The organism is Pseudomonas sp. P4_C3 (assembly GCF_056402075.1).
Genome location: NZ_JBFUIC010000022.1, coordinates 1 through 42,144, shown reverse-complemented (window position 1 = coordinate 42,144; position 42,144 = coordinate 1). Strand labels below are relative to the sequence as shown.

Genomic DNA, 42,144 nt, shown 5'->3' with positions numbered 1-42,144 from the left:
GGTCAACCCGCTCATGAAGGCTCGACAGCCGGGCGGCAGACCCTGCCGCCCAGTGGCTGCGTCAGTTCTTGGCACTGAACAGGAAATGAAAAAATGAACTCGCTCCTGGACAAGGCCGCCATTGCAGCCAGTCCCCCAAGCGTCGTGGCACGACGAAACCTGTACAAAACCATCGGCCTGATGCTGTGCGTCGGTGCCCTGGTGGTCTTGGCAGCCTGGGGGGCGCTGGCGTTTTCAAGTGCTGTGACCTCGACCGACAACGCCTATGTCCGCGGGGATGTCACCTCGCTCGCCGCCAAGGTCGCCGGCTATGTCACAGCGGTCGAGGTCGAGGACAACCAGGCCGTGCACGCCGGTGATGTGCTGTTTCGTATCGATGACCGCGACTATCGCGCCAGACTTGCGCAAGCCGAGGCCAATGTCAGCGCCGCCCAGGCGCGCCTGACCCATGTCGACGCGCAGATCCAGCTTCAGCATGCGCTGATCAGGCAGGCCGAAGCGCAAAGGCGCTCGGCCACCGCCGACATGAGCCTGGCGGCCAAGACCCACGACCGCAGCCGCAAACTGATCGTCAGCAACGCGGTCAGCCAGGCCCTGGTCGATGAAACCGGMACGGCGCAATCCAGAGCCGTGGCCTCGGTGTCGGCCGCTTCGGCCACGGTCGAGGCACAACAGCAACGCATCGCGGTGTTTGTGGCCGAGCGCGAGGCTGCCGTGGCCGCAGTGACCCAGGCACAGGCCGCGCGGGATCTCGCCCGGATCGATCTCGATCACACCGTGGTGCACGCACCGGTGGATGGCGTGGTCGGTAACCGTCAGGTTCGCCTCGGCCGCTTCGTAACGCCGGGCGGCTCCCTGCTCGATATCGTGCCGGTCAACGATGTGTGGATCGTGGCGAACTTCAAGGAAACCCAGCTCGAACATATCCGCCCCGGTCAGCCCGTGCGCGTCACGGTCGATGGCTACCCCGATGCGGCACTCGATGGCGTGGTCGACAGCTTTGCACCGGGCAGTGGCTCGGCGTTCAGCCTGCTGCCGCCCGACAACGCCACCGGGAACTTTGTGCGTGTCGTGCAGCGCGTGCCGGTGAAGATCCGCCTGGCCCACAATCCGCTGCCGGGGCGCATCGTACCGGGCCTGTCCGCGCGGGTAGAGGTTGCGCAAGGGGCAGGTTCATGAGCAGCGTTGCCTGTGCCACGCCGAGCAGCGCCAGAACGACGAACGGCGTCCTGCTCATGGTGGGCATCGTGCTGGCGACGTTGACGGAAGCGATCGCCAGCACCGTGCTGGCCCTCGGCCGCAGCGACATCATCGGCGACACCTATGCCACGCCTGATGAGTTCGCCTGGCTGGATGTCGGCTACATCGCGTTCAAGCTGATCGGGTTCATGCTTGCCCCTTGGCTGATGCAGCGGTTTTCTGCGCGCAACGTGATCATCGGCGCCACCCTGGTCATGGGCCTGGCGTGCTGCGTGGCTGCCATTACCGCCTGGCTGGAGCTGCTGATCGCACTGCGCATCCTGCAAGGCTTCGCTGGCGGTACTTTGTTGGTGGCGGGCCAGGCGCTGATTTTTCGCGGCTATCCGCGTGCCCTTCAGCCGGTCCTGCAAGCCCTGTTCGCCATGGCGGCCGTGGTCGCGTCGGCGACCCTCGCGCCAGCCCTGCAAGGGTGGTTGATCGACAGCCAGTCCTGGACCTGGATTTTCTTCAGCGTGGTGCCGCTGGCCCTGGCGGCGACGGGGCTCTTGCTCATCGCTGACCACCCCGTGCCCGCCAGGGTCCGGCAACGTTCGTTTGACTGGCTCGGCTGTGCACTGATCGGTGCTGTGCTGTTCTGCTTCACTTACGTGCTCAGCCAGGGCAGCCGCTGGGACTGGTTCGAGGAGCCGCGCATCCTGATACTGACGGTGATCGGCGGCGCCGCGCTGCTGGCCTTTCTCGGCCAACAGGTCTTGGCCAACGGCCAGGGGCTGCTCGACTTCAGCCTGTTCAAAACTAGCGATTTCACCTTTGCCTTTATCGTCAGTTTCGTCGCCGGAGCCGCGCTGTTCGGCAGCGCCTACCTGATCCCGGCGTTCGCCCTGTCGGTACTCGCATTCACACCGACCGATGCCGGCCTGCTCCTGTTGCCCAGTGGCGTTTTTTTTGTCGGCTCGCTGCTCATCGCTGCCTGGTTGATCAAGGTCCGCCGCGTACCACCGGTGGCGACCGTGCCCTTTGGCATCCTGCTGATCATGGCGGCGATGTGGATGCTCTCCGGCTCCACCAACGAAAGCGGCAGCGACGACATGATGGCGGCCATCCTGTTGCGCGGCCTGGGCCTTGGCTTGCTGTTTCTGTCGATCACCCTGATCGCCTTCACCCACCTCAATAGCCGCAACCTGGCCAACGGCATCGGCCTGTTCAATACCGGGCGCCAGTTGGGGGGCTTAATGGGCGTCGCCGGGCTTCAGACCTTGATCGACCATCAGGTTGTCAGCAATGGCGTGGTCCTCGGCGCCAACGTCACCCCAGGGGGGGGCGCGGTCATCGAACGGCTGACAACCACAACCGCGATGCTGGTAGGGAAGGGTATGGATCAGGTGGCCGCTGGCCGGGCAGCCACCAGCCTGCTGGGCAAGGCGGTGTCRGGTCAGGCCACGGTGATTGCCTTCGATACGGCGTTCTTCGCCGTGGCCCTGCTGTTCGTCTTTGCCGCGCCCATTCTGGTCGCCATCAAGATCGGTCTCTCGCGATACGCGAAAGCGCACGGACAACCGACGAATTGATGACCCGCACGAAAAAGCCCGGCGGGTGAGGCCGGGCTTTTCGTTGAGTCCTGCGGTAAAGCACTGCATTCAGACAGCGCGGCTTTCGATCAGACGATCCGAACCGCCTTCGGCGACGCGGTTTTCCAGCAGTTTGTCGGAACCGCCTTCGGCGACGCGGTTTTGCAGGAGCTTGTCGGAACCGCCTTCGGCAACACGTTTTTCCAGCAGGCGATCCGAACCGCCTTCGGCGACGCGGTTTTCCAGCAGTTTGTCGGAACCGCCTTCGGCAACACGTTTTTCCAGCAGGCGATCCGAGCCACCTTCAGCCACACGATTCTCGATCAGACGATCGGAACCACCCTCAGCCACACGGCTTTCAATCAGACGATCCGAGCCGCCTTCAGCGACCACAGGTTGAGCGGAGGTGGCGGCAAAAGCGTTAACTGCGAAAACCGAGAAAGCGATGCTGAGGAGGGTCTGGCGTTTCATGATGGTGTGCTCCGGGGTGCTTATGGGTTGGTATGGAGCTGATGTTACGCCGGGGATTTTTTAAGAGAACTTCATTGAATCAATGGTGACTATCGACGCAGTCAATGGATCGAACCCCCCTGTGGGAGCGAGCTTGCTCGCGATGGCAGTTTCACATTCAACATTTGTGTCGACTGACACACAGCAATCGCGAGCAAGCTCGCTCCCACAGGTTTTCATGCACCTGACAACGGGGTCAAGCCTCACTGATCTGACTCACACTCGTGATCTGTCCATTCCAGACCATCTCGTAATGAGCCGTCTGCACAATCGACGAAACAGGCCTTGGCGTCATCAACGCCCAACAATAACTGCCCGGCATCCGCACCGAGTGATAACGCAAACCCGGACAACCGGCGTCCCGCACCGCCCGCCCCAGAACACGGGAATGGCTGTAGTCGTCCGGCGCATACACAGGATCGCTCAGCAGCAGGGCGGTGGCATCCTTCATCCCCCCATCGTCAAATGCACAGACCAACCCACGAAACACAAACCGCTCATAGTTCAGGCTCGGCACCTTCGACCAATACAGAGCCTGGTGATGCCGCACCTCGGCCAGCGCCGCGTCCATCGAATCCGCCAGGTACAACACGCCAAAACGACCATTGCTGAAACGCGAACCCGCCGGGTTGACGTGGGTAAAGGGCGCAATCGCGTAGGAGCAACCCGCGATCCCGAACGGAATCTCGCTGCGCGCAATCAACTCCAGCTGACCCACTTCATTCTTCAACCGCGGATTGGTCAGCGCCTGAATCTCGAACAACAGCTCAAACTCATCCGCGTCCGCCACGTCATCAAACAACGCAATGGGCGGAAACTTCGAATTGACCAGGCGATAAGCCTGCAACGACTGACCAGCAAACACCGCCAGTTCACTCGCCATCACCATAACGCACCCCGCAGCATGTCGATGCGGCGGAAGGTTTCATACAGCGAAATCATGTCGCCCTGCGCCATGATCTCCAGCGGCGAACGCCCGTTGAAAAACTCGTTGTCATTGGCCATGGAGGCAAAGCCATACACGTTGTCCGGGTTGTCGAACACCAGCCGCAACGTCGCGTGAATGTTCAGCACAAAACTGATGCGCTGCATCTGGTCCGCATCCAGCGCCACCGCCCATTCCGGGTCCCGCTGCCGGGCGCGGGTGTAGGTGCTGCGGGAAATGCGCAAGATGCGGCAGGCCTGGTCGCTGGTGGCGTGCCACTTTTCCAGAATGCTCACGGCGGCGCGCAGGCCGGTGACACATTGGTTTTTGCTGAAGGATTGGGGTTGCAGGGGGACGGCCATGTTTGTGTCCTTGGGTTGCATCTATAGATTCAAATGTAGATTTATTGAGTCTGTAGAGCAATATTGGTGCGACGGATGGGCCTAACATGCCAATGCAATAGGGCCGCGATCTTGCTGAAGCTATGTGTTACTGAAACCGACGATGCAGGTCTGGAAAGACATCCTGGGCAAACCAGGCGGGCAGGCCGGGGGCACGACTCTGGATTTTGGCGTCCGGCTTTCTACCAGGCCGACTTTTATAAGCCTGGATAACTCGTTATCAATGATCGATGGAGGCAATGACTCCGGGGGGAACCGGGTCCAGCCAGGATTTCGAGGTGAATAAGGACATGGCAGTTTGTATCGCCAGAATTGTCTTCACATTTTATTTCATATAGATAATCGTTTAAAAAGCCTTATTTTGTTGGTTTTTATATGGCTTTGTGGAGCTTTTTAACTGAGCTGCCTTCACGTTTTATTTCACAATTTTATTTGAAAACTCCAGGATTCTGGAATGCCAATCGCCAGCAAATACAAATCAGGCGCTCGTATTCAATTACTTCGCTGCGACGCCCTCAAGTAGCGCCTGCACTTGCCTGGCCTGCGGGTTGCCCGCCGTTTTTCCATTGGGAATAAACGCCGCGCCCACGACTGCATCACTGGTGAAACGTCCGCCCCAGTGCATTCAGCCGAGTCGCAATAGGCGGCAAACGCCGACTGCTCAACGCCAGCGTCTGCACATCATCCGCCGTGTTCTGCGCAATGCTCTGCACCGACTGCAAGCGCCCGACAAGCTCCCTCGCCACAGGTCTTTTAACGCTGAGCTATTTAAGCAAATCGATTTCCGGCGTGGTCGAGGTGTATTTGAGAAACAGTGGAGGGCGTAGCCCTTGGCCGTCATTCCAGGCGGGTACGACGCCGCTTGTGGAAAAACAATGTCCGATATAGAGGCAGTAATGCCGAATTGACGGGGGGAGTACGACAGACTCCAGTGCAAAGCCTGCCGTACATCCGAGGCAATTACGATTTCTTCGGCGGATAGTTGCTGCGCAAGCGACCGGACTTTTTGCCGGTGGTTTTGCTCGGCAGGTTCGGCACCAGCGGACGGGATCTGGGTTGGGGGTTGGAGCGGCTTTGGGGTTGAGGTTGTTTGCTCATGGTTCGCCTCCTGAATTTTCAGGGATTCGCGAAGTGGTTTACTGATGAAGTTTAGCTAATTGACTGTGGGTTGGGTCGATTGGCTCTTGGGGCGTGTGTTGTGAGCGATCGGCTTTTGTTTTCAGCCCCATTGATAGACCCCCTTACGCAATCCTCGGATTTTGCCTACAACTTCGGCAGGAGTATCCCGCTATTCCAAAGATGAAAAACGGGAAATATTGACGGCGTAGAAAGGGGGGATCACCGGCTGTTCGGGGAGAACCTTTTGAACAGCAAAGCGCGAAGGGATGAGCCATGCTACAAAACGACCGCGACAATCTGGAACTCGATAAGCTGCAACTCGAAATCCGAAGGTCCATGGCCGAAACCCGAAAACTCACGGCAGAAGAACGCAAGCTCAGGCAAGAGACCTTCTGGTACCCGATCGCGGTAGGGGCTGGTATGGTGACCGCTATCGTCGCTGCTGTCAGCCTATGGGCGAAGTTTTGAGCATTCGTACCCGCCACAACAGATACGACTCGTGACCCACACAGGAAGTAGCAGCATGTCCACACAACCTACGAATCAAGCCAGCATTGAACAACTGCACCGCGACGTTGCAGCTTTTGTCGAGGAGATGCGTAGTCCCGCCCCGAACGCGATCCGCTCTACTGTGGTGCCGTTCAGCATCGGTGCCGCGCTGGCACTGGCAATCTTTGTTGTCGCCGCCCTGGTAGTCCGACTGGTCTAGTCTTTTACCCTTGCGCCGATGGTTGGGGCGTTTGGGTGAAACAGGTGTAAATCTGTTTCAGGACTAGACCAAAAGAAGAATACAGGCGCCCTCGGCGCCCAAATGTAGTCACTCTCCCACCTGCGCCCGCAACTGCCGCCCATCATCTTTCGTGCGCGACGTATACAGTAAATATTGAAGTATTGAAAATGCTACGTTGTTGCGGCATAACTTTTGCTCTGTCTATTTTATGGAATTGATATTGTGCATGGAGCGCTATATGCAAGAACCAATTACACATTATTCACCTTTAATAACGCCTGAGTCTCGACAGGTTCAAGCTACAGAAGCCCAAGTTTTTCCTTCAAGCTTCKATAGTGTTTTGTTTTGGGATGGGACTGTCCCGGCAGTTACTACGCCCCATAGTATTGAGAGTACCAAAAACCCCAGTAACGCATACCAAAAGTTGGAGGCGATAGGACTTTCGGTGCGCGATCAGATAACGAGTGTTTTTTCTGGTGCTACACCGAATGTTCGAGATTATCTAGAAAGACGCATAGTCGCAGCCATTGACGGGCAGGGGTTCAATGCGTTGGAAGCTGCCTTAAAAAAGAAAGCGATCATTGTAGAACTTCTGCAAAGAGCCAGAATCCATAGATGTTGGCTCGATGCACTACTGTATAATGGTTTAGACGCATTGTCGCTAGACAGAAAAATGAGTGCCGCGGTATTTGCATCGAATGCGGATGCAGAAGACGATATGGCAGTGCGACAAAGCTTTTATGAAGAATATCTATTATCGCTAACTGCCGCCTACGTTAAACGAATCCTTGTCGAAGCCATCTCCATTCTGGAGGACGCTTCCACAACTGCAGACGCGGCAATCCATAGCGCCTTGGCAAGGGGCGAAGTCGCTTACACCTACAGGTTACACATTGGTAATGGCATAGAGGCGGGCACTGTGGCGGGTGCCATTGCCATCCATGTCGCCGAAGGTTGGACCTTCGGGGCAGTGATCCATGAAGGCATTAAGTTGTTGGCAGGGTTGGGGGAGGTACTTATCAGTCGGGCCGCTGCTGTTGGGATCGGGGCCTTGTTCTATTCACCTGCTCTTGCTAACGGCGAACGCTTTCCTCAAACCGTTCTCACACTTCCCGGTAGCAATTTTTTGCCAAAGCCGCCGTCAAACCTGAATGAAATCGCCGCTACCGAAGGAACCATTGACCTTCCTTATCGGATTTTTGGCGACCTTAACCAATACACTCTCGTTGCAACCCCGGCTGGAGGGAGTGTCTCGGCAAAAGTGCCAGTGCGAGCATTGGCATTCGATCCAACGGCCAGCAGCTACAGTTTCACGTCAAACGATACACCGCCCATTATCCTCAGTTTTCCCATTATTCACTTGGGAAACGGATCGACAACTTCGCCTGCCCGCCCTGCGCAAGTACCGACTTACACTGGAGTTACGTTGTCGCCATTGCTTGTGCAGCCTGAAACCTTGCCCGCGGTCGAATTGCCTGATTTCAGGGATTGCATTTACTGCTTTCCGATTGAAAGCGGTCTGCCGCCAATCTACGTTGTTTTTAATAGTCCTTATGAGGGAGCAACCACAAGGGGAAAATACAGCGGTCGATTTTTCAATCCCGCCAAAGCCGGAGGCCCAATACTCGATCTCGATTGGACAAGTGCTACCGTGACCCAGGCGGGTATTGACCTGGTAAAATTACATACTGGACGCTTTGGTCCTTCGGACGCCAATGCCATTATGATTTTTCGCTTGAAAAAAATTCTGCTGGGTGAATTGGTAATCACAGATGCTGACAAACGCTTCTATACTCATGAACTCAGAGAGCTGGAACGTTTCAGAGCATTAGGTGTGGTTGACGGTGTAAACCCGAATGACGACGGTGTTATTTGGAACAATACTCACGCCGCGACGCTGGAAGACTACAAGCTAAAAGATGATTTTGAATTACTCTACACGCCCGAGGCTATAGAGGCAGACAACAAACAAACGGACAGAGAGTCCAAGCAAATTGGAGGAATAAAACGATGAACGTCATAAAAAACATCGTACTAAACGAGAAGCCTGAAGAGGTAATTCTATTTCTTACCAAAAATGAATTGGGCATCTCCTTTCCTCGGCTTGATGGCCTTTATAATCGGGCTAACTGGGCGCATGTGGAGAACAACATAGGGCTATTGAACCTTGTCAAGAAAATGTGTGATGCCGGTTTTATAAAAAATAATGGGTGCATAGTAGTGAGAGGACCCAACTGGAGAGAGCCGGCATTCATGCTCGAAGGCAAATATACCTTTGACTGACAGCACCAAGTACCTGAGCGCAGGTGCCAGAGAGCGGTGACCGTAGCCATCATTTCGTGGCCGTCCAGTTCCCTTGTCCAGTCGTTTAAATCATCGAAGGTTTCCCAGGTTGAGCCGCTGCCGCAGCGGCTCTTCTCTTTGTTACGGGCATATTGAGTATCTTCGCCTGATCGGTTTTTCGCAGCCTCGAATCAAGCTGAGGGGCAACCCCTTTCTGGAGTAGCAATAAAATGGGCGCAAGAGCACCCATTTTCATTTACTCCGCAGCCTGCGCCCGCAACCGCCGCCCAATCACATCCATCAAATCACAACCATCGCGCAAAGGAATGACCAGCAACTTGGAGAAGTCCTCCAGCACCACGGTGTCGCAACCGAGTTCGGATCGGTAGGCGATGTTTTCCAGTACCTGCGTGACTGTGCGAATGCGGTAATCCGCCATGGCTTGCAGGACGTCGAGTGGGGCTTGGGTGTCGATGAGCAGGGAGGCCGGAACCAGGTCGATTCCGGTGAGAGGCATGTATCGATTCATTTTGAAGATCTCTATTTGATTGGCTTAAGCCGTCACTCAGTCGTCGCCAAACGAGGGTGGCAGCTGTGCGCAGGTTGGCGAACCGGCATAGAGAAAACCGGCAGACCCGGAGGTCTCCCGCGCACAGCCGCCATGACAGCGGCTTTGCGGGTGCGATGATACCTGCAATAAAGCGGATAGCCTTCGCATTCTCTATGATCAGGTCGCCAAACCCGAATCGCCATTTAGGGCGACGGCGCCGACTATAAGCCCCATGAGATCAGCGCGGGAAGGTGAGGCATTCCGAGCTTTGTGTAGGACCTTTGATGATGAAACTTCAGACCTTTCACATAACGTCACTGGAAATATAAACACCGACCTGGGATGTTCACAGCCCCTTGGATTCAGCCACCAACGCTATCCTTAATCATCGCTCCCGCCGTCGAGATGGATCTTCCCGAATGCAAACCCCAACCCCCCAACGCCCCCTCTGGAAAACCTACCTGCTGTTCCTCGCCCCCATGGTCCTGTCGAACTTCCTGCAATCCATGTCCGGCACGGTCAACAGCATCTACATCGGCCAGATGCTCGGCACCCAGGCGCTGGCGGCGGTGTCGGGGATGTTCCCCATCGTGTTTTTCTTCATCGCCCTGGTCATCGGCCTTGGCGCCGGCGCGGGGGTGTTGATCGGGCAGGCGTGGGGCGCGCGGGAGATGCATCTGGTGAAGGCCATCGCCGGGGCGACGGTGTTGTTGGGGGTGTTGATCGGGTTGGTGGCGGCGGTGGTGGGGAGTGTGTTTGCGCGGTCGGCGTTGGTGGGGTTGGGGACGCCGGCGGATGTGCTGGACGATGCGGTGGCGTATGCCCATGTGATGTTGTGGATCATGCCGTCGCTGTTGGTGTTTGTGTTGTTCACGCAGTTGCTGCGTGGGGTGAGTGATACGTTGTCGCCATTGTTGGCGCTGGTGGTGTCGACCATTGTGGGGTTGGCGCTGACGCCGGCGTTGATTCGCGGGTGGTTGGGTTTTGCGCCGATGGGGATTCAGAGTGCGGCGTTTGCCGGGTTGGTGGGTAACCTGGTGGCGATGGGGTTGCTGGCGTGGCGCTTGATTGGCAAGGGCCATCCACTGGCGCCGGACCGGGAGTTCTTTGCCGCGATGAAGCTGGACATGGCGATTCTCGGCAAGGTGCTGCGCATCGGTTTGCCCACCGGCTTGCAGATGGTGGTGTTGTCGCTGTCGGAGCTGGTGATTCTGGCGCTGGTGAACCAGCACGGTTCCCAGGCGACGGCGGYGTATGGTGCGGTGACGCAGATCGTCAATTATGTGCAGTTCCCGGCGCTGTCCATTGCGATTACCGCGTCGATCCTCGGGGCGCAGGCGATCGGGGCCGGGCGCATCGAGCGCATGGGGCCGATTTTGAAGACCGGGCTGATGATCAATGTGTGCCTGACCGGTGGTCTGGTGGTGCTCGGGTATTTGCTGTCGCACTGGTTGCTGGCGTCGTTCCTCACCGAAGAGGCGACGCGAACCATGGCCCAGCACCTGTTGCACATCATGCTCTGGAGCCTGTTGGTGTTTGGTTTCCAGGCGATCATCGGCGGCATCATGCGCGCCAGTGGCACGGTGATGGTGCCGGTGGCGATTTCCATTGTCTGCGTGGTGGGGATTCAGTTGCCGGCGGCGTATCTGCTGGATGCGAAGTTCGGGTTGCAGGGGGTGTGGATGGCGTTTCCGGTGGCGTATCTGGGGATGCTGGTGTTGCAGACGCTGTATTACAAACTGGTGTGGCAGCATCAGAAGATTGAGCGGTTGGTTTAGTGGTTTTTTTGATTGCCTGTTCGCGATTGTGGTGGTTCAGTTGATGTAGAGGTTGACTGTACTGACGTCTTCGCGGGCAAGTCGGATCGCCGCATCGCCGCTCCCACAGGGGTAGCGGTGTTCGTAGTACTTGTGCACGACAGGCATGCCTGCCTGGGGAGGTTTTCATATGAACCCCTTGTCCCATTCCATCCTGCAAGACCGGCCAGCGGCCGGGCGGCGTTTGGTAGAGCCGCTGCTGCCTTACGCTAACCGCCCCGATGTCATCGTTCTGGCCTTGCCCCGTGGCGGTGTGCCGGTGGCTTATGAAGTGGCCACGGCGCTGAAGGTTCGCCTTGACCTGATGCTGGTGCGCAAGCTCGGCGTGCCGTCCCACCCGGAGTACGCCATGGGTGCGATTGCCAGCGGCGGTATCCAGATTCGTAATGAAGAGGCACTGCGCGTGCACCCGATTGATCGCGCTGCGTTCGACGCCGTGGTCGAACGTGAAACCCGCGAGCTGCTGCGCCGCGAGAAGGTCTACCGCGGCACGCGGCCGCCGGTGCAGCTCAAGGATCAGGTGGTGATCCTGATCGACGACGGCCTGGCCACCGGTGCCTCAATGAGGGCGGCGATCCAGGCGCTGCGGGTGCAGGCGCCTTCGCGCATCGTGGTGGCGGTGCCGGTGGCGCCGATCGAGACGGTGCAGGCGCTGCGCAGCGAGGTGGATGAACTGGTCTGCCCGCTGCTGCCCGAGTGGTTCACGTCGATTGGGCATTGGTACATGGATTTTACCCAGACCTCGGATGCCGAGGTGATCGAGCTGTTGCAGCGGGCGTGGCAACGCGGGGAGTGCGGATAGCGCTGGCGGCCATCTGCAGGTGGTCGCAAATCGCCGCGTGAGGTGGAATAAAGGCCGGTTGTTTGCTTTAGTCAACTGATGCCACCCCTCGTGTGCGGCACGCCAACTCAACACGGGAGCCCTCCCGGAGAGTGTCATGAACCTTCGATCCGCGCGTTGTGTCGCTCTGGCCGGCACGTTGGTGTTCGGCCTGGTGCCGTTCGCTGAAGCCGTGGAATACAAGAAAGTGAACGCCAGGGCCAGCACCTTGAGTTTCACCTATCAGCAGATGGGTTCGCGAAGCTACGGCACTTTCGGCAAGTTCGAGGCCAATCTCGACTTCGACACCGATAACCCTGGCGCCGCCCATGCCGCGCTGACCATCTACCTGAAGAGCATCGACGCCGGCAGCAGCGACGCCAACACCGAGCTGCAAAAAACGGCGTGGTTTGACACCGCGACTTATCCGGTGGCGACGTTCGAGTCGACATCCATCAAGGCCCTGGGCAATAACCGCTACACCATCACCGGCAAACTGTCCCTGCGGGGGCTCACTCGGGAAGTGAGTGTACCGGTGCTGCTGAAATCGGAGAGCGCCATCGGCATCTTCGAGGGCCAACTGGTGCTCAAGCGTGACGACTTCAAGATCGGCGATGGCGAGTGGGCGGACAGTGTGGTGTCCAACGAGATCAATATCCGCTTTCGGATGGTGGCGCCGCAGCGGTGACTCGGGCTGAACGTTAACTTCCGGTCGACGACATTCCTCCTGTGGGCGAGCCTGCTCGCGAAGACGGCAGAACTGTCGAAGAGATGTCGCCCGACACTCCGCCATCGCGAGCAGGCTCGCTCCCACATTTGATCCTTGGTGAATGCAAAATCTGTGTACGACGCTGATTCAAAGGTGGGAGCTGCACAAAAAAAAGCGCCCGATCCACATTGCATGGACCGGGCGCCGATCAATCCGCTCTAGTTCGCCACTATTGGCACCGTCACGGTTTTGCCGAAGGCTGATTTGATGGTCGCCGTCGGGCTAGCCGACGGGCCACTGCCGACGGTCGTCACCGCTATATTCCAGCGCGCGCCTGTCGCCGTAGGCGTCAGGGTGGCGGTGCCAAGGTTCGCCGTACCGGTTGCGACCGTGGCAGTCGCCGTGATGGTATTGCCCGTGCCACGCGAGGTGGTGCCGGACAGGACCCAGTAGTAGCGGCTGTTACTGCGGGCGGTGACGGTAGCGCTGGTGACGATCAGGCTCTCGTTGACCGCTGCCGAGACCGCCACGGACACCGTTGCCGATGCCGACTCCGCGCCCTTCGTATCGGCGGCCTTATAGGTAAAGGTCGCGGTGAACGGCGCGGGGACCGTGGCCGGTGGTGTGTAGATCACGCGCGCACCATCGGTGGTGACCGTGCCCTTGCCGGAATCCGGTTGTGCCRGGCCCACCACTTTAAGTGGCACGTTACCGTCAGGGTCGCTGTCGTTGGCCAGGACGTTGATGGTCAGTGGTTGGCCGTTGTCGCTGACGGCGCTGTCGGGGTTGGCGATCGGGTTTTTGTTATCGCCATCGTTGACACGGGTATCGCCAGTGCGGAAGGTTGGCAGCGCGGCGGAGTTGACGTAGTTGACACCGTCCCAGCCGGGCAGGGGCGTTGGCATCAACTGGAACTGGCCGGGGTGCTCGATATCCCAGCGCAGCAGCATGGCGTTGTCCTCGTGCTGGGTGTTGTGGCAGTGCTCCATGTAGGTCCCGGCGAATTCACGGAAGTGGATCGCCATTTCCACGTCCTGCGAGCTGTCGATGCCCTCGCCGATACGATAGACGTCCTTGCGGGCCCATTTTTCCCATTCTGGTGGCGCCTTGCCATCGCGGTAGAGGACGATCCCCTCTTCGAAGTGCACGTGCACCGGGTGGCTCCAGCCGTTGCCGCCGTTCTTGATTTTCCACACTTCGAGGGTGCCGTCGCCGGAGAACCCGGCATCGGTCGGGCCGTTGGCCAGTTGCGGAGCGGCGCTGATCCGGCGTGGGTCCATTGTGTAGCCGAAACCGCCGTCGGTCTTGATGGTCCAGGGGGCTGCGTCGGTGCCGTCGGAGCGACCGAAGATGAACTCACGATGCCGCGCTGCCTTGAGCGTGGCCTGCACCACTGGATCGTCGCGGTTGAGGGTCAGCGGGATCATGACCTTGCCGGCCGCTTTACCCGGTTTGGCGGGTTCGTAGTCGGCGGGGTTCATGCTCACGTCCTGGCCGGCATAAGGCTTGACCACCAGCTGCAGGAACTTGCCCACCACCGGGTCGCCATTGTCCCATTCCAGTCCTTTGCTGCCCGACTTGAGCACCGCTTTGTACTTCCCGGACAGCACATCGGCCAGGCTCAGCGGTGTAATCTCCGGACCCTTGCCGGTCTGGTGCTCCATCAGGTTGACGAAGTACAGCTTGTCACCGGTGTTGATCCCGTTTTTCGCAAAGTTGACGATGATGTCGTAACGTTCGGCGATGCCTATGGTGGGCAGGATGGCGTTGTGGTYCTGCAGGTCGCCGTCACCGTCCAGGTCCATGCTGCCGTCGAACGGCACGGCGTGTTCCATGAGGTTGCCGTCGTTGGCAATCATGTGGAACGGCACGCGGGTATASGACARRCCGGAACCTGCMGGKCCGGGGAATTCGCCGCCGGTGCCAACRACTTCACGCACCAGCGCGATCCTGAAGAAGCGCGACACCGAGCCATTGAGAATGCGGAARCGATAGCTGCGCGCCCGCACRTTCAGGCGCGGCTGGTACTGCCAGTTGACCAGGATCTGATCGCCGAGAAAGCCATCGGTGTTGAACGGGTTGAACCACAGYTGGCCATTGGCGTCCCAGGCCTTGTCGGCMAYCAKCAGGTTSACRTCRTAGTCGCGGTTGCCCCARGGCAACGCCGAACCRCTGGGCAGGCGCAGGTTGACGCCGTCTTCGARSGCTTCGTTACCGCGATCCAKGGCGCTGTAGTARTTCATCATCRYCGCGTTGCCCTTGTAGACGTTCTGCGCAGTGAAATCGAGCATGTGGTCGTGGAACCAGTGGGTGCTCATGGTTTCGCGCCAGTCGCCACGGATCTTGATGCTGCCGTTGTTGCAGGTCTTGAGGCCCGGCGTGGCATCGTTGACATAYAGGGTTTCGCCCGGGGCGCAGGGGAACGCCGCGCGCGGATCCTGAGCGCTGGTGTTGATGGTGTCGTAACCGGCCAGCTGGACYGGCCAGCGATAGTCGTAGTACTGCCCCGGAAAGAAAAACGCATTGGCATAGCCGTCGCTTTCAGCCGGGGAGTGGCCGTTGTGTTCGTGGGTGCTGAGGGTGTGCAGGCCAAAACCCATGTTGGCCGACGGATCGATCGGCAGGGCGTTGTAGTGACGCATCAGCACCGGTTGGCCGTAACGTACCATCAACAGTTTTGGCGGAAAGGTGCCGTCAAAGGTCCAGAGCGCCTTGTGGTTCTGAATCGGCATGTTGGGGTGAAAGCGGGTGTCGATGCCTTTGGTGGTGCCCGCAATGACCGGGGTGTCCGAGGTCTGGTTGTAGAGTCCGCCAGGCCCGAACTCACCGACGGCGTAGTTGTGCAACTGTCGGCGGTCGCGCATGCCGCCGTTGAGCTTGGCGCCTGCTTGAGCGGTCTTGAAGGCGACCTGTGGGTAGAACTCGTTCCAGCGCTGGTGCGACCAGCCTTTTCCAGGCGGACGACCTTCGGCCGGCGAGCCGACCGGATGGCGGTTGAGGAAGGCTTCGATCTGCGCTTTCCACGGGTTGCGGTCCAGCRMGTTGGAATACTGCGACGGAWACGGGTACAGCCCCGGCTGGCGCATGAAGGCTTCCAGCGCCGCGGCCGAAGGGCCRCTGCGGGCGATGYTGTTCGGGTCCTGCACGGGMGCCGGGCCGACGGTCGGARSCGGGAARGTCAGRGGCGGTGCYGGCAGTGTCGGGTCGAGTTTCTCCGTGCCGAATTCTTCGAACAGCAGCAGCTGCTGAGAGTACGGCGCGGCCCCGAACAATGGGCTGGGCTTGCCATTGGTGGGGATCTTGAAGGATGTTTGCTGGGCCGGCTGCAGCACGTTGTCGGTCGTTGGCGTGGTGCGGGTGCCGTACATGCCATTGGGCAGGGCGATGGCGCCCTGATTGGTGGGCGGCATGGTCAGTATCGAATCCAGCGCGGCCTTGGGRTCGGCCGGCGGGTTGGTATACGCCGATGGATCCGTTGGAGGTGGATAGCTGACATCGTCAAGCGGTACGGCGTTTGCGTTGCCGAGGCTGATGTTGATCAGCATCACAGCGGCGATGCTCGGTTTCCTGAAAAGGCCGAGCGACTTGAGGTTAGGCGTGTTTTTCATTTTGTTGCCCTCGGGGCGCGCCGGTGTGGCTGAYGTTGGCAAAACGCTCGATGCAAGAGGTGCGCCAAGCGCGGGGAGATCCGGGGGAGACAAATAGCTGATTGATATCAAACGCTTGATGGATTGGACTTTGGTCGTAGTGGCGCAGTGGGTGGGAATCCTCAAAGTTGGGGGGCTCACCCACCCATTCCCCCCCACTCACACCACAGGCCGGTGTGATGGTGGACGCTTTCGCGAACAGGCTCGTTCCCACAGAAAAACCAGTTGTGGGCAAAACCGCTGTCCCTCTGTGGGGACGAGCCGACTCGCGAAGAGCACAGTTCATCCAGCACAAAGTGTGCCTGACTCACTGCTGTCAGCCTCGAAAACGCAACGCCTCCCGTAGTAACGCAAACGCTGGCGAGGTCAGGCGCGCTATGATAGGCGGCCCTTGCCCCCGGAGCCCGTCACCGCAATGCCCCTGATCAGCCACTTCAAGACCCCGTGCCCCGAGCACATCAATAGCCAGATCCTGCAGATGGTGGTCGACAACCTGACCGACATCAGCATGGTCGCGATCCCGCCCAGCAACCTGCTGTACAACCTTTATCAATACGCGATCGGCTATGAGGTGCACCTGTATCTGGAGGCGCTGAACGGTGAAAAAGGCATTGCCGTGGAGCTGATTGTCGCCACTGATGAAGACGACCCGCAAAAGGTGATTGGCTTTGTGCTGTACCTGCCGGTGCAGGACGACCCCGAGGCGTGTGGCGTGGCGTACATGGCGGTGCAGGCCGAGTATCGGCGCCAGGGCGTGGCCCGGCGGATGCTGCGGGAAATGGTCGGCCGCTATCCCCATGCCGAACTGACCTGCGCGGTGGCCAAGGTGCCGTATTTCGAGGCGATGGGCTTTGAGGTGCTGGGCGTGCGTGCGACCCAGGTGTTGATGAACACCCGCGACCACGCCACCGATGGCTTGATGGCCTTGCTGGATGTGGCGTCGATCTACAGCTCGCTGGAAGTGCGGCAGATTCATACCTACCTGCTGCAAAAGCACGGCAAGCGGGCCATGACCGACGCGGAAAAACAGCGCGACCGGCATCTGGACCAGTTGACGCGCAAGGCCAATGAATTTGTGCGGGGGCGCTTGGGTGACAATGCCGTACCGGCCGCCGGCCCTCGGTTGCGCCTGGTCTGACCGCATTCTGTTTAACACCACAAATCCCCTGCAGGAGGAATGTGTGGTTTTCAGAGGTAAAAAAAGAGCCTCAAAGCTCTTGATGGGGAGGAAGTGGAGCCGTGAGGCTCAAGATGCGCGTAAAACAAGCGGTGAGCTTGGTAGTGGTTCAGTTCACTCACCACCTACGCAGCGGCTTGAGCAAGCAAGCGGCTGCGTAAGTTCATCCTAGAAAGACCGAGTGTTTCACTCAAGTACCGCTAGTCGCATCCCCCGGCCAGCCGGCGCGACGCAACGCCTTGAGCAACGTTTCGGCATCCAGCCCCGGTACCGCATGCCCGTTGCCTTCGGCGGTGTCGGCGGCGAGCAAGGCATTGATGATGGCTTCTTCCACGGCTTCGGTGGCCGCCAGGAACAGCTCGCTGATGTGATCGTTGTTGACCATGCTCAGGTTGTCGGTGGTCGGTGCTTTCTTGCTCTCATAGGCGGCCGGCGGCACGTGTTCATTGCCGGTGGCGAAGGCGATGAAGATGTCGCCGCTGTGGTCTTCATTGCCGCCGCCGGTGCGGGCCAGGCCGAGGCTGGCGCGCTGGGCCAGGCGGGTGCACTGGTGCGGCAGCAACGGCGCATCGGTGGCCAGGCAGACCACGATCGAGCCCATCCCCGGGTGGGGCAACGAGGCCTTGAGGAACGGCGAATCGACCTGTTCCATGTAGCGCCCGACCGGATACCCATCAACGCGCAGTTCATTGCGAATGCCATGGTTGGCCTGGACAATCGCGCCGACCGTCCAGCCACCCTGGGCGCTGTTCAAGCGTCGCGACGCGGTGCCGATGCCGCCCTTGAATTCGTGGCAGATCATGCCGCTGCCACCGCCGACATTACCTTCGGTCACCGGCCCGCCCGCCGCCGAACGCACGGCCTGGGCCACGTGTTCCGGCTTCACGTGAAAGCCGTTGATGTCGTTGAGCAGGCCGTCGAAGGTTTCCAGTACCACCGGCATGTTCCAGTAGAGACGCCCGTCATCCGGTTGCTGCTCGCGGTCGAGCACGATCAGCGCATCGCGCACCACGCCCAGGCTGTGGGTGTTGGTGAAGGCGATGGGACTGGTCAGCAAGCCGGCCTCGCGAATCCACTCCAGCCCCGTGGCATCGCCGTTGCCGTTGAGCACATGCACACCGGCAAAGCACGGTTGCTGACTGGTGGAGCCGGCACGCGGTTCGATGACGGTGACGCCGGTGAGGATGTCGCGGCCGGTGGCGGTGCGTCCTCGTACATTGCTGTGGCCGACGCGCACGCCGGGGACGTCGGTGATGGCATTGAGCGGGCCGGATTGCAGTTGGCCGAACTGGATGTTCAGGTCGCGGGCACGTGGTTTCATGGGTTTTCTCATCTTCGAATCGTGGCAGAAAAAAGAATATTTGTTGGGCACCACGGACCCTGTGGGAGCGAGCTTGCTCCGGGCGGCGTTCCGACGATAGCGGTGGATCAGTCGCCATCGATATTGAATGCAGCGGCCCCATCGCGAGCAAGCTCGCTCCCACAGGGTTTTGTGATGTCCTCGTCACTGGCCGTTTTTGACCTTGCTCCAGATCCGCGTGCGCACTCGTTCGGTGGCCGGCGGCAGGGGCTGGAGGGTGAACAGGGTGGCCATGGCTTCGGCTGGCGGGTAGACGGCCGGGTTGCTACGGGTGGCTTCGGCCACCAACGTGGTCGCGCTACGGTTGCCGTTGGGGTAGTTGAGGTGGTCGCTGACCGGGGCGATGACTTCAGGGCGCATCAGGTAGTCGATGAAGGCCATCCCTTGTTCCGGGTGCGGGGCGTCCTTGAGCAGTACCAGCGTGTCGAACCACACCGGCGCGCCTTCCTTGGGCAGGCTGTAGGCGATCTTCACGCCGTTGCCGGCCTGCTCGGCGGTGGACTTGGCTTCGAGCATCGCACCGGACCAGCCGACCGCCACGCAGATGTTGCCGTTGGACAGGTCGCTGATGAACTTCGACGAATTGAAATAGGCGATGTGCGGGCGCAATTTCAGCAGCAGCGTTTCGGCCTTCTTGTAGTCCTCGGGGTTGGTGCTGTTGGGCGGCAGGCCAAGGTAGTGCAGGGCCACCGGCAGCATCTCCGACGGCGAGTCGAGCATGGCCACGCCGCATTCGCCGAGTTTGGCCAGGTTCTCTTCCTTGAACACCAGGTCCCAGGAATCCACCGGCGCCTTGTCGCCCAGCGCGGCGCGTACTTTGTCGATGTTGTAGCCGATGCCGTTGGTGCCCCACAGGTAAGGCACGGCGTACTGGTTGCCTGGATCGTTGTTGGCCAGTTTCGCCAGCAGATCGGTGTCCATGTTCTTGAAGTCCGGCATCTGCGCACGGGGCAGGGGGGCGAGGGCGCCGGCCTTGATCAGCGTGGGCAAACTGAAGTTGCTGGCCACCACCACGTCGTAGCCGCTGCGGCTGGTGAGCAACTTGCCCTCGAGCACTTCGGCACTGTCGAAGGTGTCGTAGACCGGTGCAATCCCGGTGTCACGCTTGAAGTCCTGTAGGGTGGTGGGGCCGATGTAGTCGTACCAGTTGTACACGTGCACGGTCGGAGCTTCGACAGCAAAGGCCGACAGCGACACCGTCAGGCAGGCGCCAAACCCCAGATTGAAATACAAGCGGTGACGACTCATGATGCGGCACTCCTGGCCTGTTGCGGCCGGTGGTAATCAGGAGTTTGCAGCGTATCGACCGGGGTGGCCTTCACCCATTCCCATCATGGGTTACTCGAAAGGGGTAGTGCGTGGACGCGTTGTTGAAAGAGTTGCCGGTGCACCAGGGGCTGGCGCGGGTTTTCACGGCGGTGGGGCGGGACAGCTTCTGGCGTGCGCTGGTCGATACCTTGCGCTTGCTGGTGCCGCTGGACAACGCGCTGGTAGCGCTGATGCGCCCGGGCCACGTGCCGCGCCTGCTGATTGACTTCGATGCCCAGGGCAGCCCCGACGAGCATGAAGAACTGGCGGACTACTGCGCTGGCATGTACCTGCTCGATCCGTTCTATCAAGCGGCCTGCGCGGGCATCGCCGACGGCTTGCACAGCCTCGAATCGGTGGCCCCCGACCAGTTCCAGCACAGCGAGTACTACCTGAGTTACTTCAGCACCGTGGTCGGTGGGGACGAGTTGCAGTTCATGGTCAACGTCGACGGCGCCGTGCTCGGCTTGTCCCTCGGGCGTTCGACGCGCTTCAGCCTCGAGGAGCAGGGCCGCCTGATTTGCGTGCGTGACTGGGTGCTGGCGGCGATGCGCCGACACCTGGATTTGCTGCCGCCGCAAGGGCCGGTCGCCGAACCACCGGCCGGTGATCTGGCGACCTTGCTCGATCGCTTCGACGCACGCCTGACAGTGCGTGAGATCGAAACCGCACGCCTGATTCTCCAGGGCTTTTCCAGCAAGGCCATCGCCCAGCAAATGGGCATCTCCCCGGAGACGGTGAAAGTGCACCGGCGCAACCTCTATCACAAGCTCAACGTGAACGGGCATGGCGAGTTGTTTGCGCTGGTGTTGCGGCCGCGTTGAGATCCAAGTCTAAAGATCGCAGGCTTCGCCAGCTCCTACAGGGGTATGCACAGGTCCGTAGGAGCTGCCGCAGGCTGCGATCTTTCAGCTCCGCAGCTTGAACACCAACGCCTTCAAACCACACTCCACATCCGCATCCGGAAACTCCGGCGGATTCTCCAGACGCTGCTCGAACCGCAGGCTTGGCGCCTCACGGGTAACACCGTCGATCAGGAAGTCGGCACCAAACGCCGGGTCGTTCATGCAGGCCAACACCGTACCTTCAGGGCTGAGCAATTCCGGCAACCGGCGCAGCACGCGCTGGTAATCCTTGGTCAGCAAAAAGCTGCCTTTCTGGAACGACGGCGGGTCGATGATCACCAGGTCGTACGGCCCCTTGCCAATCACCTTGCCCCAGGATTTGAACAGGTCGTGACCGAGGAAGCTGACCTTGCTCATGTCGTGGCCGTTGAGCCGGTGGTTGTCGCGGCCACGGTTCAAGGCGGGGCTCGACATGTCGAGGTTGACCACGTGGCTYGCGCCGCCTTCGATGGCCGCCACCGAGAAACCGCAGGTGTAGGCGAACAGGTTCAATACCCGCTTGCCTTCGGCATTGGCGCGGACCCAATCGCGGCCGTAGCGCATGTCGAGGAACAGCCCGGTGTTCTGTTTGCGGCCCAGGTCGACCCGGTACTTCAGCCTGCCCTCAGTGATCGTCAGTTCGTCGATCTCTTCCCCGAGCAGCCACTCGGTGGTGCTTTGCAGCAGGTAGCGATGTTGCAACAGCAGCGTGTGGGCACCGGATTTTGCCCACTGTTCAGACTGGGTGATCGTCATCAGCACCTGCTTCAAGTCTTCCAGTTGCGCCGCTTCCGGCTCCTTGAACAGCGCCACCAGCACCACGCCCTGCAACCAGTCCACAGTCACTTGCTCCAGCCCCGGCCAGCAGCGGCCACGGCCGTGGAACAGGCGGCGGGTTTCGGCGGGGACGGCCGCGAGGGCGGTCAGCAGGTGCTGGTTGAGGGTGGCGAGGGCTTCAGCGTTCATTGGTCTGGGTCGGCAAATTTCGGGGGCGGCATTTAACCATAATTGCGCAACCGGCGGAGCACACAAAACCCTGTAGGAGCGAGCTTGCTCGCGAWGGTGTGTCAGTCGACACAGCGGYGCCTGAYACACCWTCGCGAGCAAGCTCGCTCCTACAAGTATCCGGTGGCAGTTATCACGTTTAATTTAACTTTACGTGAGGATTTGGCGATCTTCCGGCTCCCATAATCGGCTCCAACGAACAACAACCGGGAGCCGGACATGTCGCAGAGCACTGCTTCACCCAAGTCCAGTCATCCACGCTGGCTACGCCTGACCCATTGGCTCAACGCCCTGGCGGTGCTGGTGATGGTGACCAGCGGCTGGCGCATCTACAACGCCTCGCCGATCTATGAATTCAGTTTTCCCAAGTCGATCACCCTCGGCGGCTGGCTCGGTGGCGCGCTGCAATGGCATTTCGCGGCGATGTGGTTCCTGGCGATCAACGGTTTGATCTACCTGGCCTTCAACCTGTTCAGCGGGCGCCTGAAGCGGCGTTTCTTCCCGGTTTCACCCAAAGGTGTGCTGCATGACCTGTGGGCCGCCTTGCGCGGAAAACTCGGGCATGCCGACCTCAGTCATTACAACCAGGTGCAACGGGTCGCTTACCTGTTCGTGATGGTCGACATCACGCTGCTGGTGCTCTCCGGGCTGGTGTTGTGGAAGTCGGTGCAGTTCCCGCTGTTGCGTGAATTGCTGTTCGGTTATGAAGGCGCGCGCCGTGTGCACTTTTTCGCCATGGCGCTGTTAGTGGCCTTCGTGGCAGTGCATCTGCTGATGGTCGCGCTGGTTCCGAAAACGCTGTTGGCCATGATCGTCGGCCGCAAGGAGCAGGTATGAAAAAGCGCATTCAGGTCCCCGGGCTGGACGAGGCTTCGATCCTCACCGACGCCCGCAAGATCCTCGCCCCGCAGATCGAAGATCGCTCGCGCCGTTCGTTCCTGCTGCGTGGCCTGACCCTCGGCGGCGTGGCCATGCTGTCCGGCTGCAACATCACCGACAACGAAAGCGTCGAAACCGCGCTGTCGTCCATGTCGCGTTTCAATGACCGGGTGCAAGGCTGGCTGTTCAACCCCAACGCCATGGCGCCGACCTATCCAGAGTCGATGATCACCCGGCCGTTTCCCTTCAATGCCTTTTACGGCATCGACGAGGCGCCGACGGTGGAGGAGGAGGGCTATCGCCTGGAAGTCACCGGCCTGGTCGCCGACAAACGCAGCTGGCGCCTCGAAGAGCTGCGCGCCATGGTCCAGACCGAGCAGATCACCCGGCACATTTGCGTCGAAGGCTGGAGCGCCATCGGGCGTTGGGGCGGCGTGCGCTTCAGTGACTTCCTCAAGCGCATCGGCGCCGACACCGATGCCAAATACGTCGGTTTCAAATGCGCCGACGACTACTACACCAGCATCGACATGGCCACCGCGCTGCATGCGCAGACTCAGTTGACGCTGACTTACGACGGCGCCGTGCTGCCCCGCGAGTACGGCTTCCCGATGAAGCTGCGCATGCCCACCAAGCTTGGCTACAAGAACCCCAAACACATCCAGGCGATTTTCGTCACTAACACCTATCCGGGTGGCTACTGGGAAGACCAGGGTTACAACTGGTTCGGTGGCAGCTGACGGGGGCCGGCCATTTCACACGTCCACAACCCACGTTCCAAGGAGCTTCATCATGAAAAAGTTGACCACCGTTGTTCTGTCCATGTGCCTGGCCGTTGGCGCTGCCTCTGTGTTCGCAGCTGACACGATGAGCAACGACAGCATGAGCAAGGATTCGATGTCCAAGGACGCCATGTCCAAGGATGCGATGAAAAAAGACGCGATGAAGAAGACCGATTCGATGTCCAAGGACGCAATGTCCAAAGACAGCATGAAGAAAGACGAGATGAAAAAAGACGCGATGTCCAAGGATGCGATGAAGAAAAGCGAAATGTCGCAGTAAGTCCAGCCACCGCAGACCCTGTGGGAGCGAGCTTGCTCGCGATGAGGGCATGACAGTCGACATCGATGTTGACTGAYCCGCCGCCATCGCGAGCAAGCTCGCTCCCACAGGTTTTTCCGCAGGGCCTCGGGGTAACGTGCTGCACAAGATTGATCAGCCCACTTGATACCAGCCACTTGGCTGTATCAAAAATGAATTTTCCGCCGAGTCCGCTGCTCATACCCTATAGGTAGCGGATTTGAGCCCGCGATTTCATTGAGGCAATCAGGGAGCGGCAGGGTCATGAGTCGAGTACCGACGGCGGGTGGAGATCTTCCTGGCGGGTTGATTCTGGTGGTTGAGGACGATCCGCTGATCCTGGAGTTTCTCTGTGAGATTCTTCAGGAGGAAGGTTTTGTCGTCGAGCCGCAAACCAGTGCGGACGCGGCAGTGATGTATCTGGAGCAGCATGCGCCGCAGGTGGGCATGCTGCTGACGGACATCACCATGCCCGGCACGCTCAATGGCGCGGACCTGGCTAACCAGTTCGGCGATCGCTGGCCGGACAAGCCGATCATGATCATGTCCGGTTTCGAAACCCCGGCCAGCTCCGGGGTGCGACATGCCGTTTCGTTCATCAAGAAACCCTGGGCCATCGGTTCGTTGCTCGATTGTGTCGACGGCGCTTTCAAGTCAAAGAGACTCAACTGACTCACTCGCAGGTGTTACATTCCCGGGCAAATCCGTCCGGCACCTGCGAGGTTCTTTTCCTTGTCTGATCACACTGTTTTCAACTCAACTTACCGTGCCTTTCTGTTCGACATGGATGGCACCGTGCTGACGTCCATTGCCGCCGCCGAGCGAGTCTGGACAACCTGGGCGGTGCGCCATGGCGTCGATGTCGACACCTTCCTGCCCTCCATTCACGGCGCCCGCGCCGTCGACACCATCAGGCGCCTGGGCTTGCCCGGGGTGGATGCCGAGGCCGAAGCCGCGTGGATTACCGAAGCGGAAATCGACGATGTCGACGGGGTATTCGAAGTGGCTGGCGCGGCGGGCTTTCTCAAATCACTGCCGACTCATCAGTGGGCCATCGTCACTTCCGCCCCACGGGAATTGGCGTTGCGGCGAATGGCGGCGGCGGGGATTCCCGAACCCGCCGTCATGATCACTGCCGAGGATGTGACTGCCGGCAAACCGGACCCCGCGGGTTACCGCCTCGCGGCCCGGCGCCTGGGTGTCGAGCCTGCACAATGTCTGATTTTCGAAGACGCTACGGTGGGCATTCTGGCGGCCGAGGCGGCGGGGGCGGATTTGATGATCGTGACGGCGACTCATGAACAGCCGATCAAGACGTTGCATGCGACGTTGGCGGGTTATGAATCGGTCCGGGTTCAGGTGGATGCCGATGGTTCGGTTCGATTGAAGTCTGTGTAAACAACAGCAATCCTTGTAGGAAGGGCCGGGCGACGTTCCCACAGGTTTTTGTGTTTGATTCAGTAAATTTTAGGGATCAGCCGCCAGGAGCGGGCGCAATAGGCCTCGTATTCGCTGCCGAACTGTGCCCGGAGCAAGGCTTCTTCCGAGTGAATGCGCGCGATCAGCGGGATCAGCGTCAGCGCCACCAATATCAGCCCGACACCAGAACGAAAGGCCAATGCCCAACCCATGCCGATGACCATCATCCCCAGGTAACTGGGGTTGCGCAGGTTGCGGTAAATCCCATCGGTGACCAGCCGATGCCCCGGCTGAATGGCCACCAGCCCGCTGAAGCGCTTGCCCAGCACAAACACCGGCCATAACCGCAGCGCGCCGCCGCCGACGAACAAGAGTGTGCCGAGCCAGCGCACGCCTTCACCGCCAAAAGTCCAGAAATCGATGCGGTCGGTATAAGCCGGCAGAAAGCCGCTCAGTAAGCCGATCACGCCGAAGGCCGGAATGACCCAGCGGTTGGCCCGGTCTTCGCGTTCCCCCGAGCTCAGGTTGACCTCGGTGAACAGAGAAGCGACAGCCATGATCAGAGTGGCCAGGGCAACGACGACCAGTGAACCGTGGCTGAAATAGGCTGCGAAACCACCCAGTCCCCAGATCGCCAGGGCGAGGTAGGCGAGGGTGCTGACGACGGCGAAAAACGCCAGTTTGGCCGAGATTTTCATGGTGCCTCCGCGAACAGGCTTACGTAGGAGCTGCCGTAGGCTGCGATCTTTTGATCGTTCTTTGGCCTCAGAGTTTCCATGGGTAAAAGATCGCAACCGGCGCCGGACCGCTGAGACGGTCACCCCGAGGCCGGGTGAACTAAGCTTGGGAGAGAGGACCGTTCACCACCGGCTGGCCGAAGTGCTCCGCGAGCCGGTGGCGTGTAACAGGAGCCCATATGCTTCACATCCGAACGCCTTTGATCCTGCACCCTGGCCTGTCGACCCCGTCCCGCCGTATCTGGCTGAAACTGGAAAACCTGCAACCCAGCGGCTCGTTCAAAATACGCGGCATTGGCTTGCTGTGCAGCCGGGCGGCGCAGCAGGGCAAGCGCAAGGTGGTCTGTCCCTCCGGCGGTAACGCGGGACTGGCCACGGCCATGGCCGCTGCATGCCTGGGGCTCAAGGCATGCATCGTGGTGCCGCACACCACCCCGCAAAGCACCAGGGCGCGGATCAGCATGACCGGCGCCGAGGTGATCGTCCACGGCAAGGTCTGGGACGAAGCCAATCAACGGGCACGGGAACTCGCCCAGGACCCACGCAGTGAATTCGTGCCGGCCTTCGACCACCCGGTGTTGTGGGAAGGGCACAGCACTATGGTCGATGAAATCCTTGACGACTGCCCGCCAGTGGATGTGCTGGTGGCATCGGTGGGCGGCGGTGGCTTGCTGGCGGGCCTGCTCACTGGTCTGATTCGTCATCGGCACACCGATTGCCGCATCGTTGCCTGCGAAACCGAGGGCGCGGCATCGTTCGCCGCGGCGGTGGCGGCCGGGTACCCGGTCAAATTGCCGAAAATCGACACTGTCGCCACCTCCCTGGGCGCCGCGCAAGTGGCCGCCTGGCCGGTCAAACACATCGGCGATTTTCCCCATGAATGCGTGGTGCTCAGTGATGATGAGGCGATCATGGGCGTAGTGCGTTACGCCAATGATTTGCGTCAGCTGGTCGAGCCGGCGTGCGGGGTTTCATTGGCGATTGCCTACCTCGATCACCCGGCGATTGCCGACGCCCATGACGTGGTGATCGTGGTGTGCGGCGGGGTGAGTATCAACGCACAACTCGTGGCCGGGTGGGCAAGCTTGTCCACTGGCACGCACGCGAGGTAGGGCTGGAAACGCTATCCCGGCGTCACAAGCCCCACCGCTGGCGATGACGATCTTCAGTGATCGGCGGCAACGCCTTCCTGGACGAGAATGGCGCGGGCCAGGTCTTCGTCGCTTGCGTTGTTGAGGGCGGGATTGTCCTGACGGATCTTTTTCAACACCGCCTCCAGATAGGCACCACGAATCGCACCGCCACTGGCGACGAAGCTGGAAGCGTCATCCCGGGCGGGAATCATGAGTTTGTGGTCTTTGAACGTTGAGTACAGCGAAGCGGAAACCCCGGCGGAAGTGGCGACGTCACCCGCATCCACTTTGGCCAGAGCCGAGCCGAAGGGTAAACAAAGTACCAGGGAAGAAATGATAAACATCCGGCGCATGACGGTGTCCTCCGACAGCATGAAGCATAAGGGAATTACCACATAGTTTAGGATGCGTGGCGGTCGCCGAGAGTTCCCTGGCATTAGCGAGGAACGGGCTGAGAGGGAGGCAAGGTCGTTGAACGTCGATATTCAAAGCGTGGTGATCGGGGCAGGCGTGGTCGGGCTGGCGGTGGCCAGGGCGCTGGCCATGAGCGGGCGGGAAGCGCTGGTGGTGGAGGCCGGCGGGGGGATCGGCACGGGCATCAGTTCGCGTAACTCAGAAGTGATTCACGCCGGCATCTATTATCCGGACGGCAGCCTCAAGGCGCGGTTGTGCGTGGAGGGCAAGCAGCGTCTCTACGCCTATTGCGATGAGCACGGTGTCGATTACCGGCGCGTGGGCAAGCTGATCGTGGCCACCGATGAACAGCAGTACGCGGCTTTGCAGCGTCTGTTGCAGCAGGGGCGTCTCAATGGTGTCGATGACCTGCAATGGCTGGATGGGGCACAGGCCCGGGCGCTTGAGCCGGCGTTGTCCTGTGTCGCGGCGCTGTGGTCGCCGTCTACTGGCATCGTCGACTCCCACGCCCTGATGCTGGCACTTCAGGGCGATGCCGAGCGGTTCGCAGCGACGCTGGCCTTGCGCACACCGCTGCTGTCGGCCCGTTGCATGGAGCAGGGCTTCGAGCTGCGCATGGGCGGCATTCAACCCATGACCCTGTACTGCCGCGAATTGATCAATTGCGCGGGGCTGTCCGCTCCCGGGGTGGCGCGCGCTATTGTCGGTCTGCCTGGGCAATTCATTCCCCGGGCGCATTTGTGCAAGGGCAGTTATTTCAGTTTCAGCGGCCGGGCGCCGTTTCGCCACCTGGTGTATCCGGCCCCGGAGAACGCGGGACTGGGTGTGCACATGACGCTCGACCTGGGTGGGCAGGCGCGCTTCGGGCCGGATATCGAATGGGTCGAGCACATCGATTACCGCGTCGAACTCCGCCGGGCCGAAGGGTTCTATCAGGCGATCCGCCATTATTGGCCGGGTTTGCCGGACAACAGCCTGCAACCGGCCTACAGCGGCATTCGCCCGAAAATCAGCGGGCCGACTGAACCGGCTGCCGACTTTCTCATCAGCGGTCGGGCCGAGCATGGGGTGGAGGGGCTGGTCAATCTGTTCGGCATCGAATCACCGGGGCTGACCAGTTGCCTGGCGCTCGCCGAACACGTAGTAAAACGCCTGGACGACCGATGATCAGGGCTGGCACTGCCTTGCGGGCATTGGGTCTATGCTAGGGAGTGCGCTTACTGCCATCGGAGAACTCTGATGATCACCGTACGCACTGCCTGTCTGCTGGCCGATTATAAACGCTGGGCCAATCAGCGCCTCTTTGACAGCCTCGCAGCGCTCCCTCCGGGCGAAGTCAAAAAAGAACGGGTGTCGGTGTTCAAAAACATGATCGGCACCCTCAATCACGTGTACGTGGTGGATTGCATCTGGCAGGCGCACCTCGAAGGCCGGGGGCATGGCTTCAAGACTTCACACGACCTGCTGCATGCCGATCTGTCCGAACTGCGCCTGGCGCAAAAAGACATCGATCGCTGGTACTGCGACTGGAGCGCCCGGCAAACCGATGCCTCCCTGGACAAGCCCCTGGAATTCACCTTTGTCTCGGGCGAAAGCGGCACCATGAGCGCCGGCGCGATGCTGATGCACGTGGTCAACCACGCCAGCTATCACCGTGGCTGGGTGGTGCAGATGTACTTCGAGATTCCGGCCATGCCACCGGTGACCGACATGCCGGTGTATTTGCGCGAGTCCGAGCCGATAGTCCTGCAGTCGATCAATGCCCCGATAGTGGCGCCGCCATGTGCTGTGCAATTTTCGAGCGCAACCAGCGTTCTGCCGGATCGTTATCGTTGACCCCGTTCCAGACCATCGACAGTTCGGACAGCTTGATATCAAACGGCGCGTCGTCTGCCCGGAGCTGGCTGCTGCCTTCGATCAAGGCACTGGCCGCGTAATCCGGCACGGTGGCGAGCATGTCAGTACCCGCCAGCAAGGCCCGCAACCCCGCGAACTGTGGCACCGCCAGCACCACCCGGCGCGAACGGCCAATCCGTGCCAGGTCGTGGTCGATGGCACCGCTCAAGTCCCCGGAGAACGACACCAGCGCGTGAGGGCGTTCGCAGAACTCGTCCAGGGTCAACGGGCCGGGGCGGTCATCGCCGCGCAGGATCTTCACACTCAAGTCGCGCAATTTCTTGCGCTTGGCATTGGCCGGCAATTCCGTGGTGTAGCTGATGCCGACGGTAATCTCGCCGCTGGCCAGCATTGGCGACATCAGCAGGAAATTCACCCGGCGCACCACAACCACAACGTTCTGCGCTTCCTCACGAATCTGCTTGAGCAGCGGCGGAAACAACCCGAACTCGGCGTCGTCGGACAGACCGATGCGAAACACCTCGCGACTGGTGGACGGCTCGAAATCCTTGGCCCGGCTGACCGCTCCGGAAATGGTGTCCATCGCCGGTTGCAACTCCTTGAGAATCTGCAAGGCCCGCGGGGTCGGCTCCAGGGTTCGTCCGTTGCGCACCAGCAACGGGTCGTCGAACAGATCGCGCAACTTTGCCAGCGACGCACTGACGGCGGGTTGGCCGAGGAACAGTTTTTCCCCGGCCCGGGTCAGGTTCTTTTCGAACATCAGGGTTTCGAAAATCACCAGCAGGTTCATGTCCACGCGGCGCAGGTCGTTGCGGTTCATGYCGGGGTTCTCGGTGGTTTTTTGAGTCTTCTCAGTAAAGCACCAAACGTCCAGGAAAGACGCGCAACCTGTGGGAGTGAGCCTGCTCGCGATAGCGGTGGGGCAGTCACATGGATGTTGGATGTGCTGCCGCCATCGCGAGCAGGTTCGCTCCTACAGGTCCTGTGTCAGCTCAGGCAGATTTGTATCAGGCCGGGGGAATCAGACTCTGCCGACAATCGAGCACCAGCCGCGCGCCACCCAGTTCGCTGCTGCCGACCTCCAGCGTAAACCCGTGCAGGCTGACAATCGCCGCGACGATGGACAGCCCCAGCCCGAAGCCGCTTTTCTGATTGCCCGCCTCGGCACGGTAGAAACGCTGGAACACCGCTTCACGTTCCGCCTCGGGAATGCCCGGGCCGGAATCGAGCACTTCGATTCGCGTGTGCCCGCCATCATTGACCCCCCGCAAGATCACCGCGCCACCGGGCGGGGTGAATTTGATCGAGTTGCTGAGCAGGTTCGCCACCGCTTCGAACAGCAGTGCCCGGTCGCCATGGAGGGGTGGCAATGACGCGGGCAGGTGCAGCTGGAACATCAGGCCGTCGTCTTCCGCCAGGGGCAGATAGAACTCATGCAGCTCTTGCAACAACGCCACCGGGTCCACTTGCACGAAACCGGAGCGGCGCTGGCGGTCTTCCAGTTCGGAAATTCGCAGCAATCCACGGAAACGAGCCATCAGTGTGTCGGCCTCGGCCAGCACCAGGTCCAGTTGCATGGCCTGCGGCGAGCCTTCGCCGGCTTGCTGCTGCATGCGGTAAAGCTGCGCGCGCAGACGGGTCAGGGGCGTGCGCAGGTCATGGGCGATGTTGTCGCACACGCCCTTGACCTCGTTCATCAGGCGTTCGATGCGTTCGAGCATGGCGTTGACGATGGCGGCGAGCATGTCCAGTTCGTCTCGCCGATTGGACAGTGGCAAGCGCCGGCTCAGGTCGCCAGCGACGATGGCTTCGGCACTGGCCTGAATCCCGCGAATGCGCCGCAACGGCCGGCGCCGCAGCAAAGACCAGCCGACGATACCCGGCACGATGGTCAGGGTCACACCCCAGAACAAGGCGTGAAGGATGATCCGGGTCACGGCGAACAGCGAGCCGTTGTCGCGAACCAGTATCAGCCACCAACCATCGCGGGTCTGGGTCGCCACGGCGTCGCAGCTGTCGTTGGGCAGGGTCGGGTCGTCGGACTCGGCGCAGTCGCTGAGCGTGTGGATCTTGCCATCGAGCGGCAAGCCATCCGGAATGTAGCGCAGGGCGCCGCTGAGGTAACGGTGTCGGGCATCGAACAGGCCGTAGGCGTCGATGCCGCGGATGTCGAAGGTCATGCTGACGGCGAGGGCGTCCACCAGCTGCTCGCCCGAGAAGCGCGAAAACAGGTGCTGGCGTTGCATCAGCGAATGCTTGGCCAGGTTGTCCAGGTAAGCGGAAACCTCGTAGTACATGACCCCCATGAGAATCCCGCTCCAGATCACGAACAGCGAACTGTAGAGCGCCAGCAAACGGCTGCTGGAAGAGCGCCAGCCTTTAGACGGGTTCGGCAATGACATAACCCGAGCCTCGCACGGTCCGAATCAGTGGGACATTGCCAGGCGGGTCGATCTTCTTGCGCAGACGGCCGATGTGGACGTCGATCAGGTTGGTGCCGGGGTCGAAGTGGTAACCCCAGACCTCTTCGAAAATCATCATCCGCGAGAGGATTTGCCCGGTATTGCGCATCAGGAATTCCAGCAGTTTGTACTCGGTGGGCAACAGCGTCAGCAGTTGGCCGTCGCGGCTGGCTTCGTGGCTGATCAGGTTCAGTTCCAGGTCCGCCACCCGCAGCGTGGTGGCTTGTGCGGTCACGGTGTTCTGCCGGCGCAGCAGGACTTCGACCCGGGCGGCCATTTCATCGGTGGCGAAGGGTTTGGTCAGGTAGTCGTCGCCGCCGGCACGCAAGCCGCGCACACGTTCATCGACGTCGGACAGTGCGCTGATCATCAGGATCGGCGTGACCACGCCCATGGTCCGCAGCGTGGTGACAATCGCCAGGCCATCGAGCTCGGGCAACATGCGATCGAGGGTGATCAGGTCATAGTTGCCGCTGACCGCACGTTCGAGCCCTTCGCGACCATTGTCGACCCAGTCGACGTCGAGGCCGTGGCTACTCAGTTCGGCGACAATTTCCCGGGCGGTCACGGCGTCGTCTTCGATGGTCAAGATGCGGGTCATAGGGCTGGCCTGATTAAATGTTCACAACGTTGTGCGGCATTTTGCCAAGAAATGGTCGCAGGCTTTCTAAATAAAAGTTCATGGACGCGACACTGGTGACTGCCCTGGTTTCGTCGGAACGCCGCCCGGAGCCGGGAAATGAATCGGTCAGTCAATCGGTGTACTGATAAACACCTCAAACCCTTCGGCATACGCCGTGAATGCAGCAACCCGCGGAAACTGCGCCGCACTCACCTGATCCGGCACCACCAGGTTGGTGAAGCTCCAGGCTACGGCGAGGGTAATGCCGTCCTGCTCAATCGAACCGTCAGTCTTCAGCGGCTGCTTTTCCAGCTCCCGCTCCAGCGCCGAATAGGCCGCCGTCAGCTGTCCTTCGACGCGTTGCACCCAGGGTTCGAATTGAATTTCCACCGGCCGCAAGTTGCGCTCGTAGTAAAGCTGCACGGACTTTTCGCTGGCGGCCAGCGCCAGGCCAATCAGGCGCAACGCGCGCAGGCGCTGACTCGGTTCGACGGGCATCAGGCTGTTATCGGTCAGGGTTTCCAGGTAGTCGATGATCAGCGTCGAATCCATCAACACTTCACCGTCATCCAGCACCAGCGTGGGCGCCTTGACCACCGGGTTGATCTGCTGGAATTGTTCGAAGTGGCGGAACACCGAGACCGATTGATGTTCCAGGGTGATCCCCAGGCATTTGGCAGAAATGGCGGCGCGCCTGACATAGGGTGAATCCAGCATACCGATCAGCTTCATGGTCCTTTCCTTTATATGGCCATTTCGGGAGGGACAACCTTAGCTGAGGTTCGCAGCCCTGCAAATGACTGTGAATAATGCCCGGTGCAAGCCGTTTGTCTTCTATATACCTACGCTCGATTGAATTTCTTGCTATAAACGCACTCCGATTACCGCCTCAAAGCCTGCCGTAGAGCATTTTCAGGGCTTTGTCGGACAAATTCGCTGTCTTTTCAGTTGCTGAGGCCTCAAGTCGGCCGTAGACTGCCGCCCCTCGTAAATTGAGTGCCGGGTGGCGCTTGGAACAAACGGCGCCTTTCCGATGGCCTGCGCAGGTCTGCCGGAACGCTCCCTTATTCGCCTTAATGCACGTTTTTTTATAGAGATATCAATGACAAAGGACAAGTTGCTGGCCATGCCGGCGGATGACTACATGAATGCCGAGCAACATGCTTTTTTCTCCGAGCTGTTGCAGAACATGAAAGTCGAAACCCATGAGCGCATCGAACAGAACCGCATCGCCATCGAAAGCCTGGACACCCCGGCCGATCCGGCAGACGCGGCTTCGGTCGAAGAAGAGCGCACCTGGCTGGTGAACGCTATCGATCGCGACCAGCGCATGCTGCCTCAGTTGGAACAAGCCCTTGAGCGCATCAAGGAAGACAGCTTTGGCTGGTGCGACGACAGCGGCGAGCCGATTGGCCTCAAGCGCCTGCTGATCAGCCCGACCACCAAGTACTGCATCGAAGCTCAAGAGCGTCACGAGCAAATCGACAAGCACCAGCGTCAGGCCTGATTCTGCAAGGCAGCCCCTTTGATCCGGGCTGCCCTGAAAAGATCGCAGCCTGCGGCAGCCCCAGCGCAATTGACGCAGGGCGCTGTTGCAGGCTGCGATCTTTGTTTTCTGCCGTCTTCGATTTCCCGGTTTTTCTATTGATCTGCTGCAACGCTCACGACTAAAGGCTCATGGATAATGGCTTTATGGTGGCGTTTAATGCGAAGACAACAATTAGAAGCTTTCCGGGGTAACGATGATGACGAGAGACGGGTCTCTGGTTGCGGCAGTGCCTGCACCAGTGCTATTGCCGAAAAACCGCTGGCTGACACCGACACTGCAAAGCATCGCCCTGATGCTGTTGTTATGTGGCATGACGCAGGGTTACTGGTCGCTCTACCTTGGCCTGCCCCTGGCCATATTGATTATCTGGCTGCCTCGCCTGCGTTCGCGCGCGACCCCGCAGGCGGCTTCCCCCGACAACCCCGATGCCATCGGCGAGTTGACTCGCGATCTTTCCTACACCACCAGCCATAACGCGCTGTCAGCCGCCGGTGTGGCGTTCTCGGTTCGGCAACTGGCGGACAAACTGCAATCGCAGCTCACGGCGGCGGCACAGATTGTCAGCAACGCCGAGGTCATGATCACCACCGAACAGGCCGCCTCGACGCTCAGTCGCCAGGCGCTCAGTGCCGCAAGCGAGGCTCATCAAAGCGCAGCGGTCGGGCGTACGGAACTGATCGAGTCCATTGCGCACATGCATCAGCTCAGCCAGCGCGCCAGCAACAGCCGTGAACTGATCGAAGCCTTGAGCCTGCGCAGCAATGATATCCAGCGCGTGACTCTGGTGATTCAGTCCATCGCCAGCCAGACCAATCTGTTGGCGTTGAACGCCGCTATTGAAGCGGCGCGGGCGGRGGAGCACGGTCGCGGGTTTGCAGTGGTGGCCGACGAAGTGCGTGGGCTCGCCGCACGCACGGCGACGGCCACGGGCGAAGTGGGCGAAATGGTGGCCGACATCCAGCAACGCACCGCGCAGGTGGTGGAGCAGATCCGCCAACTGTCCAGCGACCTCGACACCGGCGTCGAGCAGGTCGAACAGACGGGGCAGCACCTGGAGAACATTGCCCGTCTGGCGGCCAGTGTCGAGTCCCAGGTCGGGGAAATCGCCCAGGGGGCAGACACCAACCGTGAACAACTCGATAGCCTGTTTCACGCCATCGAACAGATGCGCAGCGACCTGGCCGTCAGCGACCAGCAGACTCAACGTCTGGCCCATGCGGCGGTGCAAATGGAAGGGCAAGCCGAAACCATCAGCGAGCGTCTTGCCGAGGTGGGGCTGGATGACTATCACCAGCGGATCTATGACCTGGCCCGGGAAGGCGCGAGCCAGATTGCAGCGCGTTTCGAGGCGGACATCGATGCCGGTCGAATCAGTCTCGACGATCTGTTCGACCGCAAATACCAGACCCTCCCCAATACCAGCCCGGCCAAGTACCAGACGCGTTTCGACCGCTACACCGATCAGGTTTTGCCAACGATCCAGGAACCGTTGTTACCGCGTCACGAAGGATTGGTGTTCGCCATCGCCTGCACCCAGCAGGGTTATGTGCCGACCCATAACAAGGCGTTCAGCCAGCCACTGACGGGCGACGCGCAGATCGATGCCTTGCAGAACCGGACCAAACGCAAGTTCGCTGACCGCACCGGAATCCGCTGTGGCAGCCATCAGAAGGCCGTGCTGCTGCAAACCTATACCCGTGATACCGGCGAGTTGATGCACGATCTTTCGGTGCCGATCATGCTCAAGGGCCGGCACTGGGGCGGTTTGCGCCTGGGCTACAAACCGCAAAAGCCGCGCTAGAAAGCCCGGGCTGCCGGATGATTGTTACGAATCCTGCAATGAACCTGTGCAGGGAGTTGCTGTTTCCTCGTCGAAAAACTAAATAACATACCTACTAATTAGGTTGCTAATTAATTTCGAGAGGTCAGCATGCAAGGCAAAGTGGATGTCGCGGTCATGATCGGCAGCGGTGTGCCCGCCAATTTGCGATCCATGGGGCGCAGGGTCTGTTGGGTGGTGTTGTTCAATGGCGAGCGCCGGGGCACGGCGTTCTCCAGTCGCGATGAAGCGGAGGAGTGCAAGGCTGCCTGGTTGGCGCAATTGAACGCCGAAGAACCTGGCAGCCTGCATTGAGGTGGTCAGTGCGTCTGGTGCATACGCAGGTTCAGGTCGTCGACCACCCGCGCCCAATCTACGTCTTCGCGCACCGCCAACCCGACAATCAGGCTTTCAGCGCGCCCGCATCGACCGCCGCCTTCAGTTCCCTGGCCGATTCCTGGGCCGCAATGGCGGCGACATCCGGGGTTTTGAACCAGCGATCCTTTTCGACCTGGTAATACGTCACGGTCTTGAGCGGTGGTTTGGCGCGCATGACAATCACGGCCTGGAATTCACCCTCGACTTCTCTGGCTTCACCCCGGATAAAAAACTCGCCGATATCAAATTCCGTCACGTTGCCGACTTCCCCTGGAAATACGTTGTTGTTGTCAACGCGACCCGATTTTCTGCGGATCCGTTTTATTTGGCGGGCAGTATGGCAGTAGTTGCCCGTCGACGGCTCAGATAAGTCGGCGGGCAGACGAAACGTCGATGGCGATGAGTGCGGCGGGCATGTCAACAATGTGATTCCAGAAACCGGGCGAGGGCACAGGCTTCGTTATGATCGGCTCGGAAACCTCTTACGCAGCCTGTCGAAATATCCTTGATATGAAAGAAGGCAATGCCCGCCATCACCACCTGAAATCGCGGGCGGGCCGGGACATCGTGATGCGGTTCGTGGTGGCGGAACCGTATCGGATGCGCGGTTGGCGCTGTTTCCGAGTCAGGCACCAACGGATAAGCAAAGTGAGTCAGCGTGCACATGTGAAGTCCTTTTCATGGTTTTATCGACGTATGCACGTCGTTTTGGCTAGTCTCCAAGAGCATCGCTGCTCTAGAATCACCCTCACTGGCGGGTGATCGATGTTTATCTAAAGCAATTTTTTGCGGACGATATGTAGGAAAGGATTTTTTCTTGATGAGATTTTTCCCCGAAGTTGATAGTCCATAATTTTCTGGCAGCAGGAAGGGCGTTTTCCTTCAGCCTGTGACGAACGCCAGTCAGGACGACGCGAGTGACGTTCCAGTAGTCTTCTCAAGCTTCGTGATGAATGAGTGCACTGCTCATTCAGGACTTCAATCCGGGTTCTTTGGCGACACCTTCGGCATTGCCGCTTTTTTGGCTGTGCGTTTATTTTTCGCGCACGGCACCATTTTTCAGATGTGGGGATGTTTCCTTGGCAGTAAGTAATCTCGATATGCATGCTTTGTTCGTACTGGGTGATTTGCGCGCAAAGCTGGTCAAGCAGTTTCAGTCACGTTTCGTTTACATCACCGAACAGAACGCCGAAGGCATCTACATTGCCGAAATCGACACCGAATCAGCCCTGGTGGTGGACGACAAACCCGGACTCAAGCTCAAGGTCGGTGATCATTTCAGCGCGTCCGTGCTGCCCAGTCGCGAAGGCGGCAAGCTGGACATCAAGTTCCGCGACATCAAACTGACGGTTTACGGAATTGGCGATTACGCCTTCGTGACCACGGCCGACGGTCAGGGGATAGTGTTCAAGGAAGGTCACAGCGTGGTGATGGTGTTTGCCGCCCATCAACAGCTGCAGGAAGGCCTGACCAAGACCCTCAAAGCCGTGACCGCCAAAGCGGCCAAGTGGCGCAAGGGCGAGCTGGTGACCTTCAAGGCCAGCGAGTGATGACCCTGACCCGCGCCGATTTCCACGAACAGAACCTGGCCAGCGCTCAAGACGAAGCGCGGCGGCTGTTCGGGCAGAAGGTCATTCTGCAAGGAGCCTGGCTGAATTGGGTGGCGTCACAGCTTTACCAACTGCAACCGGCGGCATACGCCAGCATGGTCAGACGCGAGCTGATGCGTTTGCAGGAAACCTGCGAAAACTGATCCACGCACCTCGAAAGCAGGAACCTCTACTACAGTCATTGGACTGAGTATTCAGAGGCTTGGCGGTCTACTGTCAGGCCATCCTGCTATTGCTGTGAACAGCACGAGGTGCAAAAGCATGAACGGATTTCGACGGTTGCTGGCTGCTGTCCTGGCCACTTTCGGTTTGCTGGCGATTCCCGCCCCGGTGTTTGCCGCCCAGGCGCCGATCCACTTCGCCGACCTGAACTGGGAAAGCGGCAGCCTGATTACCGATGTCCTGCGCATCATTGTCGAGAAGGGCTACGGGCTGCCGACCGACACCTTGCCGGGCACCACCATCACCCTGGAAACCGCGCTGGCCAACAATGACATCCAGGTCATTGGCGAAGAGTGGGCCGGTCGCAGCCCGGTCTGGGTCAAGGCGGAAGCCGAAGGCAAAGTCGTCAGTCTCGGCGACACGGTCAAGGGCGCAACAGAAGGCTGGTGGGTGCCGGAATATGTGATCAAGGGCGACCCGGCCAAGGGCATCAAGCCGCTGGCACCGGACCTGCGCAGCGTCAGCGACCTGCCGAAATACAAAAACGTGTTCAAGGACCCGGAAGCCCCGACCAAGGGACGTTTCCTCAACAGCCCCATCGGCTGGACCTCGGAAGTGGTCAACAAGCAGAAGCTCAAGGCCTATGGGCTGGACGACAGCTACGTGAACTTCCGCAGTGGTTCGGGCGCGGCACTGGATGCAGAGATCAGTTCGTCCATTCGTCGTGGCAAGCCGGTACTGTTTTACTACTGGTCGCCCACGCCGTTGCTCGGCCGCTTCAAGCTGATACAACTGGAAGAGCCACCGTTTGACGCCGAAGCCTGGAAGACCCTGACCGACGCCGATAACCCCAACCCACAGCCGACCCGTTCCCTGGCCTCCAAGCTGTCGATCGGTGTGTCCACACCCTTCCAGAAGCAGTATCCGCAGATTGTCGAGTTCTTCCTGTCGGCGCTGCCGCAGGCTGCGATCTTTTGATCTTGTCTTAAAAAAACAAAMTCAAAAGATCGCAGCCTGCGGCAGCTCCTACAATGTTCAGTTCATATTCCTTTCAAGGATCTCTGAACCATGACCCTGTTGTTGGCTCAATCGCTGGTGACGATCTTCGCAGTGATCAGTCTGGTGCATGTGTATTGGGCGTTGGGTGGTGAATGGGCGGCGGTGGCGGCGGTCCCGCAAGTGCCGCAGGAGGGCAGCGCGCAACTGCGTCCGGCGTTCAAGCCACGAGGCTGGATCACGCTGGTGGTGGCTGCGGTGTTGCTGTTGATTGCCGCGCTGGTGTGCTTGCGGGTGGGTTGGTGGCTGCCGCCGTTGCATCACTGGTCGTTGCAGTGGGTGATCAGCGCGATAGCGATTTTGCTGTTTGCCCGGGCCATTGGCGATTCGGAGCTGGTGGGTTTTTTCAAAGAGGTCAAAGGCTCGAAATTTGCCCGGCTGGACACCTGGGTTTACTCGCCGTTGTGTGTGGTGCTGGGGGCGGGGTTGTTGACGGTGGCCTGGATCTGATTGATCGACATTTTTGTAGTGACAATACTGGCCTCATCGCGAGCAAGCTCGCTCCCACAGTGACGGGTGTCGTACACACCTTTTGAGTCCGACACCAAACCTTGTGGGAGCGAGCTTGCTCGCGATGAGGTCGGTCCAGCCAATACAAATCTTTGGTCTAACTACCGCTCTCGGTCCGCCGACTGCTCACTTCGGCCGGCACATCATCCCCGGCCATGCGTTTGCGAAACAGCGCCGCCCGGGCCAGCAGCAAGGTGGTCACCGGTACGGTAATCGCCAGCAGGATCGGAATCAGCCAGGCGTGCAATACCGGTGCGGACTTGAGCGCCGAAAAGTAGATGATCGATGCCAGCGCCACGCACCAGGCCCCAAGCGTCGAGGCCAGGGCTGGTGGGTGCATGCGCTGGAAGTAGTCCTTCATGCGCAGCAGACCCGTGGCGCCGATCAACGCAAACAGGCTGCCGAGCACCAGCAGGATCGCCACCGGGATTTCCACCCACAATGACAATGGCGTATTCATTCGATCACCTCACCACGCAGCAGGAATTTCGCCAGGGCGAACGAGCCGACGAAACCGAACAGTGCGATCAGCAGCGCCGCCTCGAAGTACGTGTCACTGGCATAGCGAATACCCAGCGCCAGCATCATCAGCATCGCGACGATATACAGATAGTCCAGCGCCAGGACCCGGTCCTGGGCCGACGGTCCCTTGAACAGGCGGACCAGGGTCAGGATCATCGCCARRGAAAAGAAGAACAGGCTCAGCAGGATCGCGCTCGACAGCAACGGGCTCATTCGAAGATCTCCATCAAAGGACGTTCGTAGGTCGCCTTGAAGTGCTGGATGAACAGCGCCTCATCGTCCAGGTCGAAGACGTGCAACAGCAGAATGCTGCGGTCCAGCGCCAGCTCCGACCAGACCGTACCGGGCACCACCGTGGTGATCATCGACAGCGCGGCCAGGCCGTTGGCGTCACGCAAGTCCAGCGGCACCTTGATGAATCGCGAGCGGGGCGGGCGGCGACCGGCATTGAGCACGCTCCAGGCCACGGCGAGGTTGGACATCAGCACATCGCGCCCGACCAGCAGGACCAGGCGCAGGATCACTCCAGGTCGACGAATGCGCACCGGCAGCGGACGCAGCCTGCGCATCATCAATGGCGCACAGAACCCCAGCACCGCACCCAGCAGCAGGTTGCCGGGGCTGGTCGACAGGTTCAGCAACAGCCACAGCAGCCACAAGGCCAGCGACAGCAACGGTGCCGGAAACAGGCGCTTCATGGCTGCACCTCCTGCGGGGTTGCATGGGCCGGCGGGTTCGGTACAACGCGCGTGTCGAGCACCGCCATCACGTACTGCTGCGGGTTGTACAAGGCATCGGCGGCGGCCTGGGTGTAGCGCAGCAGCGGATCGGCCTTGAAGGTCAGCGCAATGCTCAAGCCCAGCAGGGCGAAGATCGGCACGCATTCCAGGCGTCGCAGCAGGGGCGAAGGACGTTCGGCTGGCGTCCAGAAGCGCTGGATACCCAAGCGCGAGAACGCGATCAGCGACGCCAACCCGGACACAATCAACAACACCAACAGGCCCCACGCGGCGTTGGAAACCGGTGTGTTGCCGCTGTTGCCCAGGCCCAGCGGATTGAGCAGGGCACCGATCAACCCGAGTTTGCCGATAAAGCCGGAGAGCGGCGGCATGCCGATGATCAGCAAGGCGCAGGCGATGAAGCTCAGGCCAAGAAACGCCATGGTCCAGGGAATCACCTGGCCGACCACGGCTTTTTGTTCGTCGTCGAGGTTGATGCCTTTGGGCGGATGCAGGGATTCCAGTGGCCGCGGCAGCAGTTCGGTTTCGTCTTCGAGCAGGATATCGTTGGCCGAGCGCGAGCGTTCGATCAGTTCGGCCAGCAGGAACAATGCGCTCAATGCCAGGGTCGAGCTGAACAGGTAGAACAGCGCCGCGCCGACCAGGTTCGGCTGGGCGAAACCGATGGTCGACAACAGAATGCCCGCCGACACCAGAATGCTCAGGCTGGCCATGCGCTCCAGGCGTTGCGCGGCGAGGATCGCCATGGCGGCGCAGACGATGGTCGCCATGCCACCGTAAATCAGCCACTGCCCGCCATAGAACGCCGATGCCCCGGCCTGGGCGGAGAACAGCAGCGTCCACAGGCGCAGCAAGGTGTAGACGCCGACCTTGGTCATGATCGCGAACATCGCCGCCACCGGCGCACTGGCCGAGGAATAGGCCGGCACCAGCCAGAAGTTCAACGGCCACATGCCGGCCTTGGCCAGAAACGCGACGGCCAGAATCCCCGCGCCGGCGTGCAGCAAGCCCCGATCAGCTTCGGACACCAGCGGGATTTTTACCGCCAGGTCAGCCATGTTCAACGTGCCGGTGACGCCATAGATCAGCGCCGCGCCAATCAGGAACAGTGACGAGGCCAACAGGTTGATCGAGATGTAGTGCAGCCCCGACGACACCCGCGCCCGGCCCGAACCGTGGAGC

The 42,144-nt window shown here is 60.0% G+C and carries 46 protein-coding genes and 1 pseudogene; 26 read left to right on the top strand and 21 right to left on the bottom strand.

Annotated elements, in window-relative coordinates:
* The first annotated feature begins 93 nt into the window (after window positions 1-93).
* Together AC1DVH_RS06945 and AC1DVH_RS06940 are read left to right on the top strand one after the other, a co-directional pair.
* Entirely contained in the window at window positions 94-1,179 is a 1,086-nt protein-coding gene (locus AC1DVH_RS06945) for an HlyD family secretion protein (RefSeq protein ID WP_477753164.1), read from the top strand.
* Window positions 1,176-2,768, top strand: coding sequence for a DHA2 family efflux MFS transporter permease subunit (locus tag AC1DVH_RS06940; protein WP_477753163.1), 1,593 nt, complete (start codon window positions 1,176-1,178; stop codon window positions 2,766-2,768). The genes AC1DVH_RS06945 and AC1DVH_RS06940 overlap by 4 nt, the downstream gene beginning before the upstream one ends.
* A 69-nt stretch (window positions 2,769-2,837) precedes the next feature.
* Here AC1DVH_RS06940 and AC1DVH_RS06935 read toward each other — a convergent pair whose 3' ends face one another.
* The 4 genes from AC1DVH_RS06935 to AC1DVH_RS06920 form a co-directional block, all read right to left on the bottom strand.
* Entirely contained in the window at window positions 2,838-3,239 is a 402-nt protein-coding gene (locus AC1DVH_RS06935) for a hypothetical protein (RefSeq protein WP_477753162.1), read from the bottom strand.
* 235 nt (window positions 3,240-3,474) lie between these two features.
* Window positions 3,475-4,167 carry an RES family NAD+ phosphorylase gene (locus AC1DVH_RS06930; protein WP_477753161.1) on the bottom strand — a complete coding sequence of 231 codons (693 nt, stop codon included), beginning with the start codon at window positions 4,165-4,167 and terminating at the stop codon, window positions 3,475-3,477.
* Entirely contained in the window at window positions 4,161-4,565 is a 405-nt protein-coding gene (locus tag AC1DVH_RS06925) for an antitoxin Xre-like helix-turn-helix domain-containing protein (protein WP_477753160.1), read from the bottom strand. The genes AC1DVH_RS06930 and AC1DVH_RS06925 overlap by 7 nt, the downstream gene beginning before the upstream one ends.
* Before the next feature lie 999 nt (window positions 4,566-5,564).
* Window positions 5,565-5,702 carry a hypothetical protein gene (locus AC1DVH_RS06920; RefSeq protein ID WP_177413232.1) on the bottom strand — a complete coding sequence of 46 codons (138 nt, stop codon included), beginning with the start codon at window positions 5,700-5,702 and terminating at the stop codon, window positions 5,565-5,567.
* 294 nt (window positions 5,703-5,996) lie between these two features.
* Between AC1DVH_RS06920 and AC1DVH_RS06915 the strand changes: the two genes are divergently transcribed.
* From AC1DVH_RS06915 to AC1DVH_RS06900, 4 genes are all read left to right on the top strand, one after another.
* Entirely contained in the window at window positions 5,997-6,191 is a 195-nt protein-coding gene (locus AC1DVH_RS06915; protein WP_477753159.1) for a hypothetical protein, read from the top strand.
* A gap of 55 nt (window positions 6,192-6,246) precedes the next feature.
* On the top strand, window positions 6,247-6,432 hold the full coding sequence (locus AC1DVH_RS06910; RefSeq protein ID WP_477753158.1) for a hypothetical protein: 186 nt from the start codon (window positions 6,247-6,249) through the stop codon (window positions 6,430-6,432).
* 259 nt (window positions 6,433-6,691) lie between these two features.
* Complete coding sequence (locus AC1DVH_RS06905) at window positions 6,692-8,467, top strand: S-type pyocin domain-containing protein (RefSeq protein WP_477753157.1); 1,776 nt, start codon at window positions 6,692-6,694, stop codon at window positions 8,465-8,467.
* A complete protein-coding gene (locus tag AC1DVH_RS06900) occupies window positions 8,464-8,736 on the top strand; it encodes a hypothetical protein (RefSeq protein ID WP_056725156.1) in 273 nt (90 codons plus the stop codon). The genes AC1DVH_RS06905 and AC1DVH_RS06900 overlap by 4 nt, the downstream gene beginning before the upstream one ends.
* A gap of 256 nt (window positions 8,737-8,992) precedes the next feature.
* Here AC1DVH_RS06900 and AC1DVH_RS06895 read toward each other — a convergent pair whose 3' ends face one another.
* Complete coding sequence (locus tag AC1DVH_RS06895) at window positions 8,993-9,265, bottom strand: hypothetical protein (RefSeq protein ID WP_095946406.1); 273 nt, start codon at window positions 9,263-9,265, stop codon at window positions 8,993-8,995.
* A gap of 440 nt (window positions 9,266-9,705) precedes the next feature.
* On the opposite strand from AC1DVH_RS06895, the gene AC1DVH_RS06890 reads away from it, so the two are divergent.
* From AC1DVH_RS06890 to AC1DVH_RS06880, 3 genes are all read left to right on the top strand, one after another.
* The gene (locus AC1DVH_RS06890) at window positions 9,706-11,064 is read left to right on the top strand and encodes an MATE family efflux transporter (RefSeq protein WP_477753156.1); all 1,359 of its coding nucleotides are present in this window, start codon (window positions 9,706-9,708) and stop codon (window positions 11,062-11,064) included.
* 169 nt (window positions 11,065-11,233) lie between these two features.
* A complete protein-coding gene (locus AC1DVH_RS06885) occupies window positions 11,234-11,905 on the top strand; it encodes a phosphoribosyltransferase (protein ID WP_477753155.1) in 672 nt (223 codons plus the stop codon).
* Window positions 11,906-12,041: 136 nt separating this feature from the next.
* Entirely contained in the window at window positions 12,042-12,611 is a 570-nt protein-coding gene (locus tag AC1DVH_RS06880) for a YceI family protein (protein ID WP_477753154.1), read from the top strand.
* 239 nt (window positions 12,612-12,850) lie between these two features.
* On the opposite strand, the gene AC1DVH_RS06875 is transcribed toward AC1DVH_RS06880, so the two are convergent.
* Window positions 12,851-16,240, bottom strand: coding sequence for an Ig-like domain-containing protein (locus tag AC1DVH_RS06875; RefSeq protein WP_477753153.1), 3,390 nt, complete (start codon window positions 16,238-16,240; stop codon window positions 12,851-12,853).
* Between the two features lie 454 nt (window positions 16,241-16,694).
* Between AC1DVH_RS06875 and AC1DVH_RS06870 the strand changes: the two genes are divergently transcribed.
* A complete protein-coding gene (locus tag AC1DVH_RS06870) occupies window positions 16,695-17,417 on the top strand; it encodes a GNAT family N-acetyltransferase (RefSeq protein ID WP_477753152.1) in 723 nt (240 codons plus the stop codon).
* Window positions 17,418-17,646: 229 nt separating this feature from the next.
* On the opposite strand, the gene AC1DVH_RS06865 is transcribed toward AC1DVH_RS06870, so the two are convergent.
* Entirely contained in the window at window positions 17,647-18,777 is a 1,131-nt protein-coding gene (locus tag AC1DVH_RS06865; RefSeq protein ID WP_477753151.1) for a DmpA family aminopeptidase, read from the bottom strand.
* A gap of 183 nt (window positions 18,778-18,960) precedes the next feature.
* Complete coding sequence (locus tag AC1DVH_RS06860) at window positions 18,961-20,064, bottom strand: extracellular solute-binding protein (RefSeq protein WP_477753150.1); 1,104 nt, start codon at window positions 20,062-20,064, stop codon at window positions 18,961-18,963.
* A gap of 110 nt (window positions 20,065-20,174) precedes the next feature.
* Here AC1DVH_RS06860 and AC1DVH_RS06855 point away from each other — a divergent pair, with 110 nt between their 5' ends.
* The gene (locus AC1DVH_RS06855; RefSeq protein WP_477753149.1) at window positions 20,175-20,948 is read left to right on the top strand and encodes a helix-turn-helix transcriptional regulator; all 774 of its coding nucleotides are present in this window, start codon (window positions 20,175-20,177) and stop codon (window positions 20,946-20,948) included.
* 84 nt (window positions 20,949-21,032) lie between these two features.
* Here the strand turns inward: AC1DVH_RS06855 and AC1DVH_RS06850 are convergent, their stop codons facing one another.
* Entirely contained in the window at window positions 21,033-21,974 is a 942-nt protein-coding gene (locus tag AC1DVH_RS06850) for a class I SAM-dependent methyltransferase (RefSeq protein ID WP_477753148.1), read from the bottom strand.
* Window positions 21,975-22,232: 258 nt separating this feature from the next.
* Between AC1DVH_RS06850 and AC1DVH_RS06845 the strand changes: the two genes are divergently transcribed.
* The 5 genes from AC1DVH_RS06845 to AC1DVH_RS06825 all read left to right on the top strand — a co-directional run bounded on the left by AC1DVH_RS06845 (window position 22,233) and on the right by AC1DVH_RS06825 (window position 25,370).
* Window positions 22,233-22,850 (top strand): cytochrome b/b6 domain-containing protein, encoded by a 618-nt coding sequence (locus tag AC1DVH_RS06845; protein ID WP_477753147.1) that lies wholly within the window; start codon window positions 22,233-22,235, stop codon window positions 22,848-22,850.
* A complete protein-coding gene (locus tag AC1DVH_RS06840) occupies window positions 22,847-23,632 on the top strand; it encodes a molybdopterin-dependent oxidoreductase (RefSeq protein WP_477753146.1) in 786 nt (261 codons plus the stop codon). Before AC1DVH_RS06845 ends, AC1DVH_RS06840 begins: the two co-directional genes overlap by 4 nt.
* A 52-nt stretch (window positions 23,633-23,684) precedes the next feature.
* A complete protein-coding gene (locus AC1DVH_RS06835; RefSeq protein WP_477753145.1) occupies window positions 23,685-23,954 on the top strand; it encodes a pentapeptide MXKDX repeat protein in 270 nt (89 codons plus the stop codon).
* Window positions 23,955-24,236: 282 nt separating this feature from the next.
* Window positions 24,237-24,644 (top strand): response regulator, encoded by a 408-nt coding sequence (locus AC1DVH_RS06830; RefSeq protein WP_477753144.1) that lies wholly within the window; start codon window positions 24,237-24,239, stop codon window positions 24,642-24,644.
* A gap of 60 nt (window positions 24,645-24,704) precedes the next feature.
* Complete coding sequence (locus AC1DVH_RS06825) at window positions 24,705-25,370, top strand: HAD-IA family hydrolase (protein ID WP_477753143.1); 666 nt, start codon at window positions 24,705-24,707, stop codon at window positions 25,368-25,370.
* Between the two features lie 59 nt (window positions 25,371-25,429).
* On the opposite strand, the gene AC1DVH_RS06820 is transcribed toward AC1DVH_RS06825, so the two are convergent.
* Window positions 25,430-26,089, bottom strand: coding sequence for a methyltransferase family protein (locus AC1DVH_RS06820; protein WP_477753142.1), 660 nt, complete (start codon window positions 26,087-26,089; stop codon window positions 25,430-25,432).
* Between the two features lie 218 nt (window positions 26,090-26,307).
* Here AC1DVH_RS06820 and AC1DVH_RS06815 point away from each other — a divergent pair, with 218 nt between their 5' ends.
* On the top strand, window positions 26,308-27,240 hold the full coding sequence (locus AC1DVH_RS06815; RefSeq protein ID WP_477753141.1) for a pyridoxal-phosphate dependent enzyme: 933 nt from the start codon (window positions 26,308-26,310) through the stop codon (window positions 27,238-27,240).
* A 53-nt stretch (window positions 27,241-27,293) separates the two neighbouring features.
* Here the strand turns inward: AC1DVH_RS06815 and AC1DVH_RS06810 are convergent, their stop codons facing one another.
* A complete protein-coding gene (locus AC1DVH_RS06810) occupies window positions 27,294-27,614 on the bottom strand; it encodes a DUF2388 domain-containing protein (protein WP_477753140.1) in 321 nt (106 codons plus the stop codon).
* Window positions 27,615-27,732: 118 nt separating this feature from the next.
* Between AC1DVH_RS06810 and AC1DVH_RS06805 the strand changes: the two genes are divergently transcribed.
* Entirely contained in the window at window positions 27,733-28,842 is a 1,110-nt protein-coding gene (locus AC1DVH_RS06805; RefSeq protein ID WP_477753139.1) for an NAD(P)/FAD-dependent oxidoreductase, read from the top strand.
* Between the two features lie 72 nt (window positions 28,843-28,914).
* Window positions 28,915-29,511 carry a DinB family protein gene (locus tag AC1DVH_RS06800; protein ID WP_477753138.1) on the top strand — a complete coding sequence of 199 codons (597 nt, stop codon included), beginning with the start codon at window positions 28,915-28,917 and terminating at the stop codon, window positions 29,509-29,511.
* On the opposite strand, the gene AC1DVH_RS06795 is transcribed toward AC1DVH_RS06800, so the two are convergent.
* The 4 genes from AC1DVH_RS06795 to AC1DVH_RS06780 form a co-directional block, all read right to left on the bottom strand.
* Window positions 29,432-30,352: a LysR substrate-binding domain-containing protein gene (locus AC1DVH_RS06795; protein WP_477753137.1), complete on the bottom strand. Its 921-nt coding sequence runs from the start codon at window positions 30,350-30,352 to the stop codon at window positions 29,432-29,434. The two genes, AC1DVH_RS06800 and AC1DVH_RS06795, sit on opposite strands and share 80 nt — an antisense overlap.
* 187 nt (window positions 30,353-30,539) lie before the next feature.
* A complete protein-coding gene (locus tag AC1DVH_RS06790; RefSeq protein WP_477753136.1) occupies window positions 30,540-31,934 on the bottom strand; it encodes a sensor histidine kinase in 1,395 nt (464 codons plus the stop codon).
* Window positions 31,912-32,595, bottom strand: coding sequence for a response regulator transcription factor (locus AC1DVH_RS06785; protein ID WP_477753135.1), 684 nt, complete (start codon window positions 32,593-32,595; stop codon window positions 31,912-31,914). The genes AC1DVH_RS06790 and AC1DVH_RS06785 overlap by 23 nt, the downstream gene beginning before the upstream one ends.
* A 147-nt stretch (window positions 32,596-32,742) precedes the next feature.
* On the bottom strand, window positions 32,743-33,348 hold the full coding sequence (locus AC1DVH_RS06780) for a glutathione S-transferase (RefSeq protein ID WP_477753134.1): 606 nt from the start codon (window positions 33,346-33,348) through the stop codon (window positions 32,743-32,745).
* 370 nt (window positions 33,349-33,718) lie between these two features.
* On the opposite strand from AC1DVH_RS06780, the gene AC1DVH_RS06775 reads away from it, so the two are divergent.
* The 3 genes from AC1DVH_RS06775 to AC1DVH_RS06765 all read left to right on the top strand — a co-directional run bounded on the left by AC1DVH_RS06775 (window position 33,719) and on the right by AC1DVH_RS06765 (window position 36,299).
* A complete protein-coding gene (locus tag AC1DVH_RS06775; RefSeq protein WP_007935965.1) occupies window positions 33,719-34,123 on the top strand; it encodes a TraR/DksA family transcriptional regulator in 405 nt (134 codons plus the stop codon).
* A 235-nt stretch (window positions 34,124-34,358) separates the two neighbouring features.
* Window positions 34,359-35,966 carry a methyl-accepting chemotaxis protein gene (locus AC1DVH_RS06770; protein ID WP_477753133.1) on the top strand — a complete coding sequence of 536 codons (1,608 nt, stop codon included), beginning with the start codon at window positions 34,359-34,361 and terminating at the stop codon, window positions 35,964-35,966.
* Between the two features lie 129 nt (window positions 35,967-36,095).
* Window positions 36,096-36,299: a hypothetical protein gene (locus tag AC1DVH_RS06765; protein WP_477753132.1), complete on the top strand. Its 204-nt coding sequence runs from the start codon at window positions 36,096-36,098 to the stop codon at window positions 36,297-36,299.
* 88 nt (window positions 36,300-36,387) lie between these two features.
* On the opposite strand, the gene AC1DVH_RS06760 is transcribed toward AC1DVH_RS06765, so the two are convergent.
* Together AC1DVH_RS06760 and AC1DVH_RS06755 are read right to left on the bottom strand one after the other, a co-directional pair.
* Window positions 36,388-36,618, bottom strand: coding sequence for a hypothetical protein (locus AC1DVH_RS06760; protein WP_477753131.1), 231 nt, complete (start codon window positions 36,616-36,618; stop codon window positions 36,388-36,390).
* Window positions 36,619-36,779: 161 nt separating this feature from the next.
* Window positions 36,780-37,028 (bottom strand): hypothetical protein, encoded by a 249-nt coding sequence (locus AC1DVH_RS06755; RefSeq protein WP_477753130.1) that lies wholly within the window; start codon window positions 37,026-37,028, stop codon window positions 36,780-36,782.
* Window positions 37,029-37,441: 413 nt separating this feature from the next.
* Between AC1DVH_RS06755 and AC1DVH_RS06750 the strand changes: the two genes are divergently transcribed.
* The 4 genes and pseudogenes from AC1DVH_RS06750 (at window position 37,442) to AC1DVH_RS06735 (ending at window position 39,640) form a co-directional block, all read left to right on the top strand.
* Window positions 37,442-37,912: a hypothetical protein gene (locus AC1DVH_RS06750; protein WP_007986246.1), complete on the top strand. Its 471-nt coding sequence runs from the start codon at window positions 37,442-37,444 to the stop codon at window positions 37,910-37,912.
* Window positions 37,912-38,115 (top strand): hypothetical protein, encoded by a 204-nt coding sequence (locus tag AC1DVH_RS06745; RefSeq protein ID WP_477753129.1) that lies wholly within the window; start codon window positions 37,912-37,914, stop codon window positions 38,113-38,115. The genes AC1DVH_RS06750 and AC1DVH_RS06745 overlap by 1 nt, the downstream gene beginning before the upstream one ends.
* A 118-nt stretch (window positions 38,116-38,233) precedes the next feature.
* Window positions 38,234-39,079 (top strand): annotated as a pseudogene (locus AC1DVH_RS06740) (glycine betaine ABC transporter substrate-binding protein); the annotation flags it as partial.
* A 123-nt stretch (window positions 39,080-39,202) separates the two neighbouring features.
* Window positions 39,203-39,640, top strand: coding sequence for a DUF3995 domain-containing protein (locus AC1DVH_RS06735; RefSeq protein WP_477753128.1), 438 nt, complete (start codon window positions 39,203-39,205; stop codon window positions 39,638-39,640).
* A 157-nt stretch (window positions 39,641-39,797) separates the two neighbouring features.
* On the opposite strand, the gene AC1DVH_RS06730 is transcribed toward AC1DVH_RS06735, so the two are convergent.
* The 4 genes from AC1DVH_RS06730 to AC1DVH_RS06715 all read right to left on the bottom strand — a co-directional run.
* Window positions 39,798-40,160, bottom strand: a complete 363-nt coding sequence (locus AC1DVH_RS06730; protein WP_007973772.1) for a Na+/H+ antiporter subunit G — start codon at window positions 40,158-40,160, stop codon at window positions 39,798-39,800.
* Window positions 40,157-40,435, bottom strand: a complete 279-nt coding sequence (locus tag AC1DVH_RS06725; protein ID WP_414925130.1) for a K+/H+ antiporter subunit F — start codon at window positions 40,433-40,435, stop codon at window positions 40,157-40,159. Before AC1DVH_RS06725 ends, AC1DVH_RS06730 begins: the two co-directional genes overlap by 4 nt.
* On the bottom strand, window positions 40,432-40,920 hold the full coding sequence (locus AC1DVH_RS06720; protein ID WP_477753127.1) for a Na+/H+ antiporter subunit E: 489 nt from the start codon (window positions 40,918-40,920) through the stop codon (window positions 40,432-40,434). Before AC1DVH_RS06720 ends, AC1DVH_RS06725 begins: the two co-directional genes overlap by 4 nt.
* A partial coding sequence (locus tag AC1DVH_RS06715) for a monovalent cation/H+ antiporter subunit D (protein WP_477753126.1) occupies window positions 40,917-42,144 on the bottom strand: 1,228 nt, incomplete at its 5' end. The genes AC1DVH_RS06715 and AC1DVH_RS06720, both read right to left, overlap by 4 nt.

Bases quoted from the DNA above. Each gene is read 5' to 3' on its own strand.
- AC1DVH_RS06730 (WP_007973772.1), bottom strand. From the start codon at position 40,160: ATGAATACGCCATTGTCATTGTGGGTGGAAATCCCGGTGGCGATCCTG.
- AC1DVH_RS06930 (WP_477753161.1), bottom strand. From the start codon at position 4,167: ATGGTGATGGCGAGTGAACTGGCGGTGTTTGCTGGTCAGTCGTTGCAG.
- AC1DVH_RS06835 (WP_477753145.1), top strand. From the start codon at position 23,685: ATGAAAAAGTTGACCACCGTTGTTCTGTCCATGTGCCTGGCCGTTGGC.
- AC1DVH_RS06895 (WP_095946406.1), bottom strand. From the start codon at position 9,265: ATGAATCGATACATGCCTCTCACCGGAATCGACCTGGTTCCGGCCTCC.
- AC1DVH_RS06925 (WP_477753160.1), bottom strand. From the start codon at position 4,565: ATGGCCGTCCCCCTGCAACCCCAATCCTTCAGCAAAAACCAATGTGTC.
- AC1DVH_RS06800 (WP_477753138.1), top strand. From the start codon at position 28,915: ATGATCACCGTACGCACTGCCTGTCTGCTGGCCGATTATAAACGCTGG.
- AC1DVH_RS06815 (WP_477753141.1), top strand. From the start codon at position 26,308: ATGCTTCACATCCGAACGCCTTTGATCCTGCACCCTGGCCTGTCGACC.
- AC1DVH_RS06865 (WP_477753151.1), bottom strand. From the start codon at position 18,777: ATGAAACCACGTGCCCGCGACCTGAACATCCAGTTCGGCCAACTGCAA.
- AC1DVH_RS06935 (WP_477753162.1), bottom strand. From the start codon at position 3,239: ATGAAACGCCAGACCCTCCTCAGCATCGCTTTCTCGGTTTTCGCAGTT.
- AC1DVH_RS06885 (WP_477753155.1), top strand. From the start codon at position 11,234: ATGAACCCCTTGTCCCATTCCATCCTGCAAGACCGGCCAGCGGCCGGG.
- AC1DVH_RS06820 (WP_477753142.1), bottom strand. From the start codon at position 26,089: ATGAAAATCTCGGCCAAACTGGCGTTTTTCGCCGTCGTCAGCACCCTC.
- AC1DVH_RS06720 (WP_477753127.1), bottom strand. From the start codon at position 40,920: ATGAAGCGCCTGTTTCCGGCACCGTTGCTGTCGCTGGCCTTGTGGCTG.
- AC1DVH_RS06860 (WP_477753150.1), bottom strand. From the start codon at position 20,064: ATGAGTCGTCACCGCTTGTATTTCAATCTGGGGTTTGGCGCCTGCCTG.
- AC1DVH_RS06915 (WP_477753159.1), top strand. From the start codon at position 5,997: ATGCTACAAAACGACCGCGACAATCTGGAACTCGATAAGCTGCAACTC.
- AC1DVH_RS06735 (WP_477753128.1), top strand. From the start codon at position 39,203: ATGACCCTGTTGTTGGCTCAATCGCTGGTGACGATCTTCGCAGTGATC.
- AC1DVH_RS06775 (WP_007935965.1), top strand. From the start codon at position 33,719: ATGACAAAGGACAAGTTGCTGGCCATGCCGGCGGATGACTACATGAAT.
- AC1DVH_RS06780 (WP_477753134.1), bottom strand. From the start codon at position 33,348: ATGAAGCTGATCGGTATGCTGGATTCACCCTATGTCAGGCGCGCCGCC.
- AC1DVH_RS06910 (WP_477753158.1), top strand. From the start codon at position 6,247: ATGTCCACACAACCTACGAATCAAGCCAGCATTGAACAACTGCACCGC.
- AC1DVH_RS06880 (WP_477753154.1), top strand. From the start codon at position 12,042: ATGAACCTTCGATCCGCGCGTTGTGTCGCTCTGGCCGGCACGTTGGTG.
- AC1DVH_RS06755 (WP_477753130.1), bottom strand. From the start codon at position 37,028: ATGTGCACGCTGACTCACTTTGCTTATCCGTTGGTGCCTGACTCGGAA.
- AC1DVH_RS06795 (WP_477753137.1), bottom strand. From the start codon at position 30,352: ATGAACCGCAACGACCTGCGCCGCGTGGACATGAACCTGCTGGTGATT.
- AC1DVH_RS06845 (WP_477753147.1), top strand. From the start codon at position 22,233: ATGTCGCAGAGCACTGCTTCACCCAAGTCCAGTCATCCACGCTGGCTA.
- AC1DVH_RS06920 (WP_177413232.1), bottom strand. From the start codon at position 5,702: ATGAGCAAACAACCTCAACCCCAAAGCCGCTCCAACCCCCAACCCAGA.
- AC1DVH_RS06765 (WP_477753132.1), top strand. From the start codon at position 36,096: ATGCAAGGCAAAGTGGATGTCGCGGTCATGATCGGCAGCGGTGTGCCC.
- AC1DVH_RS06785 (WP_477753135.1), bottom strand. From the start codon at position 32,595: ATGACCCGCATCTTGACCATCGAAGACGACGCCGTGACCGCCCGGGAA.
- AC1DVH_RS06830 (WP_477753144.1), top strand. From the start codon at position 24,237: ATGAGTCGAGTACCGACGGCGGGTGGAGATCTTCCTGGCGGGTTGATT.
- AC1DVH_RS06840 (WP_477753146.1), top strand. From the start codon at position 22,847: ATGAAAAAGCGCATTCAGGTCCCCGGGCTGGACGAGGCTTCGATCCTC.
- AC1DVH_RS06870 (WP_477753152.1), top strand. From the start codon at position 16,695: ATGCCCCTGATCAGCCACTTCAAGACCCCGTGCCCCGAGCACATCAAT.
- AC1DVH_RS06810 (WP_477753140.1), bottom strand. From the start codon at position 27,614: ATGCGCCGGATGTTTATCATTTCTTCCCTGGTACTTTGTTTACCCTTC.
- AC1DVH_RS06745 (WP_477753129.1), top strand. From the start codon at position 37,912: ATGACCCTGACCCGCGCCGATTTCCACGAACAGAACCTGGCCAGCGCT.
- AC1DVH_RS06900 (WP_056725156.1), top strand. From the start codon at position 8,464: ATGAACGTCATAAAAAACATCGTACTAAACGAGAAGCCTGAAGAGGTA.
- AC1DVH_RS06790 (WP_477753136.1), bottom strand. From the start codon at position 31,934: ATGTCATTGCCGAACCCGTCTAAAGGCTGGCGCTCTTCCAGCAGCCGT.